Raw genomic sequence first — 57,671 nt, forward strand, 5'->3', positions numbered from 1 at the left:
GGTGGCGGTGGTGGCAGAATTCTGGTCTTGATCGGCGGATGCGTAACCGGAACGCTCGCAGACGTTCCCATGCCGTACATAAGTCCCATAACCGCCAAGAGATGCAGCAGAATCACAACCAGCAGAGCAACAACACCGACAACAGCTCCTGTTCCGATGACAAAGCGCACCGGACTCTGTTGCTGTTGCGCGTGGTCCTTCATATTTCTACATCCTCCTTCTTCCACGCCAGCCAAAGAAACACTGGCCAGCGCCATCACCTGATCTATGGCATCAAAAACTGATGGCCCTGCACCAACATTTCGTGCCTCAGCACTGGAATAGACTGACAGAGCTGCATGGCTGCCATCTTCCTGACCCTGATTGGGCAATTTGACAGCAAATATGTCAAGAATGTTCTTGATCGAAAATGAACGCTGCCTTGTTTGGGAGCAGAAGGCTCATAAAACAGGCACCGCGCACAAATCGGCAGAAAAAAGCCACTTTCTGTCAGGATGCCTCGAAAACAGACGCCTCTCTGCCTGTTTTGAGCCCAGTCTTATTTAAAAAAAAATTCTTTGTAACGTTCATGAATCTGTCGTGGTTCCCCATATCCACGCAATATAAAAAAACGGGCCCCGAAGAGGCCCGTTTTTTAACACTTCATAAACGTGCAGTTTATTGCGCGTTGGCACTCGCTTCAGAACGCGTTGCCCCAACCCGGGCCGCAAGGGCCGCTGCCATGAACGCATCCAGATCCCCATCCAGCACAGCGCTGGGGTTCCCTGTTTCCACGTTGGTGCGCAGATCCTTCACCATCTGGTACGGGGCCAGAACGTAAGAGCGGATCTGGTGCCCCCAACCAATGTCTGTCTTGGCGGCTTCTGTTGCCGCTGCCGCAGCTTCACGCTTCTGCAGTTCCGCCTCATACAGACGGGCCCGCAGCATCTGCATAGCCGTTGCGCGGTTGCGATGCTGGGAACGGTCGGTCTGACACGCCACCACAATACCCGTGGGCATATGGGTAATACGAATGGCCGAATCGGTCTTGTTAACGTGCTGACCACCCGCGCCAGAAGCGCGGAACGTATCGACCTTAAGGTCGGAATCGTTCACTTCGATCTCGATCGAATCGTCAATCACCGGATAGACCCAGACGGATGCAAAGGACGTCTGGCGGCGTGCCGCGGCATCAAACGGGGAGATACGCACCAGACGATGCACCCCGGCCTCAGTTTTCAGCCAGCCGTAGGCATTCGGGCCGGAAACCAGAATGGTGGCGGACTTCAACCCGGCCTGTTCACCTTCCGAGCTTTCCATCAGCGTGACTTTGTACCCATGAGCTTCCGCCCAGCGGGTGTACATGCGCAGCATCATTTCTGCCCAGTCCTGCGCTTCCGTACCCCCGGCACCGGCGTTGACTTCCAGATAGCAGTCGTTGCTATCCGCTTCGCCAGACAACAGGCTTTCGGTCTCACGGCGTTTGGCTTCTTCCGCCAGCGCCTTCAGGGCTGCTGTAGCTTCCGCCACAATCTCCGCATCCCCTTCAGCTTCCGCCAGTTCCACCAGTTCACAGGCGTCCTGCACGCTGGTTTCCAGCTTCTGCACGCCTTCCACCTGCCCGGCCAGCAGGGTGCGTTCACGCATCAGCTTCTGGGCGGCGTCGGAATCATTCCACAAATCCGGGTCTTCTGCCCGGTTGTTCAGTTCGGCAAGTCGAGCCTGGGCGACATCCCAGTTAAAGATGCCTCCTCAGCAGTGCAACCGACTGCTTGATCTGGTCATTAAGGGCTTCTGTCTCAGCCGACATCGGGCCGTCTCTCCATCAGGTCTTTATAAAATTCTTACGTGTGAACGGCCTCAATAAAGGCCGCCCATGCCAATGTCACCCCCGGACGCGGCAGGGGGCGCTTTTGCTGCACCCGGTGTTGCAGTCTGACCGGGGCTGGCGGCGCCTGTGCCAGACTGACCGGCACCGGCCGCCATATCACTTTCCGAATCCGGCATGTTTTCCGCACCCGTATCCGCCGCCGTCAGCTCATGCGAGGCGCCGTTATCCGCCAGACTGACGCTCACACCCGGAATCTGGCCCGGTTTAAAGGCATCAATCGCCACACCCCGACCCGTATCATACCGCACCAGCGTGACCCCCTCCGGCGCGGCAAAATCCAGCTTCGGCCGCCCTTCAAGTGCTGTTTTCATCACCTTGTTCCAGATCGGCCCGGCAATAGCCCCGCCGGTTTCGTTCTTACCCAGTGACTCCGGCGTATCAAATCCGATCCACACCACCGTCACCAGATCAGGCGAATAACCTGCAAACCATGCGTCATTAAAGTTCTGGCTGGTGCCGGTTTTGCCAGCCACGGGGTTATCAATCCCCTTCCCGGCCTGCACGCCGGTTCCACGCCGGATGACGTCCTGCAGCATGGTCGTAATCTGGAATGCGCTCTGCTCCGAGGCCACACGCGGGCGATTATCCTGCACTTCCGGAATCTCATCCTGCCCCGGCATGATGATCTTGACGGCATTATCCTGCACAGGCGCTGCGGCCGGTGCGGGAACCTTGCCTGCGTCCTGCCCCTTGGGCGCATCAGGGAAGATGGCATCGGCATCCGAAGGCTGGCCGGGTACGGGCGGCGTGGCCGCAGCATCCCCTGTCTGCGCAGACGCGGACACCAGAGAAATGCCCTCCGGCCGCCAGATCACATGGCCTTCACGGTCCTGCACATCATCAATCAGGGTAGGAGTGACTTTCCGGCCACCTGCCGCAAGGGAAGCGTAGGCTCCTGCTTCCTTCAGCACTGTGGTTTCCACGGCCCCCAGCGCTGCGGGCAGCACGTGCGGCATGGAATCCACCAGCCCGATTCGGGTCGCCAGATCCGCCACGTTCTTGATGCCGATATGGGCTGCCAGACGGATGGTCACCAGATTGCGGGATTCCCGCAGGGCGTCATGCAGAGAGGTCGGCCCCCAGAAATCTTTCTCGTAGTTGTTCGGGTGCCAGGTGCCATAAGACACCGGCGAATCATCAAACGACTGCGAGGGCGAAATGCCCTGTTCCATGGCCTGCAAATAGACAAACGGCTTGAAGGACGAACCGGGCTGACGCAGCGCCTGCGTGGCACGGTCAAACTGCGAGGTCTGGAACGACCAGCCGCCTACCAGCGCCATAACACGCCCGGTGCGGGCATTCAGCGTCACCACGGCACCTTCTACATGCGGCACCTGCATCAAGGCCACGCGGCTGCTTCCGGCCTGCGGTTCGATCATCACCAGATCGCCCGCTTTCAGTAGCCGGAAACGCCGGGTCCAGGACAGATCACGATCCTGAATCGCACCCGTCTGCGGTGTGCCGCCCTGCATGGCGGCTCCACGGCGCACAACAGCACCTTCCAGCCAGCCAACACGACCATGCGCCGGGTCCAGCACGACGGCCAGACGCCACTGGTCCAGCATGCCCAGCGGCACAGCTTCCGCATTCAGGGCAGCAACCCATTCTGCCTCAGATGAAGAGGCACTGACGGTTTGCAGATGCTTCACCGGACCACGCCAGCCACCATGCGCACGGTCATACGCCATCAGCCCCTGCCGCAGCACGGTCTGCGCTGTCAGCTGAAGGGCGGGGTCCAGACTGGTATGCACATCCAGTCCGCCCTGCATGGTCATGTCCTGACCGTATTTTTCCAGCAGCTGGCGGCGCACTTCCTCAGCAAACCACTCGGAGCCAGGAGCCGGACCGGGGCGCACAAACGTATGCGGGATCAGCGGTTCAGCCTCGGCAGCGCGCGCTGCTTCATGCGTCAGCGCGCCGGTTTCGGCCATACGCTCCAGCACCCAGTTCCGCCGGCCACGGGCGGCCTCAGGGAAACGAACCGGATTGTAATTGGTGGGCGATTTGGGCAGCGCACCCAGGAAGGCCGCTTCCGCATCATCCAGCTGATCCAGCGGTTTATTGAAGTAGGTCTGCGCCGCAGCGCCAATCCCGTAAGCACCGCTGCCCAGATAGATTTCATTCAGATAGATTTCGAGAATTTTTTCCTTGGGCAGAACCTGCTCAATCCGCATGGCGAGGAAGGCTTCCTTGGCCTTTCGCTTCATGGAGACTGCATTACTGCCCAGCAGCATGACGCGCGCCACCTGCTGCGTGATGGTGGACGCACCAATCGGCCTGCGTCCCTTGCCGCGCGTCAGATCCGTCAGACCAGCACGGGCAATCGCCATGGGGTCCACGCCCTTGTGGGTCCAGAACTTCTGGTCTTCCGCAGCAATAAAGGCGTTTTTCACCCGGTCCGGGATGGCGCTGGAGGGCACAAACACGCGGCGCTCATCGGCCAGTTCGGCAATCAGCCGGTCATCCGACGCATAAAGGCGGCTCATCACCGGCGGCTGATAGGTGCGCAGCCCTTCAACCGTTGGCAGATCGGCCACAATCCCTTCGTACTGGGTCCAGATGAGGACGACCGCCCCCGTGGTACCCACCAGCGCCAGAGCCGCGACGGTACCAAGCAGCCCTCGCCACTGGCGGAAACGCGGCCTGCGCCATGCGGGACCATGTCGGGAAGATGCGTCTCTTCCCTCATTTTTATTGGAAGAAGACCCGGGTTCACCAGAAGACGGAGTTCTTGTCATGCTGGTCCTTTACCATTCTCATGCGCTGCCGTCTTCAGTCTCGTCGCCCTTCCTGACCAGATGATGGCGAATTTTGCCCTTAACCGAGCATTTCACCCAAAAAACGCGCCGTATAATCCACAACCGGGACAATCCGACCGTAATTGATGCGTGTGGGGCCAATGACACCAATCGCGCCAACAATCCGATTGGCCTCATTCCGGGCCGGGGCCACGACCATCGACATGCCGGTGCCGCCAAACAGCCCGCTTTCCGCACCAATAAAGATACGCACGCCCTCTGAATGTTCCGCCAATTCCAAGAGACGCAGCATAGTTTCCTGCCGCTCCAGCCGGTCAAACAAGGCCTGAATGGCCAGCAGTCGCTCCTGCCCGTCTACATCCGACAGTAATTTGCCCTGCCCGCGAATAATCAGGGTGCCGCCGCGTTCATCTCCGCCGCCCCCCCAGATCGCCAGACCGCTTTCCACCACGTCGGCTGTCAGTTGATCCAAAGCGCTGCGATTTTCGGCAATATCCGCCCCGACCCGCTCCCGCAGGTCCGGGAGGGTCGCCCCAATCGTGTGGGCATTCAGATAGTTTGCGGCCTCCACCAGTGCAGAGGGCGGCATGCCAACGGGTGTTTCAATCACCCTGTTTTCCACATGCCCATCCGTGCCCACCAGCACAACCAGCGCCCGGTTTCCGCCCAACGCCACAAATTCAATATGTTTGACGCCACCCTCACCTTTTGGCGCAATCACCAGCCCGGCCGCATCAGACATGCCGGACAACAGGGAGGATGCTTCCGTTAGCGTATCCTGCAAGGACCGCCCCCGCGCTTCCAGCGACTGCCCGATGGCGCGACATTCCTCTTCCGAGAGACTGCCAAACTGCAACAAACCATCCACGAACAGGCGCAGCCCGGCTTCCGTCGGCAGGCGTCCGGCGGACGTATGGGGGGAGAACAGCAAGCCTGCTTCGGTCAGAGACGCCATGACATTGCGAATGGTGGCCGGAGACAACGGCAACCCGAGCCGACGGGACAGCGTGCGGGACCCCACAGGCTCCCCGCTGGCCACATATTCCTCCACAATTTCACGCAGAATGGTGGCGGACCGGGAATCCAGCCCCGGCGGCAGAACGGGTTTTGCAGGTCGCAGACCACGTTTCATGAGGGTCAGGCTCCTCCTTCACAACAGGACTCTTCTGCTTCTGCGCATCTCCGTCCTGCATGACAAGAAAAACAATGAAACGGCTCCATGGTTTCGCTCCCGCCAAAAGCACTTTATGTGCAGAGAATAATCTTTCTTAAGGAGCTTCCCATGCGTCCCTCCGGCCGCCAGCCCAACCAGATGCGCCCCGTCACCATTGAAACCGGCTTTGCCCGCCACGCGGAAGGCTCGGCGCTGATCCGCGTCGGGGGGACGGAAGTTCTCTGCGTCGCCAGTGTTGAAAGCCGGGTTCCGCCCTTCCTGCGCGGCAAAGGCACCGGCTGGGTCACGGCAGAATACGGCATGCTGCCCCGCGCCACCCACACCCGTGGCAACCGTGAAGCCGCCAAGGGCAAGCAGTCTGGCCGCACGCAGGAAATCCAGCGCCTTATTGGCCGCTCCCTGCGCTCCGTAGTGGATCTGGCCGCTCTGGGTGAAATGAGCATCACGCTGGATTGTGACGTGCTGAACGCCGATGGCGGCACGCGCTGCGCCTCCATTACCGGCGCATGGGTCGCCCTGCGTCTGGCCCTTGGCCAGCTGGTGGCCAAAAACGTGCTGAGCCACATGCCGCTGCGCGGACAGGTTGCCGCTGTGTCCTGCGGCCTGACCAAAGCCGGCCCGGTTCTGGATCTGGATTATGAAGAAGACAGCGCTGCCGCAGCCGACACCAATTTCGTGCTGACCGCCGACCGCCGCATTGTGGAAATTCAGGGCACCGCAGAAGAGGCACCGTTCACGGAAGATGCCTTCAACGAGCTGTTTGCTCTGGCCCGCACCGGCGTGTCCGTTCTGTTTGACGCCCAGACACTGGCCGTTGAAACGGCGGAGAACCGCTAACATGACGCACGGCAAACTGGAGGCTGGCAGCAAACTGGTTCTGGCCAGCCATAATACCGGCAAGCTGGCAGAATTTTCCACGCTGCTGGCGGATTTTGGAGTCACCGTGCTGTCTGCCGGGGACCTCAATCTGCCAGAACCGGAAGAAACCGCCACCACGTTTGCCGGCAATGCGGCGCTTAAGGCTCTGGCTGCGGCCAAAGCCACCGGCCTGCCCGCTCTGGCAGATGATTCCGGCCTGTGCGTCAGCGCACTCGGCGGCGCTCCGGGCATTTACTCCGCCCGCTGGGCTGGCCCGAACAAGGACTTCCCTGCCGCCATGGCGCGCATTGAAGAAGGCATTGGCTCGGACGAACGCGATGCGTGGTTTATCTGCGTGCTGTGCCTTGCCTGGCCCGACGGCACCACCCACAGCTTTGAAGGCCGTGTGGATGGCAGCATCACCTGGCCACCGCGCGGTGAAAAAGGCCATGGCTATGACCCGATTTTTACCCCCACGGGGGAAAGCCGGACCTTTGCCGAAATGGAAGAAGCCGAGAAAAACGCCATCAGCCACCGTGCTCACGCGTTTAAGGCTTTCAAACAGGCCTGTCTGGATTAAGGTGTTTTTCGGACAGGGTGACACGCCCTGTCCGTGCATTTCCTTTGCTGTGTGGGCAGCCTTCATCCACACGGCATGACTAAGCCCGGAAAAACAGAGTCATCATGACGACGCCAGAATTGCAGCAGGCTTCTCCCTACACCACTCTGGACCTTGAAGGCGTCCGGACGGTTATTGCCTCCCTCCCCCCTCTTGCAGCGCGCCTTGGCGGCACACCAGCCGAATGGCGCGTGTGGGAAGTCAGTGATGGCAACCTCAACATGGTGTTTGTGGCAGAAGGCCCGGAGGGCGGTGTCTGCCTCAAGCAGGCGTTGCCGCATGTGCGGGTTGACCCATCCTGGAAAATGCCGCTGGACCGTACGTTTTTTGAAGCCGCCTATCTGCGCGCCGTCTTTCCACATGTGCCAGACCTGACCACAGAGTGTCTGCATTTTGACCCTGAGCAGTTCATTCTGATTGTCCCCAGCCTGTCCGGACACACGGTGATGCGGACCGCCATGATGGCCGGACATTATCACCCTGCTGTTGCGGCGCAGGTTGGTGATTTTGTCGCCCGCAGCACGTTCGCGACATCCCTGCTGGCGGAACCGTTTGAACGCATTATGGATCGGCGGATCTGTTTTGCCCGCAACCAGACCCTGACCCGCATTACGGTCGATCTGGTTCTGACGGACCCATACCACGACCACCCGCGCAACCACTGGGCAGACCCGCAACTCACCCCGATTGTTGCCGCCCTGCGCACCAGTCCGGCAGTGCAAGCCCGTATTGATAGTCTCCGTCTGCGCTTTTTATGCACTCCGCAGGCTCTTCTGCATGGGGACCTGCATACAGGCTCCATCATGACGACGGGCACTGACACCCGGATTATTGACGGGGAATTTGCCACCTATGGACCTATCGGGTTTGATGCGGGACTGTTTGTCGGCAATCTTATTCTCAGTCTTTTCGCCACATCCGATCGTGCCGGTCAGGCTTTGCATCTGGATATGATCCAGACATTCTGGACAAGTTTCAAAAAACGCTTCCTTGCCTTGTGGCAGGAGAGAGAATGGGCAGAGGATCGTTCAACCCTCTATTACGCAACCACAGACAAATCGACACAGAATTTTGAAAAGTCTCTTTTTATACAAAACATTTTTCAGGATATGGCAGGATTCTGTGCCGCTGAAATCATCCGCCGCAGCATTGGCTACGCGCATGTTGCAGATTTCTCTGTCCTGACAGACCAGCCAACCCGCACCACACGCCAGAAGGCAGCGCTTCTTTTTGCAAAAGACTGCCTTGAACAGAAAAAACCCCTGAAACCTCTGGCTGATTTTCTTGAGCTTCTCTACCTGCACATGTCCGCGCTGTAAGCCGCACAACAAAGCGGCACGGGAATGGATTTCTGAAACCCGGCATAGTCAAAACCGCAAACAGATGAACTGATCGGAAGAAATCAGATTTTCTGTTCTGTATTATACGCAGGCACCGGCTCAATCGGGAAACGGATCAGGTGGTAGGGCGGCTTTCTTTTGTCCTGCCCACCGTTAAAGCTGGCCAGACGGTTCCATTGCCCCAAGGTGCAATAAACATGCGTTTTGGTGCAGAAAATCCCATCAGGCGAGAGAATACGCGGGTCATGCACCATCAGGTCAAATGAGCCATCCGTATTGCGCCGCAAGATACAATCCTGCTCAAAATTGGTTGTATAAATCCGCCCCTGCGCATCGGTCGCCAGCCCGTCAGCCGTGCCCTTCTCCCCTTCATCTTTGACGGCTGCCGCCAGCGCGGCCTCACTCACAGTCGGATCGGCCAGCAAAGCGGTGGGCAGGCTATACAGCCGACGGCTGGTAAGAGGTGCGTAAAACAGGCGGTCACTGTTCGGGCTCAGCGTGACGCCATCCGCCCCGCCAACCACAAAGCGCAGCGGCTTGCCCGGGGTGTAGACCAGCGGCACTCCTTCCACGACCGCCATGAACCCCGGCTCCGCCTGCGTGGAGGGATGCGTCGCTAACACACGGCGCTGACGCCCTGAGGCAATATCCACCACCACCAGAGCAGGACTGTGCCCAAAGGAGCTATCGGTCACAAAGGCTGTGCCCGCTGGCCCGTGCGTCATGTCCACGCGCAGATCATTCATATGGCTGTCCGGCAGCAGAGCCGGAGCCTTGAGAACAATTTTATGGACCAGCCGGTTGGTTTGCGGGTCAAAGCAGACCAGTTTCGCCGCCCCCGGCTGCAAGGGCTGGCCAGCCAGTTTGCCATCATCAATCGCCCAGACCCGGCCTTGCGTATCCATGGTCATGCCATGGATCGACATCAGCCGGTCTGCCGGGGCCGCCGCTGAGGGGAGGCTGAGGTCAGCGCTTGGCCAGGGCACAACACGCCCCTGCACCAGCTCTCCCAGCGTTGCCCCTTTATGGTTCACCGCATGCCGCGGAAAGCCCACAAAAATGCGCCCGGAATCCGTGACCACCACACCGGAGGGACCCGGCCCATAAAAATCCGCGACAATTTCAAAGGACCCGGCAGGTTCATAACCCTGATCACCATTCACGCCGGTTGTTGGCGTACCGCCACCGCTCCCTGCCTCCTGCGCAGCCCGCGCCGCAGACGGCCGGAGCAGACCTGCCGCAACAGGAAGGGCACAGCCACCCAGCATCACGGACTGTAAAAGCCGCCTGCGTCTGAGAGGCCGCCCCTCACCCTGCCCTGCCATTTCAGAGCCTCCTGACCGCTCCAACCCAGAGTTCTTTCCGCCATCCAACTCTCTTCCCACAGCGCTTTGTGTGTCCCGCGTCGGACTCCGGGCCGAAAGCGCCAGGGAAGAAGAGGGAAGCGAAGGGCCAGAAAACGGGCGAGACGTCATGGAAGCATCACTCCTGCCTGAAGGGTGGTCCACGCTCTCACGCACGCCCCAACCAGACAACCCCGTCTTCTGTGCCTGCTAGTCACAAATCCGAGGATGAGCACTCCCCGGCAGCAGAACACAAAAAAGGCGGCGTCGTTTCCGACACCGCCTTTTTCGAGGCTTGCTTTAACACTCTTCCATCAGGCGAGGCGGGCCAGAAGGCCGCTCCACCCTCAGGTCCGACTGTCTTAGCTATCCGTGTTACGACGACGAATTGCCGCACCCAGAATATCACCGAGAGACGCACCGCTGTCAGATGAGCCGTATTCGTTGATAGCCTGCTTGTCTTCTTCAACTTCGCGACCTTTGATGGTCAGCGCAAGCTTGCGAGCGGCACGGTCAACAGAGACCACCTTCGCATCAACGCGTTCACCAACCGCAAAGCGTTCCGGACGCTGCTCAGCCTTGTCACGGGCCAGTTCAGCACGACGGATGAAGCCGGTCAGAACGTCGTCAACCTTCACTTCAATCCCGTTGGACTGAACTGCGGTGACGGTGCAGGTCACGATGGCACCTTTCTGAACGCTCGTCAGAACGTCAGCTGCCGGATCTTCCTGAAGCTGCTTGATACCGAGAGAGATACGTTCTTTCTCGACATCCACGTCCAGAACCTTGGCTTTGACAACCTGGCCCTTTTCGTAGTGCTTCATGGCTTCTTCGCCGGTTTCGTCCCAGGACAGGTCGGACATGTGAACCATGCCGTCGATGTCTGCAGACAGACCAACAAACAGACCGAACTCGGTGATGTTGCGGATTTCGCCTTCTACGGTGGAGCCGATCTTGTGCTCTTCCGCGAACTGCTCCCACGGGTTGCGCTGAACCTGCTTGAGGCCCAGAGAGATGCGGCGCTTCGCGCTGTCCACATCCAGAACCATCACGTCGACTTCCTGAGAAGTCGCAACGATCTTGCCCGGATGGACGTTCTTCTTCGTCCAGGACATTTCGGAAACGTGCACCAGACCTTCAACGCCCGGCTCCAGCTCAACAAATGCGCCGTAATCGGTGATGTTGGTCACGCGGCCCGTGTAACGCGCACCCGGCGGGTACTTCAGGGCAACATTTTCCCACGGATCAGCTTCAAGCTGCTTCATGCCCAGGGAGATGCGCTGCGTATCCGGGTTGAAGCGGATAACCTGCACGCGTACCGGCTGGCCGATCTGCAGAGCTTCGGACGGGTGGTTGATGCGCTTCCATGCGATGTCGGTCACATGCAGCAGGCCGTCAACGCCGCCGAGGTCAACGAACGCACCGTAATCGGTGATGTTCTTCACAACGCCGTCCAGGATCATGCCTTCAGTCAGGCCCTGGATCAGTTCGCTGCGCTGTTCTGCGCGGGTTTCTTCCAGAACAGCACGACGGGAGACAACGATGTTGCCTCGTGCACGATCCATTTTCAGGATCTGGAACGGCTGCGGAACACCCATCAGCGGGCTGACGTCACGCACGGGGCGGATATCAACCTGGCTGCCGGGCAGGAACGCCATGGCGCCACCCAGATCAACCGTGAAGCCACCTTTAACGCGGCCATAGATGGTGCCGTTGACGCGCTGGTTTGCTTCGAACGCTTTTTCAAGGTTCGTCCAGGCTTCTTCACGGCGGGCTTTTTCACGAGAGAGCACGATGCTGCCGTCACGGTCTTCGTAACGCTCAACATACAGCTCAACAACGTCACCCGGTTTGACATCGGGTGTAACACCCTGAGGAGCAAATTCGCGCAGGGAAACGCGGCCTTCGCTCTTCAGACCAACATCGACAATCGCGAATTCGTCGGTCAGGCGGACAATGCGCCCACGCACAACGGACCCGTCAAAGCCGGTATCGCGGCCGAGGGTCTCGCCAAGAAGGGAAGCAAAATCTTCGCCACGGAAATGATCCGTGGCCGGGGTTGCGGCTGAAGCCATGTGTAACTGTAAATCCTGCGTCGGCCCGAAAAATGCAGCCGACACTTCCTGCGCACCGCCTGCCGGCAGCACGACTTGCCGCGGAAAAGGGAACGGACCCTCTGGCCCGTCTGGTTCCCGCGACCCTGACTGAAAAGGAAACCCGCTGCAAACAACAGGCATCTGAGGGCAGAGACACCCACCACCGGCGGCTTGTCAACACAATCCGGCGGATTTTGATGGAGGGTGGCGGTAAAATTATTGATTTCGCGAGAACTTCTTTTTGCAGCCCTCGCAAGACCTCAGCCTGCGTGGGTGCCGAGTCGCTCCCGCACAACCCGCAGCGCTTCGGCCAGAACGGCATCCGCGCTGAGTGTGTCGGTCTCAATTACCACCGCATCGGCAGCCACCTGCATGGGGGCCGCTTCGCGCCCGGCATCTGCCGCGTCCCGTGCTTTTAAAGCCGCTGCCATCTCGGCCAGACGCGCCTCCGCACCCTCCACCTTCGGGTCTTCCCCCAACTGCAAAAAGCGGCGGAGCGCCCGCGTAGCCGGAGAGGCCGTGATGAACAGTTTGACGTCCGCATCCGGGAAAATGGCCGTGCCAATATCCCGGCCATCCAGCACCCCGCCACGCGCCTGCGCAAACCGACGCTGCGTTTCCACCAGTGCACTACGCACTGCGGGCTGGGATGCAACCTGACTGGCGGCACGCGCTACTTCCTGCGTGCGCAGGTCTTTACGCTGGGTATCTTCCGCCTTCAGCGTGCGGGCAAACTCTTCTGCCGGAGCTGCCGGGTCCTGCCCGGCATCCAGCACCAGACGCCCCACAGCCCGATAGAGCAGGCCTGTATCCAAATATGGCAGGTTCAGTTCTGCTGCCAGACGCTTGGCCAGCGTGCCTTTACCTGCCGCTGCCGGGCCATCAACCGCAAGAACCGGACCGCCGCGCATCATGCTGAAAACCCTGCACCAAGGCTGTTCATCAGCGTGAAATAGCCGGGGAAGCTGGTGTCAATAAACGCGGTATCATCAATATCCACCGGCTTTTCCGTCACCAGTCCCAGCACAGAGGCACTCATGGCCAGACGATGGTCCATATGGGTTTCCACCAGACCGCCGCCGGGAATATGGCCGCCAGTGCCATGGATAATCAGGTCATCCCCATCAATGCGGGTGCGCACGCCGTTATTTTCCAGCAGCGCTACCGTGGACGCCAGACGGTCGCTTTCCTTCACCCGCAGTTCAGCCAGCCCGCGCAGGCGGGAAATGCCCGAGGCATACGCCGCGGCCACGGCGAGAATGGGGTATTCATCAATCATGGACGGTGCGCGATCTGCCGGGACATCCACGGCCTGAAGCGAGGAGGCCCGCACATGCAGGTCACCCACCGGCTCGCCACCCTCGGTGCGCTCATCCAGAATATCCAGACGCCCGCCCATTTCCCGCAAGGTGGTGAACAGGCCGGTGCGGAGCAGGTTCAGCCCCACATTGGAAATCAACACATCAGACCCCGGCACCAGCAGGGCCGCCACCAGCACAAAAGCGGCAGAAGACGGGTCACCCGGCACAGTTACATCCCGCGCCACCAGACGCGGCTTGCCTTCCAGCCGGATAATGCGCCCACCGTCCGGCGTTTCGTCCACCGTGACGTGCGCGCCAAAGTGCCGCAGCATGTTTTCGGTATGATCACGGGTCGGCACAGGTTCTTCCACCTGCGTCACACCTTCCGCATTCAGGCCCGCCAGCAGAACTGCGGATTTCACCTGCGCGGACGCCACCGGCAGACGGTAGGACAGTGGTGCCGGCTGCGCGTTACCCTGAATGGCCAGCGGCAGACGCCCGCCTTCCCGCGCAAGGAACGTCGCCCCTGTGCCTGCCAGCGGGTCCATCACGCGCTTCATCGGGCGGCGGCGGAGACTGGCATCCCCGGTCATGACGGACATAATGCCGTGGCTGGCCAGCAGGCCGGACAGCAGACGCGCCGCCGTGCCGGAATTGCCCATGTCCAGCACATCTGCGGGTTCCTGCAACTCACCAAGCCCGCAGCCATGCACATGCCAGCGACCATCATCTTCCCGGGAAATTTTTGCGCCAAGCGCCCGCATGGCGGCGGCAGTGCGCAGCACATCCTCGCCTTCCAGCAGGCCCACAATGCGCGTCTCACCTTTGGCAAGCGCTGCAAACATCAGGGCGCGGTGGCTGATGGATTTGTCACCCGGCACGGCAATTTTGCCGCTGAGGGACGAAGCTGGGCGGGAAACACGCAGAGCGCTGGAGGGGGAAGCAGAAGGCTGTGTCATGGTCATTTCATTCCGGCTTGTCCTGCCGTAAGTCAATCCGGCACGCGGGAAAACGGCGTCTTTTTTGCGTAAAAATATGCGTAACCGGTGCTTCAGGGTTTGACAGGACACCTGTGCAATGGCATGTGGCCTCGCCTTAATACGTCTGGATCGTTTTCCTTCCGCGCCGCGGTTTGAAGGGAATCGTCCTTTTCCGGGACACGCTTTGTCCCAATGTCTGACCAGGATCGACAGGTAGCAAGATGTCCCAGCCCGATCTCGGCACCAAACGCGTCTGCGTGTCCTGCGGTGCCCGCTTCTATGACCTGCACAGGTCTCCCGCCGTTTGCCCGAAATGTGGCACGGAACAGCCGGAACTCGTCTCCCGCCTGCGTCGCAGCACGGACAGTCTGACACCGCATGCAGACACACCGGCTCCGGCCAAGAAAGAAGATGAAGATATCGATATCGACACAGATGCCGATACCGATGGCGATGATGTGATGGAAGACACGTCCGATCTGGACGATGATGATGATGACATCAGCTCTGACATCGACGTCAGCACGGATTCGGACGAACACGATTCCTGATTCGCCTCAGGGCGTCGGGCTTTCCCCGGCCCCTGCTCAGCCAGACATCACGCTATCGTGATGTGCCTTTAAAAGCCCGCTTCTGCCGGGCTTTTTTTGTGCCCGGCTTTTACGCGCGGCGTTCTATTTCCACGCCCACGGCTTCAATTTCTTCAAACACATCCAGCTTTTCAATCAGCACACGCACAACGCGCACGCGGGTATCCGCCAGCACGCCTGCGGCAATACGCTCAGCCAGCGTTTCCACCAGCTGCACATGGCCTTCCTGCACAATACGACGCACCAGCAGCACGACGTCCTCGTAAGAAACTGTGCGACTCAGGTCATCTGCGCCGACTTCCAGATCATTCCTGTCCACCACACCGAAGGAGACGGACACGCGAATACGCTGCGTGACCCCCTGCTCGTGCGGGAACACGCCGATATGGGCATCCAGCACCATGTTTTTCAAAAACAGATGGCGCAACGGCGGCTGGTCCGCCCAGGGAGCAAAAATTGTCATGTGTCCTATTCTTCCAGCACCGCACCGGGCGGGAGAGCCGGTGACCATTGCAGATGCTGCCCGCCATCCAGCGCCAGCATCTGGCCGGTGACAGACGGCAGGGCCAGCAGGGCCAGCGCCGCCCGCGCCACTTCCTCCGGTGAGGTCCCATGCCCCAGCGGCACCGAGGCGCATTGCTTTGCAAACTGCTCTTCGGTCTGGCGCGGGCTGGGCAACGCCGGGCCGGGGCCGACGGCATTCACCCGGATTTTTTTAGGTGCCAGCGCCAGCGCCATGGTTTGCGTCAACGTCCACAAGGCGCTTTTGGAGACGGTATAGCTGATGAAATGCGGCGTGAGAGACCACACGCGCTCATCCAGCATGTTCAGAATCATCCCCTCCGCCTGAGCCGGAAGGGCTTTGGCAAAAGCCTGCATCAGCACAAACGGCGCGCGCAGGTTGGGCTTCATATGCCCCACCCAGCTCTCCCGCGTGGTGTTGTCCCACTCATCACGCTCAAAAGTGGAGGCATTATTCACCAGCACACCCAGCGGGCCGCCCAGAGCCTCCATGGCACCGGGGATCAGCGGGGTCACCTCTTCCTCCCGCGCCAGATCGCCTTGCAGCAGGCAGCCTTTGCGCCCACGGGCCTCGACAGCTTTCAGCGTTTCTTCTGCCCCATCCCGGTCTCCCCGGTAATGGATAGCGACATCAAACCCGGCCTCAGCCAGAGCCAGCACAATAGCCCGCCCCAGACGCGCTTTGCCGCCCGTCACCAGAGCACGGCGCGGCATAGCGGGGGAAATGGGGAACACGCTCAGCGGCACAAAGGCATTGGTCTCGGGCGCGTTCATGCTGGCCTCCGTGCGCCAAGGGCTGCGGCCAGCGTGCCATCATCCAGCACATCCAGCGCACCACCCACTGGCATACCCTGCGCCACGCGGCTTACAGTCACGCCCTCGTAAAAAGCCAGTTTGTCCATCAGCCAGTGCATGGTTGTCGCTCCCTCTACTGTCGCGCCAAGGGCGAGAATGACTTCCCGCACGCTGCCCTGCTCCAGCCGCTCCAGCAGCGGGCTGATATTCAGATCTTCCGGGCCGATCCCGGCCAGAGGGGAAAGCGTGCCCCCCAGCACCTGATACACGCCACGGTGCACTCCCGCGCGCTCCAGCGCCCAGAGGTCTCCCACCGTTTCCACCACACACACCACGCTCGGGTCCCGCAAGGGGTCCGTGCAGATATGGCAGGGGTCAACCGTGTCCAGATTGCCGCAGGTGGAACAGGTTTTTACGGCCTCTCCCGCACGCTCCAGCGCACGGGCCAGCGGCACAAGGCGCGCCTGCGGGTCACGTAGCAGAAACAGGGCAATGCGGCGGGCAGAGCGCGGGCCAAAGCCCGGCAACCGCCCCAAAAGCCTGATCAGCTGCTCTATTTCATGCCCGCCCATGCCGCGCTACGTCTGGTCAGAACGGGAGTTTCATACCAGCAGGCAGGTTCAGGCCGCCGGTGACTTTCTGCATTTCTTCCGCTGCTGTTGCGTCCAGCTTGGTGCGGGCATCAGCGCAGGCCGCCATAATCAGGTCCTGCAGCATTTCCATTTCTGCCGGGTCAGCCAGCTTGGGATCGATCTGGATGGAGCGCATGTCGCCCTTGCCGCTCAGCACAACTTTCACCATGCCCGCACCTGCGGAGCCTTCAATGTTCATGGCTTCCAGCGAGCTCTGCATGGCTTCCATTTTGGCCTGCATCTGAGTGGCCTGCTTCATCAGTCCGGCAAGATTTTTCACAGCATCTCTCCTATCTGGCTGCACCAGTGCAGCCTGTTTGTTCGGTCTAGTCTATCGACAGCCCCGGGTCGGAAGGTCGTTCATCCTCGTCCAGCAGCTCAGCGTCAAGCGGAGCAAAGACAAGTTCCGGGGGCTCTTCCGGCGGCAGACCATACTCATCCAGAGCATGATCCTGCACGTCTCCCAGTTCAGCATCCGGGAAGACAGCCAGAATGGCCTTTACCAGCGGATGCGCCTGTGCGGTGCGCCGCTGGAACTGGATAATTTCCGCGCCCTGCTCATCCAGCGTCGGCTCGCCTTCCTCCTGAGAGAGGCGAATACGCCAGGGCATCTCAGACGCGCTTTCCAGCACTTTCTGAAACTGGCGCGGCAAATCCGCAGGCAGGCCGGGCTGCATCCGCATGGTAATGGCACCGGGCGCGAAGGACACCACATGCACGCCGTTGCGCAAATTCCCGTGGAGCAGAGCCTCGCGCCGGCCTTTGACCAAAGCAACTGCCTCACGCCATGTGCGCGGCACCACCGGCCCTTGCGGTTCGGGCGCGGCCACAACTTCCGGCTCGGGGGATGGCGTTGCGTCAGCCTCTGGCTCCTGCACGGCAACGGCAGACGCAACAGCGGGCGCGCTGGTCGTAACCGACGTTCCTGCGACCATCCGCAGGGGTGGCGGGCCTTCCTGTCCGCCCGATCTGCCGCCGTCAGACCGGGCCTCACTCAGAGCGGAGGGCGCATTCCCCTCCGGCCCTGCAGCCCCGCCCTGGGCTCCAGAGGGAGCCGGAGCGCCCCCCTGCCCGGACAGCCGCCGCACCAGATCTTCCGGCGAGGGCAGATCCGCCACGTAACACAACCGGATCAGCACCATATCCGCCGCAGCGCGGCGGTCTGATGCCATTTCCACTTCCTTCAGGCCCTTCACCAACATCTGCCAGGCGCGCATCAGCACCGGCACGGGAAAAGCTTCGGCCATCTCGGTGCCGCGCACCCGCTCGGCTTCCGGCATTTCGGCCGAATCCCGCAGGGACGGCACGGCCCGCAGGCGGGAGATGGTGTGGATCAGATCCAGCATATCGCCCAGAACCAGCCCCAGATCAGCCCCGCGAGCATGCGCCGCATCGGCCAGCGCCAGAGCCTGATCGGGCTTGCCAGTCATGGCGGCGTCCAGCAGGTCAAACACTACCTGCCGGTCAGCCAGCCCCAGCATGTCACTGACGACGGAGGCACCGATTTCGGCTTCATCCTCACCCTGCGCAATGGCCTGATCCAGCAGGGACAGTCCGTCACGCACGGAGCCATCCGCTGCACGGGCAATCAGCGCCAGTGCATCTTCGGACAGCCGGACATGTTCTTTTTCAGCAATACGGGCAAAGAGTGCGGCCAGATCGGCCTGCGGCACGCGGCGCAGGTCAAACCGCTGGCAGCGGGACAGCACCGTAACCGGCACTTTGCGCAGTTCCGTGGTGGCAAAAATGAAGGTGACCTGTGCCGGCGGCTCTTCCAGCGTCTTGAGCAACGCATTGAAGGCGTTGCGCGAGAGCATGTGCACTTCATCAATGATGAAGACTTTCATGCGGCCCTGCATGGGGCGGAACCGCGTGGCCTCAATAATCTCGCGCACGTCATCTACGCCGGTGCGGGAGGCTGCGTCCATTTCCAGCACGTCGGGGTGCCGGTCATTCAGAATAGCCACACAGTTGGTGCACACGCCGCACGGGTCTGCCGTGGGACCACCGTTGCCATCCGGGCCAATACAGTTGAGCGCACGGGCAATAATACGGGCGGTGGTGGTTTTGCCGACCCCGCGCACGCCTGTCAGCATGAAGGCATGCGCCACGCGCCCAAGCGCGAAAGCGTTCCGCAAGGTGCGGACCATGGCTTCCTGACCAATCAGGTCATCAAACGTCGTGGGGCGATATTTGCGCGCCAGAACACGGTAGGGAGAGGTGTTCTGAGGCGGAGAGGCCGGGGCGGGGACTGCTGGAGCGGCGTCGCCAAACAGACCGGGGCCTTCCATCACAGGATCGGGCAGCCCGTCATCCCGGGAGTGGTGCGCATCGGTCTTATCGGTCATGACAGTTCCGAGGAAAAAAACTCACGCTCCTGTGGCCTGAGGCTCTGAGCGGAAAAAGGTGGAAAGCCGAACAATGACCCGCTCGAAACTCACTAGGGCTGCTTCCTTCCGGACCTGACCAGGTTAGCAAGGCGCTCGTCCACTGCCGACTTTCCGAGGAGAGAGATAGCACCAAACCGCCACGCCTGCCAACCCTGCCCTTTTCCCTCTTTGCCTTGCGGGAAGGGCCGGGCTAGGAGGTATAAGGTCTGAGCCATTCCTTGCCCCTTCAGAGAGTCTGAGCGTGTCCAAATTCAGCCTGTTCCCCCATGCCGCCATGGTCCTGCTGGCTTCCGCCCTGACCGTCGCCCCTCTGTATGCTCATGCTGACGAGGAAGAGGACAAATCCTCCGTGCGCAGCACGGTGCCGAACGCACAGCTCCAGAAGGAACTGGCCGTTCTGCAATACAAGCCCGAGGCTGCCAGCCCCGCCTGTATCGACTCCCTGAAGGAACTGCATAAAACACAGGCCCAGCTGCAGGAAGAACAGACCCGCACGAATGATCAGGATCTGGCGATCGCGCAGGACGTGCTGGAATCCGATTTTGAAAATTCCATCGAACTCTGCTCGCCCGACGTCCGGCAGCTTTGTGAAACACCCAACCCGGAAAAAACGCTGGCACTGGCCTGTGAACGGCTGGGCAGCATTCCGGATGGCCCTCAGTCCACCTCTGCGGCCGAGTGACACACTGTAGAGTTTTGCCCATAGCGCACGTTTTGAAAACGATATAATCTTGACGCTCTGCAACCAGCTTCCTTTTGCAAAGAGCGTCCTTTTGACCAAAGCCCGTGACCATGCCTGAGCCTTTTGTGCCCCCTCACCTGCCGCAGGGCCCGGCTATTCTGGCAGTGGATGGTGGCGGCACAAAAACGCTGGCCGTGCGTGTTGGCCCGGATGCCACCGTTCAGGCAATGCAGATCACCAAAGGCTGCAATCCGTTTGACCAGCCCGACTGGCAAAATAGTCTTACAAACCTCGTCACCCCTCTTGCGTCTGGCTTACAGGCCGCAGCCTTTGGGATTGCAGGCTATGGTGAAAACCGGGAGACGGGCCGCCTGCTCCGCACCCATATGCACCAGCTCTGCCCCGTCTCCCTGCTCAGCCTGACCAATGATGTTGATATGGCCTGCATCGGTGCCTTTGCGGGCGAGGCTGGTGTTCTCCTGCTCTCCGGCACGGGGTCCATGGCCTGGGCGTCAGACGGCGCAGGCCAGACAGCCCGCGTCGGGGGATGGGGACCGGTTTTTGGTGATGAGGGCAGCGCCTACTGGATTGGCCGCAAAGCCCTGCAACGTGTGTGTCAGGCCATGGACGGTCGTGCCCCGGACGCAAAAGACTTTGCCCGGAAGATCTGCGCCACCATGAACTGGCCCGATGAAAACCCGGCAGCCCTCGACGCCCTGCTTGGCTGGTACAACCAGCAGGAACGCCCCCGCCCCGCCGTGGCCCACTGCGCCCGCCTGATTGATCAGATGGCGGAAGCCGGCTGCCCGGAGGCTCAGGCCCTCATCACACAGGCTGCGCAGCATCTTGCCACCCTTGTCCAGACAGCGCGTGCGCGCTTTTCTGAACACACTCTGCCCTGGAGTTATGCGGGGAGCGTTTTCAAAAGTCGCTTGCTGCGCGAGACTTTAACAGAATTATGCAGTGCCCCTCAGCCTCCGCGCCTGCCGCCTGTTGGTGGCGGGATTATACAAGCCGCCAGACTGGCCGGCTGGCCAATTGACGCCGCATGGATTGCACGCCTTGCACATGCGCTGGATACTTAACAAATCCAGAAAAAATCACTGATTTTTCATAAAACACTATGGACACCATCCCTTTGGAAACAGGAGCACCGACACAACACGCTTTCTTCAAAGAATTTCCATAACATCCTGCCACCGTATAAAGCCTTTGCAAACAGGAGCCTCACCCATGTCAGACCTTGACGGACATCTTGTTCTTCCTGACCGGATCATGCCCGGACGCCTCTCTTTTTCCGGAAAGATTGAGAGCACTGAAGCCCGGAGCGCGGTGCCAGACCGTTATATTCTGCCGGGCTTTATTGATGGCCATGTGCATGGCGGCAACGGGGCAGACACTATGGATGGTGTAGAGGCCATCCACACCCTTTCCCGCTTTCACGCGCAGCATGGCACCACCACCATTTTGCCCACCACCATTACACGCCCCTGGGCAGATGTAATGGAAGCCCTGCGTGCCGTTGCAGAAGTGGTACGCACACAAATCGCTGGCGGACCGGTTGTGCATGGCGCGCATCTGGAAGGCCCGTTTGTCAGCCCGCACAAGCTGGGTGCCCAACCGCCTTACTCCATTCCCCCTACAGCAGACCGCGTGGCTGAAGCACTTGCCACTGAGTGCGTGCGTGTTGTGACACTTGCTCCCGAACTCCCCCACGCGCAAACGGCCATTCAGCAATTTGCAGATGCAGGCGTTCGCGTCAGCCTTGGTCATACCGTTGCAGACTATGAAGAGGCCAATGCTGCCATTTGCCATATCTGCGCAGCGGGTGGCGTTGCCGGGGGCACGCATCTGTTCAACGCCATGGCTCCCATTACCAGCCGTAAGCCCGGTCCCGTCACGGCCCTGATGTGCAGTGATGCTTACGCCGAAATGATTTTTGACACCCATCATGTTCACCCCGCCACCTTCCGGCTGGCGCATCGCGTGATGGGAGGCAGGCTGGTTTTTGTCACAGACGCCATGCGGGCCACCGGCCTGCCCGAAGGCCCCAGCCAGTTGGGTGGGCAGGAAGTTATGGTGAAAGACGGCACCGCCCGCCTGCCCGATGGCAGTCTGGCAGGCAGCGTGCTGACGCTGGATCAGGCCCTGCGCAACGCTCTTCAGGCTGGCACACCCTTGCAGGAAGCTGCTGCTCTACTCAGCACCAATCCGGCCCGCTATTTAGGCCTGACAGACCGGGGCGCACTGGAGTCAGGCAAGCGCGCTGATTTTGTCGTGCTGGATTCCGCCTTTATGGTTGAGGAAGTCTGGGTGGGCGGGGAACGCATTCACTAAAGCCACGCAGACCTGCTCTCCGGGAACAGGCAGCGTGCGCGTTACGTTATGCAGATACCCAGACACCTGACACAAACAAAGAGAGATGAACTATGGATTTTCGCCCCCTCGGCACCACCGGCTTCCAGATTGCCCCCATTGTTTTTGGTGGCAATGTGTTCGGCTGGACCCTTGATGAAAAAACCAGCTTCAGCATTCTGGATGCATTTGTTGACCACGGCTTTAACGCCATCGACACAGCTGATGTCTATTCCGTCTGGGCCCCGGGGAACGAGGGTGGCGAGTCTGAAACCATTATTGGCAACTGGCTCAAGGCCAATCCGGGCAAGCGGGATCAGGTTTTCATTTTCACAAAGGTCGGGTGGGATCTGGAAAAGCCGGGCGAGAAAGGGCTTTCCGAACGCTGGATTATGGAAGCGGCCGAACGCTCACTCAAACGTCTGGGCGTTGAACGGATTGATCTCTATTTCTCCCACAGGGCTGACCCGGAAACGCCCTATGAAGAAACGCTCGGCGCTTTTGACAAACTGCTGAAAGCCGGAAAAATCCGCGCCATCGGGGCCTCTAATCTGGATGCCAGCCAGCTCAGTTCTGCACTGGATGTGGCCAAAACCCACAACCTGCCGCGCTATGAAGTCATTCAGCCCGAATATAACCTGTATGACCGCAATTCCTATGATGGCGCACTGCGGGATCTGTGCATCAAAGAGAAGCTCGGCGTGGTGCCCTATTACAGCCTTGCATCGGGTTTCCTATCCGGAAAATACCGCACGCAGGATGATCTTTCCCAAAGCGCGCGCGGGTCTGGCATTGGCAAATATCTCAACCCACGTGGCCTGAAAATTCTGGCAGCCCTTGATGCCGTTGCTGCCCGGCATGATGCCAAACAGGCTGAAGTTGCTCTGGCCTGGCTGATTGGGCGGGAAGGGGTCACAGCCCCCATCGCCAGCGCAACCCGGCGTGAACATATCGAGAGTTTTGCAAAAGCCGTTCAGCTGAACCTCTCTGCAGAAGACCGTGCAGAGCTGGATGCCGCCAGCGCCTGACGCAACGGCATCAGCCCCAACAAAAAAGGGAAGAAGATCGGAGTATCCGGCCTTCTTCCCTTTTTTATAAACACTCTCTTTTTCAGGGTATTTGAAAACCCCTGAAAAAACTCAGGCTGGCAGGCGGCTTATGGCAGCAACACCTTCTGCACAACCCAGAACGGCAGCTTTTTCCTTGGGGGTCAGCTGCTTTTCCAGAACCGAGAGACTGGGTGCTTCCGAGACTTTCAGCAACCCGACCAATTGATCGGGGTTAATCGGATCGCCCGCTTTGCGAGGTGCCGGAAGCATGGCGGCATGGACCTGCAACAGACCGGCATCGGCGCGCAAAGCACGCAAGGCGTCATGAGGCAGGGAGGGACCGTGATCCTCTTCCACAGCCTGCTCAGTCTTCAGCAGAACATCTGGCGGATGCGTTTCTTCCGGCACCAGAAGCAGACCAGCTTTTTTAAAGCTTTGGCCGACATCCCGGCTGCTGGTCATGACAACCAGCGGAATGGAAAAGACCAACCCGAGCAGCACAGGCGTCATCCAGAAGAACAGGGACGGGGAGACAACCCACGCGCCAGCTCCCAGCAACAAACCAAAAATTGTAAATTTGGCGTACTGCCGAACAACTATCATAAACGGCACGCCGCCATCATCACGCTTTTGCGTGTTCCAGCCGGAATCATGCCCGGACAGAATGGACTGCACACCAGACGTCTGGATCAGCATGGCGATGGGGGCAATCAGGCCACCAATCAGCGTTTCCACCACCACAGACGCCGCGGCCCGAATTGCACCGCCGCAGCCCTTGCAGGTCGCGCGGTCAAATATCAGGGCAATATAGGCCAGCAGCTTGGGTGCCAGCAGAATGGCCATGGTACCAATAAACACATACTTCGCCTGCACCGGGTCCACATGCGGCCAGTGCGGGTAAAGGAGTTTTGTATCCCCAAAATATTCGGGATGTTCAAAATGCGCCTGCAGGGAAATCAAAATCCCGGTCAGCAGGAACACCAGCCAGAGCGGAGAGGTGACGTAAGCACCAATCCCCACCACCATATGCATCCGGCTGATCCAGTGCAGCTTTTTGGTAGGCAGCACCTTCACATGCTGCAAGTTGCCCTGGCACCAGCGCCGGTCACGAATAGCCACATCCGTCAGAGACGGCGGGCTTTCTTCATACGATCCATCCAGCCCCGGCACCATGTGAATGGCCCAGCCACCGCGACGCATGAGGGCCGCTTCCACAAAGTCATGGCTCAGAATGTGGCCGCCAAACGGCTTGCGTCCCGGCACATGCGGCAGGCCGGCCTGCCCGGCAAAGGCCTTGGTGCGGATAATGGCGTTATGGCCCCAGTAATTGCCTTCAGAGCCGTGCCACCAGGCAATGCCATGCGCAATCACCGGCCCATACACACGGCCCGCAAATTGCTGCAGGCGAGCAAACAGCGTGGTGCCGCCGACAATCACCGGAAGAGTCTGGATCAGCCCCACACCGGGGTTGCGCTCCATGGCCCCGGCCATGCGCACCAGTGTCTCACCAGACATGACGGAGTCCGCATCCAGCGTAACCATCTGGTCATAGGCCCCGCCAAAGCGACGCACCCATTCCCCGACATTCCCAGCCTTGCGTTCCACATTGTTATGGCGGCGGCGATAGAAGATCCGGTTTTCTCCACCCGTCTGCGCACGCAGAGCGAGAAAAGCCGCTTCCTCTTCTACCCACACATCCGGGTTGGTTGTGTCGGAGAGGATGAATACATCAAACGCATCCACCTGACCCGTTTCACACAGGCTGGTATAAATGGCTTTCAGCCCCGCCATCACGCGGTGCGGGGGTTCATTATACGTGGGCAGCAACAAAGCTGTGCGGGAGCGCAGGGTAGGGAGCGGGCCTGACCGCGTAATCCCCAGCCCCAGACCGCCACGTGTGATCAGCGAGACAAACCCGGCCAGTGACGACGTAAAGGCCAGTGCAATCCACAGGAACAGGGCAACAAACAGCACCAGCATCACCACCCCGAGGATGGAAGTGCCGTTGGCATCCAGCACCTTATGCGTGCGCCATGCGCCAAAGGCTGTCAGGGCCAGTGCGGACCCGATAACCAGAAACCGCCGCAGCCCGATGGTGGCCGGAGAAGTTGAAGGCGTTCTGGCTCGCCCTTCCATATCCGGCACGGCATGCAGGTCCTGCACCGGCATGGCCAGCGGGGCTTCTGGCGGAAGAGCCTGAAACGGCACGGTCTGTTTTACAGGCTGCGTCATTACGGCGTCCAACGGTACACCCATTCTTCTGAAACCGGGCCACTATCCGCTGCCAGAACACAGCGGAGCTCCACAACCTTTTCATCACCGGGAACGAATTCAAAGGTTGTGCGCCAGCCATTGATATTCGGGTTTGGCTCGACCACCACGTTCCGGATCTTGCCACCAGAAGACTGCGGTTCCAGATGGAACTTCGTGTCCTTTGGCAGTCGTTCAAACGGCACACCCATGAAATCGATCGCAAAGAAGCGGGCGTTTTTATCATCCACCACCGCGCCAACGCGGGTGGCTCCTACGCGGGCCAGCGGTGTGGGGAAGGGGGCATCCCACCCCCAGTACATCCGGTAGGTAAAGCTGTATTCCTTCCCCGCTTCGAGCGGAGTCTTGGGCCGCCAGAAGGAAACAATGTTGTCATTCACTTCATTCGGGGTCGGGATTTCCACCAGATCCACCCAGCCCTGACCCCAGTCCCCAATGGGTTCAATCCACAGGGACGGACGTTTTTCATAATTCAGGGCCAGATCTTCAAAATCATGGAAGTTTCGGCGGCGCTGCATCAGGCCGAAACCGCGCGGGGAATCATCTGAAAACGCCGAGAACTGCAAATCGAGCGGGTTACGCAGCGGGCGGAACAGTTCCTGCCCGGCCCCCGTCCACATCTGCAGCGCTTCACTATCATGCGCAGCCGGACGCCAGTCATCCACATGGGTGCGGTCATTGGCGTCGAAGTAGAACATGCCTGTCAACGGTGCGATGCCGGACTGGTCAATTTTGGTGCGCGGGTAAAGGGTGGACTGAACATCAAACACCGTCGCATCACCCGGGCGGATGGTAAAGCGGAAGGCCCCGGCAACGGAGGGGCTGTCCAGCAGGGCATGCACCACCACGGCCTTCACACCCGGCTGGGGTTTTTCCAGCCAGAAGGCGCGGAAGAGTGCAAACTCCTCCCCTTTGGGGTCACCAGTCCCGTCCGCAAAGCCGCGTGCGGAGAGGCCGTAGCTCTGCCCCTTGGCAACGGCACGGAAATAGGATGCGCCCAGAAAGACGCAGAATTCTTCCATCACGCCCGGCGTGTTGATGGGAGTGCGCAACCGCAGCCCCGCAAAGCCGAGATTATCGTCCACCCTCAGAGACGGATCACCATAGGTGAAGAGGTCCGGGGAATAGGGAACGGCCTCAGACTTGCCGTCCGTAATTTCAAAAATATCGATCCGCGGGCGGTAGAGGAAACCACGTGGAAAAAACGCGACATCAAAAGCCAGATTGTCGTCATGCCACAGGGTTTTATCTTCCCGATAGGCAATGCTGCGGAACTGGTCGAAATTGAGATTATCCAGCGCTTTGGGCAGAGTCTGAGACGGACCATGATACGGTGCACTGGCCAGACGCCGGGCAATCTGCCGGACCGTCATATCGTCAAATGTACCCGTTGCCCCTTCAAGCCCTTCTGCTCTGGCCTTACGGGCAACGCCGCTGGCCAGAGTAGCGAGTGTCGCCCCCGCGCCAATCCGAATTAAGTCTCGTCGCTGTACAGATGAAGACACTCCAGACTCCCGAATTCCCTATAGAGTTAAGGGCTAAAAATTTCTTTAATGACAAAATTGCCGTGCGATACGGCTTTTTAAGGGCATTACCCCACTTGTGGTGTTAAGAGTTTTTCAAGTTTTGCCAGATTGGCTTCCGCAGCCTGTGCAGCCTCTTTTTCGATATCCCGATAGCAGCGGACCACGGCCTCGCCTTCGGCTGTCAGAAAAGCGCCTCCACCGCCGCCGGGGCGCGTAACCACCAGAGGCTCCCGGAACAGTTGGTTGAGGCTATCCACCAATAACCATGTCCGACGGTAGGACATGCCCATGGCGCGTCCTGCCGCAGAAATGGACCCTGTTTCTGCCAGTTGCTCAAGCAGGCGGATTTTCCCATGCCCAAGGGCGGGCTTTTTGTCCGCATCCACCCGCAAGGTCAGTCTTAGCCGCTCTGTCATTCGCCTGCCCGCGTTCGCGTTGTCATTTTATGCGTGATATCATGAAGCATCATGTCTCTTCTTACCAAGGGCCACGCCCCGGCGATGTTCTCATGACATACTCCAACGCAGATACCATCTGGCGATCCATGAGGCCAGACGATCTTGCCGCCACCATTACACTGGCGGCGCGCATTCATCCCGATTACCCGGAAGATGACGATATTTTCAGAGAACGGCTGGCTTTAGCGCCGGAGGGCTGCTTTGTGCTGGCCAATGTGCTTGGGGTTCATGGCTATCTGATCAGCCACCCATGGGCGGGGCACCTCTCCCCACGCCTGAACTGCCTTCTGGGCAGCCTGCCAGCCCGGCCAGACAGTTGGTATCTGCATGATCTTGCGCTGGATGAAACGGTAAGGGGGCAGCGCAGGGCCAAAGACGCCATTGCACTGGCCGAAAAGGCCGCCCGCGCAGCACATCTGCCCGTGCTCAGCCTGACGGCAACCGGCCCGGCCCGCACCTTCTGGCTGCGGCAGGGCTTTATGCCGGAAGAGATTTCAGAGGCTGAAAAAGCTGTGCTGGCTTCGTACGATCCCGAAGCCAGCTTTCTCTCCCGGCCCGTATCAGGCCGGGAGTAGGTCTTAGTCTTCTGTGTGGTGTTCGGGAGCCAGCATCATGGCTTCCGCCACAATCCCGGAATGCTCACGCACCTTGCGTTCAATCTCGGCGGCCATTTCCGGGTGGTCGCGCAGGAACTGCTTGGAGTTTTCACGCCCCTGACCAATCCGCTGGCTGTCGTAAGAGAACCATGCGCCGGATTTCTCCACCACACCGGCCTTCACGCCCAGATCGATCAGCTCGCCGACCTTACTGATGCCTTCGCCGTACATGATGTCGAACTCAACCTGACGGAACGGCGGGGCCATCTTGTTCTTGACCACCTTCACGCGCGTTTGGTTGCCCACCACTTCATCCTTGTCCTTGATGGACCCGATGCGGCGGATATCAAGACGAACAGAAGCATAGAACTTCAGCGCGTTACCGCCGGTGGTCGTTTCGGGGTTCCCGAACATCACGCCGATCTTCAGACGGATCTGGTTGAGGAAGATCATCATGGTGTTGGAACGCGCAACGGAGCCGGTCAGCTTACGCAGCGCCTGGCTCATCAGGCGGGCATGCAGGCCGACATGGCTATCGCCCATATCGCCTTCCAGTTCCGCACGCGGCACCAGAGCGGCCACACTATCCACCACCAGCACATCAATCGCGCCGGAGCGCACCAGTGTGTCAGCAATTTCCAGAGCCTGCTCACCCGCATCGGGCTGGCTGATCAGCAGGTTATCAATATCCACGCCCAGCTTCTTGGCGTAGCCGGGGTCCAGAGCATGCTCGGCGTCAATAAACGCGCAGGTGCCACCCCGCTTCTGGGCTTCTGCAATAGCATGCAGGGCCAGCGTGGTTTTACCGGAGCTTTCAGGCCCGTAAATTTCAACCACACGGCCACGCGGAAGGCCACCAATCCCCAGAGCAATATCCAGCCCCAGAGACCCGCTGGGAACCACATCCGCCTGTTCCTTCGGGCGCTGCCCCAGCCGCATGACAGAACCTTTCCCAAAAGCCCGTTCAATCTGCCCGAGCGCGCCTTCAAGAGCTTTTGCCTTATCCATCATTCACCTTTCCTGTGGCCCTCGACTGAGGCCGGGAGTGCTACACTGTTCTAAGACGTGCCATAAAAGCCGCGCACCGGGCAATGACCGGCATCAAGCCCCAGAGTCCGCTCAGGCACCTTAAGAATTTGATTTCTATTTGTTCTTATAGAAACAAAACAAGAACGCTTCAAGCCGGAAACAGGCGGCCCAAAGCCGCCTTGCCTCCTGCCGCCAACGCGACAGACCTTATTTGGTATGGCCGGACGAGACCGCAAGGCCCGACCCACGCGGATCGGTCCAGCCGAAGCATTTTCCGGAATCTCCCGGCAGCCCCGCCGGGCAGGAGACGAAGTTGGCACGCCCCACACCCTGTGTGACTGTCGGGCGCTGGCCAGCCACAGCAGCCCGCAGCGCGACCGCAGCTGTGTCCGCCGCCACGTTCTGGCCGGAAGCCGTAGCTGCCGCCCGGAACTGCGTAGTACCCTGATGCGCAATAGCCGCCGTCAGCAACGGCAAAGGACGCCGAACCGGAGATGCCGCCAGCACAATGCCAGTGGAACCCGCTACGCGGCCGGTGCCGAAAAGATTGTTCATGGTCAGACCACAACTCACCGTCTCACCCGTGCGATCCGTCACCACAAAGGAGGTGGAGGCGGGCAGGGGCGGCAGAGCAGACCCGGACGGCAGATGCCCGCTCTTCAGCAGAGCCTCCGCATCCGCAACGCTCACAGCGGCTCCCTTGCCGGACTGCCGGTTCCGCCAGCCAGAGACAACAGCTTCCCCGCGTGCACTGGCATGGCCATGGTCATCCATAGAGAGATAGGCCGCAGCCGTGCCCAGACCACCATCCGCCGGCGGCGGCAGGAAGCTGATATCCAGCCCACCCGAACGCACCGTGAGAGGCTGTTCCGCCACAGCCAGACTGCCGCGCATGTCTGCTGTTGTCAGACCAGCACCCGCTGCCTGAGACGCCTGCGTGAAGCTCTGCGCCAGTGAACCGTTATAAAGATCGCCCACACCAGCAATACGCAGACGCTCCAGCGCACCCGCCAGACGGGGCTGCACCATCAGGTCATTCGCGGCCATGACGGTGCCATTACTATTGGCAAAAATGGCACGGGTTTTTTCGTCCGCCAGCAGGGGAGCCTGCACAGCGGCCAGATCGGACGCCAGAAGACCACCCACCGGCACACCATCGGTCGCCAGATTGCGGGCCGGGACGATGACATCAGCAAAATCGACACTGCCGTAGCGCAGCTGCATCAGATACAGGCCACGGGCCAGCATGGGCACCGCGGCAGGGCGGTCAGTCTGCGCATCGGTCTGGCCTGCATGCGGCAGGAAGAGGAAAGCCTGCCCCTGCGCATCACCCGGACGCCAGGCCAGACAGGCCCCGCCAGCCCCGAGAGACGCACGGGAGGGCAGGGTGACAGAGAGCGCCAGACCGAGAGCCGCAGCAGCATCTGCCGCGTTGCCACCCTGTGCCAGCACATCCCGCGCCACCAGAGCCGCCTGCGGTTCGTCCGCCACAACCTCACCCACAAACCCAGTTACGGCAGGTTGGGCAGGGCCATTATGCTCGCTGCCACAGGCAGTCAGTGAACAGGCCATCAGCAGAGCTGCCATCCGGGCAGGACCTGAAAATAACGGCGCAAGCCGGGCTGAACAGGTCTTCATGAAATGCTCGGGCACGCCTTGATGTCTCCATTTCGCTGGTCTGCCCGCATACCGGGCGTCTGAATATCTACTCTGAATTACCGCTCTTCCGGGCAGGCAGCAACACGCGCACGCCATTTCCATCCCAACGGTTCTGCTTTAGACATAAAGGCACGATGAAAAAGCTGATAACCTTTTCTTTCAGGCGCGCCGCTCTGGCCGGAGCCGCAAGCCTCCTCCTGCTCTGCGGCGGGGCGGTCTCCGCTCATGCTGCGGACGGCAGTTTCAGCCCCGCACAACGGGCAGAAATTGTTGAAATCGTGCGCAATGCGCTGAAGACAGACCCTACCATTCTGTCTGATGCCATCTCCTCCCTGCAGGCGCAGGCCTCCGCCAGAAAAGCGTCCTCCGCGCTGGAGACGGTGCGCCGGAACAAGGCGCAGTATGGAGAAAGCACGACGGACGTTGTGCTGGGCAATAAGAACGGCAAGCTGGAAGTGGTCGAGTTTTATGATCCCCGCTGCCAGTATTGCCGCAAGGTGCTGGGCGATGTGGACCACCTGATCGGGTCAGAACCCGACCTCCGGCTGGTTGAAAAGATCATCCCGGTTCTGGGGCCGAACAGCGTGATTGACGCGGAAGCCATTATGGCCGCTGGCCTTCAGGGCAAATACATCCCGTTCCAGAAAGCGCTGATGACCGATTCCTCAGCACCGTCGCTGGATCGCATTCGTCGTCTTGCACAGAATGTCGGGCTGGATGCTGACCGCCTGCTGAAAGACATGAAGAGCCCGGCTGTCACCACAGCACTGAGCAAGAATCTTGAGCTGGCAAAGGCCATTGATCTGGAAGGCACGCCGACCTTCATTATTGGCGACCGTGAAATTATTCCCGGCGCTGCGTCGGAGAGTGACCTGAAAGCAGCCCTCGACCGGCTGCGCAAAGCGCGCTGACCCCTCCGGCCCGTCCCCGGTTCATACAACCGGGGACGGGCTGAGAGATCCGTTTTTTCAGGCCGAGTCTTCGGTCTGGCGGGCAGGCATCACACCTTCTTCCCGCAGCAGATGCGCCAGAGCGCGCACCATTTCATCCATCATCTCATCCGTATGGAACGGCCCGGGCGTAAGCCGCAGGCGCTCCGTGCCCTGCGGCACCGTGGGATAGTTGATGGGCGTGGCATACTGCCCATATTCCACCAGCAGGCGGCGGCTGATGCGCTTGCAACGCTCCGCATCCCCCACCGGAATGGGCACGATGTGGCTGGGCGTCATGGTGAACGGCACCCCGGCAGCCCGCAGGCGGGCGCGGAAGGTATTCACCCGCTCAAACATCTTCTCACGACGCCAGTTTTCAGCCCGCACCTTGCGCACGCTGGTCAGCGCAGCACCCACAACCGGCGGCGGCAGAGCCGTGGTGAAGATAAAGCCGGACGCCGTGGAGCGCAGGAAATCAACAATCTCGGCAGTCGCCGTGATGTAGCCGCCATGCACGCCAAAGCCCTTGGCGAGCGTGCCTTCAATAATATCGACCTGATCGGCCACGCCATCGCGCTGCGAAATCCCGCCGCCTTCCTCACCATAGAGGCCGACCGCATGCACCTCATCCAGATAGGTCAGGGCGTTATATTTGCGGGCCAGCGCGCAGGTCCCGGCGATGTCGGAAATATCGCCGTCCATGGAATAGACGCTCTCAAACGCGATCAGCTTGGGCGCATCAACTGGAGCAGCGGCCAGTTTAGCCTCAAGGTCCGCCAGATCATTATGCTCGAAAATAACCGTCTGAGATCCACGCGCGCCCTTGATGCCTGCAATCATGGAGGCATGGTTCAGGCGGTCTGAAAAACAGATCCAGCCGGGCATGGAGGTCAGAATGGTCTGCAGGCTGGCCTGATTGGACACATACCCGGAGACGAACAGAAGCCCCGCTTCCTTACCGTGCAACGCAGCGACTTCAGCTTCGAGCGCTGTATGCAGCGGGCTGGTTCCGGCAATGTTGCGGGTGCCACCGGCACCAGCCCCATGCTCGCGGATGGCGGCAATCGCGGCTTCCTGCACTTCCGGCACAACACCCATGCCCAGATAGTCATTGGTGGACCAGACAATCACTTCCCGGCCTTCCGGCAGGGCAGGCAGTTCTTCCTCATATAGAGGGAAACGGTCTGCAAGACGTGCCAGCGGGGTAAATGTGCGGTAACGCCCCTGCTGCCTGATATCATTCAACGCCGTGTGACAGTGCTCATAAAACGGATGCCGGGCGTTTTTGATTGATCCCACGCTTCTACTCTCCTCGCGTCGTCAGAAACGGTCGGGGCTCGGCACAGGGCCCGTCGGCCGTCTGGCCGGTCTTCACATAAACTTGTTAGAGTTACTTCACATACACTCTGATGACTGAGTTCGTCACGGTCGAATCCGGCATAGCGGCCATTTCCACCTGTGCCGGGGAGGCCCCATCCTTGATGATAGCCTGTGTCACGGCCTGCCCATCGCCCTGCACAAGCTGCACAAGAGCCTGCTGATCTGTTGCAGAATCCGTACCCGGCGGCACCAGACACTGCACCACAAACAGAATGTCAGGCTTGCTGGCCAGCGCCTTATGCACAATCTGCGCAACCGGCCCGCTCCACTCAGCCGGGGAGGTACCCGCCACAAGCTCAATCAACGGCGGCACCGGCGGCGGGCCGGGCGGCGGCGGTGGAATATACGGCACAGGCGGTTTGCCTGCCCCGGCATTGAAGGTTTTCTGGTCAACCAGCTTGCATCCACTCAGGCACAGCGCAACACTGGCCACAAACGCCACCCGGAAAAACGGCCCCTTTTCTATAAAACGGGAAACAGACAGCATAACGGGCAGATCTCCGGGTCAAACAGGATGAGGCGACTCTTGCCATCCTCTTTCGCGCTCCTTTACGGCAGACGCAAGGTTAAGCTCCGCGCGAGGCCCTCAAAACTTGCTCTCACCTCTGGCCACCTTTATTGAGCGGGGCACGAAGATGAAGACCTGCCGCAAGGGCAGGCCCATCACGGAAGGCAGGCGAATGGCAGCAGTCCCTTCGACAGACCCGACCGAACTGCGGGAAGAGGCTACCCTCTCCGCCCAGCAAAGTGCCGTGGCCAGAATGAGCCGCGCCGCACGCGTGCTGCTGAATGATGAACCCCTCCCGCCCCACGCCCGCACCCTGCTGAACAGAATGTGCCTGCCGGTGACAGCACTCTGGTGCCGGGTGCTGCGGTTTGACCCCAGCGCCCCTAACTGGCCGGACCGGGACCGGTTTGTGGTGCCCTCCACCACCATGCTGCCTCTTCTGCGCGCCATGCTGCGCCTGACGGGCTCCCCCACGGCAAACACCATCCCCTTGGAATATGGTCGTCACCCGGCCGTAGAAGTCGCTCCGGGTCTGGCCGGGCAGGGGGTCGCCGCAGCCGTGGGCATGGCCTTTGCAGAACAGACTCTTGCCCGCCGCTTTGGCCGCTCACTGGTCAATCACCGCACGTGGGTGCTGGCACAGGATACGGACCTCGCAACCGGTGTCGCCATGGAAGCCGCGCAACTGGCTGGCCGCTTTGGGCTGGACAGGCTGGCCGTTCTTGTCTCCCCGCCGGCAGGCCCGGATAACGGGGACTTTGCCGATTCGCTCGCCCGCTTCAGCGCCTCTGGCTGGACGGTGCGCCGGGTGGACGCTGGCAGTGCTGCGGCCATCAGTTCCGCCCTTGCTGCCACGCTCCGGGCCCGCAAACCGACCCTGATTGCCTGCCTCCCCTCCAGTGCCCCGGAGGTTCTGCCCGGCCCCCAGCTCCCACCGGAAGAAGAGCTGACCGGCCCGTGGAGTCCTACCGCCCGACGCGGGGCGACCACCCGGCGCTCCTGGCTACGCCGCTTTGCCCGCCATCGCCTACGCAATGCGTTTGAGCGGGAGATGCAGGGCCAGCGTCCCGCCCTGTTTGATGAGGACTGGCAGCGCGCCTGCCGCTGGCAACTGCGCGCTGCAACCGGACACGCCACGCAGGATGCCGGTTTTGCCGGACTCCGCGCCCTTTCCGAAATTCTGCCTGAGCTGGTCTGCCTGACGGCCTCCTCCGCCTATCGGCTGGATCTGGCAGCCCCGGTCGCCCTGCCTGCCACATTCCGGGCCCGCACGCGCCTGCTGCCGGCGGAGCAGTCCTGCGGTATTCAGGATCATGGCATGGCTGGTATGCTCAACGGTATTGCCTTGCATGGGGGGCTGCTTCCCATCTGTGCCGCGAGCATGATGACGGTGGATCGCATGCGCTCCGCCCTGCGCATGGCCGCCCTCATGCGCCGCAAAGTGCTGTATCTGCTGACGGGTGACGGGCTGGCTCTGGGTGATGGCGGCGGGGGCTGGCAGCCGGTGGAACAGCTCGCCAGCCTGCGCGCCATGCCGCATCTGGCCGTTTTCCGCCCGTGTGACGCACGAGAGACCACAGCCTGCTGGGAGGCCGCTCTCAACTGGCAGGAAGGACCAGCCATGTTGCTGCTCTGCCCGTATGAAAACCAGTACGGTCCGCTCCCTCCGCCAGCGTTCGGCACCCCCTCCCGCGGGGGGTATGTGGTGAAGCAGGAAGACAACAGGCAGGTGACGCTGATTGCCTCTGGCCCAGAGGTTGCCATCGCGCTGAAAGCGTCGCACCATCTGGCCCGACAGGATATTCGGGCCACCGTGGTCTCCATCCCCTGCTGGGAACTGTTTGCCGAACAGCCTGCCAGCTACCGTAAGACCGTGCTCGGCACGTCCGGGCTGCGCGTGGGGGTTGAGGCCGCTTCCAGCTTTGGCTGGGAACGCTGGCTTGGTGAAGAAGGAGTTTTTGTTGGCATGGATGATTTCGGCACGTCCGCCCCGGCCAACGCATTGTATGAGCGCTTCGGCATTACTGTTGAAGCGATCTGCGAGAAGGTGCGCGCGCGCCTTCTGACCTCAGGCGGTGAACGGGGGCCTTCCCTGCGCACGCCGGACCAGCCCCGGACCCGCGTTCGGGGACCGTTAACGACCAGACCATAGAATAAAAAACGGAGCTTAAAAAACCATGGCAGTCAAAATTGCAATCAACGGATTCGGGCGTATTGGCCGGCTTGTGCTGCGCGGTATTATTGAAAGCGGACGCACGGACGTTGTGCCGGTGGCCATTAACGATCTCGGCAGCGTTGAGGATAACGCCCACCTGCTGAGCTATGACAGTGTGCATGGTCGCCTGCCGGCTGACGTCAAAGTTGATGGCAACAAGCTGATCATCACGGCGCATGGCCGCACATGGGACCCGATTACCGTTTCTGCCGAGCGTGACCCCTCCAAGGTGCCGTTCCAGGGCGTGGATGTGGCCATGGAATGCACCGGCCTGTTCACCTCCAAGGAAAAAGCTGGCCAGCTTCTGGCAGCCGGTGCCCGCAAGGTGATTATTTCCGCTCCGGGCACGGATGCTGATGCCACCATCGTTTACGGTGTGAACCAGGATGTGCTGACGCCGGACATGACGGTGATTTCCAACGCCTCCTGCACCACCAACTGTCTGGCCCCGGTCGCCAAGGTGCTGGAAGATACGTTTGGCATTGAACGCGGCTACATGGTCACCATCCACTCCTACACGGGTGACCAGCGCACGGTGGACACGCTGCATAAAGACCTGCGCCGCGCCCGCGCTGCCGGCCTGAACATGATCCCGACCTCCACAGGCGCTGCCCGCGCCGTTGGTCTGGTTCTGCCGCAGCTTAAAGGCAAGCTGGATGGCACGGCCATTCGTGTGCCGACGGCCAACGTCTCCCTCGTCTCGCTCGACTTCGTGCCGAAAAAGGTGCCGGGCTCCGTGGAAGAGGTGAACGCTGCCATCAAGGCCGCATCCGAAGGCGCGCTGAAAGGCGTTCTGGCATACTCCGACGCCCCGCTGGTCAGCTCCGACTTCAACCATGCGCTGGCATCCTCCACCTTTGACGCCACGCAGACCTCTCTGGTCGATGGCGGCAAGCTGGTGCGCATCTGCTCCTGGTATGACAATGAGTGGGGCTTCTCCAACCGCATGTCCGACACTGCGGCGCTGTTCGGCTCACTCTGATGGCCATTCTTCCCTTCAACACGCTGGATAAGCTTGACCCGAAGGGCAAGCGTATCCTGCTGAGAGCCGATCTGAACGTCCCCATGCAGGACGGAAAGATTTCGGACATGACGCGCATTGAGCGCATTGTGCCCACCATCCGGGAACTGGCGGACAAAGGCGGGCGCGTGATTGTGCTCAGCCATTTTGACCGCCCGAAGGGCAAGGTTGTGCCCGGCCTGTCTCTGGAACCCATGGCCGAGGCTCTGGCCACGGCACTGGGTAAACCAGTCAGCTTCATGCATGACTGCATCGGCCCGCAGGCAGAAACGGCAGCCCGCTCCCTGAAGGACGGGGAAGTGCTGCTGCTGGAAAACACCCGCTTCTACCCCGGCGAGGAAGCCAACGCGCCGGATCTGGCCGCAGAACTGGCCAGACTGGGCGATGTGTATGTGAACGATGCGTTCTCCGCAGCGCACCGGGCACATGCCTCCACCGCCGGTGTGGCCGAGCATCTGCCAGCCTATGCCGGGCGTCTGATGGAAGCGGAACTGTCCGCTCTGGATGCCGCTCTTGAAAACCCTGAGCATCCGGTTGGCGCGATTGTGGGCGGGGCGAAAGTCTCCACCAAACTCGCCCTGCTGGAAAACATGCTGGAACGTGTCGACGTTCTGGTTGTGGGTGGTGCCATGGCCAACACCTTCCTTGCGGCCAAAGGGCTGAGCGTCGGCAAATCGCTCAAGGAAGAAGAGATGCTGGATACCGCCCGGCAGATCATCGCCAAGGCGAAGGAAAAGAACTGCGATCTGGTTCTGCCGGTGGATGTTGTTCTCTCTGAGGACTTCATGGCCGGTGCGCCCACGCTGGTCGCCCCGGTGACGGAAATTCCCGATGGCTGGATGGTGCTGGATGTGGGCCCGGAAACGGTTGCACTGCTGAAAGCCAAACTAGCTGGCCTGAAAACGCTGGTATGGAACGGCCCTCTGGGCGTGTTCGAACTGCCGCCGTTTGATGAAGGCACCAATGCCGTCGCACAGGAAGCCGCTCGCCTGACCAAGGCTGGCAGCCTGAAAACCATTGCCGGAGGGGGGGACACTGTTTCCGCCCTGCGTCACGCCGGTGTGCTGCATGACATGACGTATGTCTCCACCGCAGGCGGCGCTTTCCTGGAGTGGCTGGAAGGCAAGGTTCTGCCGGGCCTGACGGCACTCAGCTCTACGCTGGAACGGACCATTCCCATCTGAAAAACACTCTGATTTCAGAGACTTTTTCTGAGAAGACAGAATGCGCCGGGGGTCTCAGACCTCCGGCGTTTTTTCTTGGATTGCCGGCGGCCTTACACGCCCCAGCGTATTCATCAGCCCGACACCGGCCAGAATAATGGCCCCGCCCACCAGCATACGCACGCTGGGCACCTCGGCGGTGATCAGAAACGCCAGCAACAAAGTCGCGGGGGAGAGCAGATAGATAAAGCCGGAAGACCGGGCCACACCAATCCTGCCCACAACATGCGCCCATGCCGCGTAGCCCAGAATAGCCGGAAACACCGCAAGCTGCACAACCAGAATCCAGCCGGTAACAGGCGCAGTCTGCAAGCTCTGCACCGCCTGCGGAAGCCATGGGATGAGCAGCACAGCGCCAATAATCAGCACATACGCCGTCGTCGCCAAAGCCCCATACACCGCCACAAGTTTTTTCTGCACCGCATTATAGACGGCGGCAGAAAAGGCTGCCCCCAGCACATCAGCCGCACCAGAGCCAAATGTCAGGCCGCCCGGTTGTCCCTGTGCCACCAGAACAACACCACAGAAGCTGACCAGTGACCCAATCCAGCCCCAGACAGACAGCAGCTCTCCCATCACCCCAACAGCAAGAAGTGCAGCGATTAGCGGCGAAAAGCTGATCAACAGGCTGGCCGCCCCGGCGGAAACCGTCTGCTCGCCCAGATTGAACAGGATATTATAAAGGGAAATGCCAATCGCCCCGCACACCACAAAGCGCGGCAGGTCCTGCACACGCGGCAACCGGGGGCGCGTCCAGCCAACCCAGACCAGCGCAATAACCGCCGCTAACGCATAACGCGCGGCTGCCAGCGGAATAGGGGGAAGGACCTGCAACGCCAGACGCACAACAGGATAGGCGCTGGCCCACGATAAAATGGCCAGAGCCGCCGCAAAAACCGGCACAGGCGGGTGGGATGCAGGCAACGAATGAACCGACGAGGCCGGAGCAGGCTGTGCATCCATGGGTCTGTTACTCTCTGCGTAAAACCTGGTCTGTCATGAAAGAGGCAATTTTCCCGGCAACGAAGTCCCGCTTCAATGCGGCTTCGTCATACTCATCGCGCACCCAGTCCAGAAACGGAATGCGCCCTTCGGCCTCGGCCTGATAACGCAGGAAAAACGCATCCAGAATGCCGGTGCGGGACTGGCGAAAATGCCCATACCGCCAGGAGAGTTCCTTAAGCGCCCGCTCTGCCGTGCCGCCTTCAAACAGGATCACCAGCCCGGATGCCAGACCAGCCCGGTCGGCGCCGGATTTGCAATGCATCAGCATTGGGAAAGCAATCTGCTGATACAGTCCGGCAAAACGCAGGATACGGTCCCGGTGCGGGGCCCCCCGGCTTTCAAACGCCATATCCACGTGCGCCAGCCCAAGGCGAGCGGCAGCATTGCGGGAGAGCGCATCCGACCCGCATTTCCGGTGCCCACGCAGATTAACCAGCGTGCGCAGGTTAAAACGCCGCATGGCCCATTTCAGACGGGCCGGGGTTGGATGATTGCAGCGGTAAACCTTGCCCGGCACCACAGCATGAAAATTTGTCCAGACCAGCCGGAAAATAGCGTGGTCCACAAACAAACTGTCTGTCCATGCCCGCGTACGACCGGCAACGGAGGAAAGATGGCCGTCAAACACGAACTGCTCCCGTTCTCATAGAAAGGACTGGTGTCTCACCCTGCTTCCTCAGCGTCAATCTTTTCAACAGAGGCCGACTGTTACGGCCCGGGCCGGGCATCCAGCTTCAGGCAGAAAAACGTCAGATCCAGCCAGCGCCCAAATTTGCAGCCAACCTCTTTCATCACACCTGTGGCTTCAAACCCAAGTTGCTGATGCAGCGCAACAGATCCGGCATTCTCAGCATCAATCCCGGCCACCATCACATGCTTTCCCTGCGCACGGGCCTGCTCGATCAGCGCCTTCATCAGAGTCAGCCCCACGCCCTGCCGCTGCGCATCAGGGTGCACATACACTGAATGCTCCACCGTATGCCGGTAACCATCAAACGCCCGCCAGGGACCAAAGGTGGCATAACCCGTAACTGCCCCGTCCTGCGAGACAGCCACCAGCACCGGATACCCGGCCTTCTGCCGCTCCTGTAACCACGCCAGACGATTGGCCTCATCAACGACCGTCTCGTTCCAGATCGCCGTCGTATGCAGCACGGCGTGGTTATAAATACTGGTAATCCGGGGAATATCCGCCGGGCAGGCGTCGCGAAGCATCATCATCCGCCTTTTATGCGGGATGCTTCGTGCGCAAGGCAAACCGAAACGGTTATTTTACCGGCCGGGCAGAAGCTTCGGTGCGTCCGGTTCTGTCTGAGGCCGAAGCTTGTAGAGCGACAACGAAAACTTATTCGGCCTGTTCTTATGAATATGCCGAACATTCACCGCGTAAGTCTGGGTGTAATGGTCGTGCAGCCACTGGCAAACGGGAGCCTCAACCGCATGTCTTTCGCAGCCCATATAAGGGGCCACGACATATAACGGCTGCTGCCGGAGGTCCTGCATATAACGCTTCCAGGCATTCTGCCGGAAGAAAATATCGATATGGTCACTAAACAGATACACATCAAAGGGCTTTAAATCAGACAGGTAGAAAACAGCATGGAACGTTCTGATATCCAGAACTTTGGCATGCCCAACCTGCCGGGCAATCTCTGCATAATCCACGCGCGACGTGTAGAGAGCGACCGTCACATTCCTCTTCACTGCTGTCCCCATAAAAAACACGGAAGAGATCCAAAGAGGCAGAAGAGCAAGACGAGAAGGCAATGCGCCGTCCCGGAACAAAATCGCCAGCATGATGGTGGCAGGTGCAAAACAGAGAATGAAATAATGCTGGTACGGATGCCCGGACAGCAGCGTTGCCGGAAAGGATGAGGCAAGCCAGACAGGCAAAATCATGCTGCGACGTGAGGCTTCATCCGCCAGATCAAATGGAAAACGCCTGATCCAACCAAGTATGATGGGCAACATCAGTCCCAGATAAAACGTCATCCAGAAGACGCACTGCAACCGGTCGGAAAGCGCGCCACCATACATATGCAGAAAACTTCTCTGCATGGAAAAATAGGTCTGCAACGCGCCATGCCCAACAATCAGATAGGGCAAAAACAGAATGATCAGACCGACCACGCCTCCCAGCCCCATCACCACACAGCGGGAAAGACGGAACCAGCCCGGAGAAAACAGAAGCAGAGCCATAGGCCCCAGAAGACAGACGCCCGCCAGATAATTCACATTGACGGTCAAAGCTGCAAGACAGCCTGCCAGAAAAAACAGAGCCGTTTTGTGTGTCTCTATCCCTTTGAGCATCAACGCCAGAATCAGCGCTTCACCCACCACCAGAACAAGTTCCGTATTGCCGGATAGCACGTCAAAAATCGCGCCGCCTACAGTCAGGATGACAAAGGCAACAGTGCGATTAAAGACTCCGAACGCCCGGCTGATGGTGACAAAAGCCCCACTTAACAGCACCGCCAGAAGCGTAAATTTTCCTGGCGTAAAAGGGCCGATCCTGTCCCAAAGCCCATAAAACAGATAAACGCCAAAGGGCTTGTGATCAAAAGCATAGTCGTAGGGCAGAAGGTGGTCTCGGAGCAGGCCTCGGCCAATCAGCACGTAATACGCCGGATCCCCGTCCGAAAACGGAACGACGCAATAGCTCAGCGTATACACAACAACAAGGCCGATCAGGAAATATTTCAATCCTACGGCAAGCCTCGGAGAAACCATCCGGGGCATCATTTCTGAGAAAAACAGACTAATCCTGCTATCTCTCTCTTGCACACCGTTTTCCTTATGTTTTGAGACTATTTTTTAACTATGATCTCAAGCATCAGTTTTGATGCATTTTTAATTTCAAAACAAAAAACCCGGAACGTCTGAATGACGCACCGGGTTTCTCTTGTCTTCTAAAAAACCCTTACGGGCTGGAAGACCAATAACCGATCAGAGTAAAGAGCGGTTCTCAGACTTTCCGTTCAATCTGCAACTCTTTAATCCGGCCAATCGCCTTGGCAGGATTCAGACCTTTGGGACAAGTCTGCGTGCAGTTCATGATGGTACGGCAGGCATAGAGCTTGAAGGTATCTTCCAGCCCATCCAGCCGGTCACCCGTATGCTCATCACGGCTGTCCGCAATCCAGCGATACGCCGCCAGCAGCACAGCTGGCCCCAGATACTTATCGCCATTCCACCAGTAAGACGGGCAGGATGTTGTGCAGCAGAAGCACAGAATGCACTCCCACATACCATCCAGCTTGGCGCGTTCTTCAATGCTCTGCTTGCGCTCGGCATCCGGCGGCGGCGCACTGTCTGACTGCAACCACGGGTTAATGGCCCGCAGCTGCGCATAGGCGCCATCCAGATTGGAAACCAGATCTTTGACAATCGGCATGTGCGGCAGCGGATAGATGCGCACATCGCCCTTGATGTCTTTGATCGGCTTCAGGCACGCCAGCGTGTTTTCACCGTCAATGTTCATCGCGCAGGAGCCGCAAATCCCTTCACGGCAGGACCTGCGGAATGTCAGCGTCGGGTCCATATCATTCTTGATGTGGATAATGGCGTCCAGCACCATCGGCCCGATGGTATCCAGATCCACTTCATAGGAATCCACTACCGGATTTCTGTCATCATCCGGCGTCCAGCGATAAACCCTGAACGTCCTGACGTTTTTAGCCCCGGCTGGCGCGGGATAGGTTTTACCTTTCCCGATCTCGCTGTTGCGCGGCAGTCTGAGTTCGACCATGTTCGCCTCCCTTTTTCGCCCGTTCTTCCCGTCGGCTCAGTAAACGCGCTCTTTGGGTGGGAAGACCTGAACGTCATCCGTCAGGGTCTTCAAATGCACCGGACGATAGGTCAGCTTGATGCCGCCCTTTTCATCCAGCCAGGAAACGGAGTGCTTCATCCACTCCTTGTCATCGCGTTTGGGGAAGTCATCCCGTGCATGCGCGCCGCGGCTTTCGTGCCGGGCAAGCCCGCTTTCCAGCGTAGCGGTTGCATTAGCCAGAAGGTTTTCAAATTCCAGTGCTTCCATCAGGTCACTGTTCCAGATGAGTGACGAGTCAGAGACGGAAATATCTCCAAGGTCGTCCCAGATCTGGTGGATTTTATCCACGCCTTCCTGCAGGCTTTCCTCTGTGCGGAAAACAGCTGCATGCGTCTGCATGTCACGCTGCAAACGGTCCCGCATGGCGGAAACTTTCGTGCCACCCTTGGCGTAACGCAGCTTGTCCAGACGGTCGAGCGCAGCATCCCCGGCACCCGGCGGCAGCGGTCTGATAAAGTCGCTCGGTTTAACAATTTCCGCAGCCCGTTTGGACGCAGCGCGACCAAACACAATCAGATCCAGCAAGGAGTTTGTGCCAAGGCGGTTCGCGCCATGCACGGACACACAGGCGGCCTCACCCACAGCCATCAGGCCGGGAACAACGGCATCCGGGTTATCCGGCGTCGGGCGAATGACTTCACCATGAATATTGGTCGGAATCCCGCCCATATTGTAATGCACCGTCGGCAGAACCGGCACCGGCTCCTTGGTGACATCCACACCGGCAAAAATACGCGCCGTTTCCAGAATGCCCGGCAGACGCTGGTGCAGAAGGTCAGACCCAAGATGCTCAAGATGCATCATGATATGGTCTTTCTTCGGTCCACAGCCACGACCTTCCTTGATCTCGATCGTCATGGCGCGGGAGACCACGTCACGCGATGCAAGATCCTTCGCCGTCGGCGCATAACGCTCCATGAAGCGTTCGCCTTCGGAGTTGGTCAGATACCCACCTTCACCACGGCACCCTTCAGTCAGCAGGCAGCCTGCGGGGTAAATACCTGTCGGGTGGAACTGCACAAATTCCATATCCTGCGTCGGCAGGCCGGCCCGCATGGCCATGGCATTGCCATCACCCGTGCAGGTATGGGCCGAGGTGCAGGACTGGTAAGCACGGCCATAACCGCCCGTTGCCAGCACCACCATCTTGGCGTTGAAGCGATGGATCGTGCCGTCATCCTGACACCAGGCCATAACGCCACGACACTCGCCTTTATCGTCCATAATCAGGTCAATAGCGAAGTATTCGACAAAGAATTCGACGTTATGCTTCAGGCACTGCTGATACAGCGTGTGCAGAATGGCATGGCCTGTCCGGTCAGCCGCAGCGCAGGCACGGGGCACAGGGGCCTTGCCGTATTCGCTCATATGGCCGCCAAAGGGGCGCTGGTAGATCTTGCCATCTTCCGTGCGGGAGAACGGCACACCGAAATGTTCCAGTTCCTGCACGGCGGGCACAGCCTCGCGGCACATGAATTCAATGGCGTCCTGATCACCCAGCCAGTCTGACCCTTTTACGGTGTCATACATATGCCAGCGCCAGTTATCCTCGGCCATGTTCCCCAAAGAGGCCCCGATGCCGCCCTGAGCGGCCACCGTGTGGCTTCGTGTGGGAAAAACCTTGGTCACGCAGGCGGTTTTGAGGCCAGCAGCCCCCATGCCCAGCGTGGCGCGCAGGCCGGAACCGCCTGCTCCAACAACCACGACATCATAAGCGTGATCGACAATCCGGTAAGCTCCCCGGGACGGAGAGGTATTGGCATTCATCGTGACGGCGCTCCCATGTGCGTTCGGCCTGTCATGTCTTCAGATTTCGTGCCGCCGCGACATGTGGCGCAAACAGGCGGCACAGCGTTCAGGTCTGGTCAGGACCGCCGGCTACCGGCAGCCACAAGCTTGATTACGGCAAACACGCCCAGAAGCCCCAGCAGGGAGGTAACGAGCTTGACCAGAATACGGGTTGGCAGATGCGCCTTGCCGTGAACATAGTCATCCACAATCACCTGCAGGCCGAGCTGCGCGTGGTAGAAGGTCGTGATGATCAGCGCGGTCAGCATGGTGGCGTTCACCGGCTTGCCGCCCCACTTCACAACTTCTGCATGGTCTGCGCCGCCAAGGCGGAACATCTGGATGATAAACCATGTTGAAAGCGGCAGAAGAGACGCCGCCGTCACGCGCTCGGCCCACCAGTGCCCTGTGCCGGAGCCACCGGCTCCAAGTCCGCGGGCACGGCTCAGCTGTGAGCGCATCACCTCAATATGAGGAGCGGAATCAGTCATATCAGGATGCCTTTCCTGCTTTGGCCAGAGCGCGCGCCCGTTTGGCGGCAACGCCCAGAAGGCCCGCAGCCAGCACAGTGCTGACACCGGCGGTCACACCCACGGCAACCGGGCCATCCTTGTTCAGCTCTTCCTTGTCATAGCGCTTGCCGCTATCCCAGATCAGATGCCGGATGCCACCCACCGTGTGATACACAACGGAAGCCAGCCACCCCACCAGCAGCAACTGCCCTGCGGGGTTGCCTGTCACCTTGCGCGCTGTAGCAAACGCTTTCGGTCCTTTGGCGGCAGCAGCCAGCCAGAACACGCCCAGAGCAGCGCCGCCGGTTGCGGCAACGCCCGTCAGGCGGTTCGAAATTGAAAGAACCATGGACAGGCGATAGCGGTAAATTTGCAGATGCGGCGACATGGGCCGCTGAATGAGTCTGCCGTCACTTCGGGTCCCTACGTAGAGGGCCTTGCGGATATCCTGCATTGTCAGCCTCGTATCCTGTCCGTCTATCCCTTACACCGGCTCAGACCGGCGTTTCTGCATCGAAATTTGTCCTACGCCCCAACCCGCAGACCGGTCAATTCAGCCAGCCAACACGAGCCCGCGAGCCGGGGCGACCTCACTCAGCCGTGTCTGGGCAGGAGGTCCAGGGCAATCATCGTCTCGGCAATCTGCACTGCGTTCAAAGCCGCACCTTTCCGCAGATTATCGGACACGCACCAGAACGCGAGGCCGTTGGGAACCGTCGGATCGACACGAAGGCGTGAGACATAGGTTGCATCTTCACCCACGCACTCAATCGGAGTCACATAGCCGCCATCTTCACGCTCATCGCGCAGAATCACGCCTTCTGCTTCACGCAGAACTTCACGCGCACGGGCCAGATCCACAGGCTCTGCAAATTCCGCCACAACGGCTTCAGAATGGCCGATAAACACCGGCACGCGGACGCAGGTGGCAATCACGGACACGTCGGGATCGAGAATTTTTCTCGTCTCCACGGCCATTTTCCATTCTTCCTTGGTCGCCCCATCATCCATGAAGCGGTCAATCTGCGGGATGCAGTTAAAGGCAATCTGCTTCTGAAACTGCTCGATCTTCGGCGGGTCAGTCACAAAGCTGCCGCGCGTCTGGGAAAACAGCTCGTCCATGCCGTCTTTGCCCGCACCGGACACCGCCTGATAGGTGGAGACCACAACGCGCTTGAGCGTGAACAGGTCATGCAGCGGCTTGAGGGCCACAACCATCTGAATGGTCGAGCAATTCGGGTTCGCAATAATGTTGCGCTTCATGCGCTTGAGCGCATCCGGGTTTACTTCCGGCACCACCAGCGGCACATCCGGGTCCATGCGGAAGTGGGAGGTGTTATCAATCACCACACAGCCTGCTTTGGCAGCAATGGGAGCATATTTGGCCGAGACCTCACCCCCGGGGGAGAACAGACCAACATCCCAGCCTTTGAAATCAAAGGTTTCAAGATTCCGGACCTTGAGCGTACGATCCCCAAACGAGATTTCACGCCCGGCAGACCGTGGTGACGCCAGCGCAACAATATCGTCAACGGGGAACTCCCGCTCGGCCAGTGTCTTTAAAATTTCACGCCCTACTGCTCCGGTGGCGCCTACAACTGCAACCCGATACCCCATAACTCTATCCCTTACTCATTCCTGCCAAAGCCTGACCGGGCAGGAAACCTAGACCAAACCGGGTAAAAATGGAATTGCGGAGCATGCCCTTCCGTCGCGCAAGGAGAAATGAAATATGACTTCAGCCCCCGCATCTCCCGGCATTCCCACCCCGGTTGTCGCCCCTGCGGCCACCCATCCGGCCCCGGCCGGGACACTGGTGATCCTCGGAGCGGCGGGAGACCTGACTCATCGGCTGCTGGTGCCCGCGCTGTATGACCTGACCTGCAACGGTTTTCTGCCAGATGATTTCCGGATTATCGGCGTCAGTCTTGAGAAGGAGACGACGGAAAGCTGGGTGGCCTCCCTACGCAGCAAGATGGAAAGCTTCACGCAGGACAGACATGCTGAATTTTATACTGTCAGCATCAATGAAGAAGCGTGGTCCTGGCTTGCCAGCCGGATGTCCTACCGTGCGCTGGATTTTACATCTGTTGAGGCGCTAAAGGAGCTGGCCCCAGATATCGGCGAGGGCAACGCCGTCTTCTACCTCGCCACACCGCCGCGCTTCTTCGGCACGGCTGCGGAAAGTCTGGCGCGCGCCGGATTAATGGAGGAAGCGCCCGACCGCTTCCGGCGGCTGGTGGTAGAAAAACCGTTCGGCACAGACCTGCATTCCGCACAGGCGTTGAATGCGCATCTGCTGTCTTTCCTCAAGGAAACGCAGATTTACCGGGTGGACCATTTTCTGGGGAAGGAGACCGTGCAGAACCTGCTGGCGCTCCGCTTCAGTAATCTGCTGTTCGACCCGCTCTGGCGGCGTGACTATATCGACCACATTCAGATTACCGCAGCAGAAACACTCTCCGTTGAAGGACGCGGCCTGTTTTACGATGCCACAGGCGCATTGCGGGATATGGTGCCCAACCACCTGTTCCAGTTACTCGCGCTGGTCGCTATGGAACCGCCCTCATCCCTGAAGGCTGAAGCCATCCGCAATGCCAAGCAGCAGGTATTTGACGCCATTCGGCCCATCACGCCGGAAAATGCCGTGCGCGGACAATATACCGCAGGAACAGTCGCCGGGCATGACATTGACGCCTATCGCGCCAGCCCCGGCGTAAGCCCAACCAGCACAACAGAAACCTACGCGGCTTTGAAAATTGAAATTGATACCTGGCGCTGGGCCGGGGTGCCCTTCTATTTACGCACCGGCAAAGCCCTGAGTTCCAACGTGACGGAAATTGTGGTGCAGTTCAAACAGACACCGCACCCCCTGTTCCATACAGCCGACGGCACGCCGCAAGCGCCTAATCGGTTTGTTTATAATATCCGGCCCGAAAAGGGAGCGGACCTGCATTTCAACGCCAAGCATCCCGGCCCGGAAACAGTGGTGGAAGAAGTGGTCTCCCAGTTCCGCTACCAGAATGCCTTCGGGGCCATCCCCAATGTAGGCTATGAAACCCTGTTGTATGACTGCCTGCAGGGCAACGCCACGCTCTTCCAGCGCGCCGATAATATCGAGGCCGGCTGGCGGGCCGTGGATCCGGTTCTGCAAGCCTGGAGCAAAGCCACCACTGCGCCGGAATTTTATGAGGCAGGCAGCACCGGCCCCGCTGGAGCAGATGCTCTTCTGGCCCGCGATGGCCGCTGCTGGGCACCGTTTGGCCAGCTTAAAAAAGATAGCTGACCTCAGGACAGTCTTTAAAAATTCCCATTCCCGCGTCCTGTCATGGAAACCCTGCCGTGACAGGATTTTTTTGATGCATGTCAATGCAGTTTTTCATCACACTCTGCCTAGTGAGAGGAGGAAATTCCTGATAACAGAGCCGCGCCACGCATATAAAAAAGACGGGGCTCTCTGGAATGTATTTCCAGCAACGAAAACAAAAAGGGACTGAGACAATGTCAGGAAAAATGAAAGCGGCAGTGGTGCGCGAATTCGGCAAACCTCTGAGCATTGAAGAACTGGATATTCCTGATATCCGTCCGAACGAAATTCTGGTCAAAATGATTGCCTGCGGTGTCTGCCATACAGACCTGCATGCCGCTGATGGGGACTGGCCGAAAAAACCGACCCTTCCGTTTATTCCCGGCCATGAAGGCGTTGGCACTGTTGTAAAAACAGGCAGTGCTGTCACGCATGTGAAGGTAGGGGATGAAGTGGGTGTGCCCTGGCTGTATTCCGCCTGCGGCCATTGTGAACACTGCCTTGGCGGCTGGGAAACTCTGTGCGCCAAACAGGAAGATACCGGCTATTCCGTCAATGGGTGTTTTGCAGAATATGTGGTGGCAGACCCCAACTACGTCGCCCTCCTCCCCAAAAGCATAGACCCTGTGCAGGTCGCCCCCGTGCTGTGCGCCGGCCTGACGGTCTATAAAGGTCTGAAAATGACCGACACAAAGGCCGGGAACTGGGTGGCCATTTCCGGCGTTGGCGGACTGGGACAAATGGCTGTGCAATATGGCGTCGCCATGGGCCTGAATGTGGTGGCTGTTGATATTGACGATGAAAAACTTGCCATCGCCCGGAAACTCGGCGCGGCTCTGACCGTTAATGCCAGAGAGACAGACCCGGCGGCTTTTATGCAAAAGGAAGTTGGTGGTGTTCATGGCGGCCTGATTACGGCTGTTTCCACCAAGGCTTTTTCGCAGGCCATGGGGTATGTCCGGGCTGGGGGAACACTTGTTCTGAATGGCCTGCCACCGGGCGATTTTCCTATTTCGATCTTCGATATGGTGATGAATGGCACCACCATCCGCGGATCCATTGTCGGGACACGCCTTGATATGATTGAGGCTCTGTCCTTCTTTGCCGATGGGAAAGTGAAATCGGTAACGCAGACAGACCGGCTGGAGAATATAAACTCTATTTTTGAACGCCTCGAGGAAGGTAAGGTGGAAGGCCGGATCGTAATCGACTTTCGGGCCTGATACTTCCGAGGCATTCGGAAAGGCTCACGAATATGGCTTACAAGACTGTCAATCCGTACACCAACGAGACGATCGCCACTTTTCCTGACCTGAAAGATGCCGAACTGGATTCTCTGCTGTCACAGGCAGAGAAAACCTATAAAAGCTGGCGTGGAAAACCCTTTGCTGACCGCGCCAGCATCCTGCATAAAGCTGCCAGCCTGCTGCGCGAGCAAAGCGAAGAGTATGCAAAGCTGCTGACGCTGGAGATGGGCAAACTCAAGCGTGAAGCATTAGGAGAAGTTGCTCTTTCTGCTGATATTCTTGATTATTATGCCGACAACGCTGAAAAATTTCTGGCACCACAGAAAGTGCCCGGCGGCAGCGAGCGCGGTGATGACGCCATGCTCATCAGCCAGCCGCTCGGTATCCTGCTGGCCATTGAGCCGTGGAACTTCCCCTACTACCAGCTGGCCCGCGTCGCCGGGCCGCATCTGATGGCAGGGAACGTGGTTGTGGTGAAACACGCCTCCATTGTTCCGCAATGCGCCGCTGCTTTTGAAAAACTCTTCCATGACGCAGGCGCTCCCGCAGGGCTTTACACAAACCTGTTCGCCACACGTCAGCAGTTGGAAAAGCTGATTGATGACCCACGCATTCAGGGCATCGCCCTGACGGGGAGCGAAGGGGCAGGGGCCACTGTTGCGGCACAGGCTGGCAAGAACCTGAAAAAAACCACCATGGAACTGGGCGGCAGTGATGCCTTCATTGTTCTGGATGATGCAGATCTTGAAAAGTCCGTTAAATGGGCTGTCTGGGGCCGCATGAATAATGGTGGCCAATGCTGTGTGGCGTCCAAGCGCATTATTGTGCAGGAGAGCCTTGCTGACCAGTTTTTCAAACGCTTTAGTGAAGAACTTGCAAAACTTGCGCCCGGAGATCCGTCTGATGACGCAACCGGCGTACCGCCCATGTCCTCCCAGTCTGCAGCAGATCAGCTGAATCAGCAGGTTGAAGACGCGGTGAAAAATGGGGCCAAAGCGCACCGGGTCGGCCCGACCCCACCCAACAAGGGCGCCTTTGTTCAGACCACGATCCTGACCAACCTGACGCGCGATAATCCTGCTTTCCATCAGGAATTTTTTGGACCCGTGGCACTCTTCTTTACCGTTAAGGACGAGCAGGAAGCCATTGAACTGGCCAATGACACACCTTACGGGCTAGGTGGCTCCGTGTTTACAGAAGATACCAAACGCGGTGTTGAGGTTGCCAAGCAGATTTACACCGGCATGGTCTATATCAACCACCCGACATGGACCCGGCCAGATCTGCCCTTTGGCGGCGTCAAACGCTCCGGCTATGGGCGTGAACTCGCCATGCTGGGGATTGAAGAGTTCGTTAACAAGAAGCTCATCAACGTCGTGCCTATTGATGCTCCAGCCTGAGCCCGCATTTTTCTAAAGACACAAAAGGCGACAGAGTTCTCTCTGTCGCCTTTTTTATAAGCTCCTTACAGAGCAAAATACTTTTCTATCCGTAAAAGACTTTCAGTCTTCTTTGTTGGAGACCTCTTGCACGTCCTGCTTCACCACATGCTCAACCAGTTTCACGCCTGTTTCCACCAGCTTTTCTGTCAGGAGCGCACCCGTTTCTACGGAGCAGAGACGCGGGTCTCTGCGTCCAACCCCATTCGATGCTGTGCAATCCCCCTCCAGCGGCACAGAAATCAGAGCGCCATCCAGATCGAGCGTGCCAAAATCTGAAACATTCAGACCCCATGCTGTTTTATCTGCATGCTTTTGAGGAATACGATCCTCCCGAACCAGATCAGGCAGCACATGCATCCCGATGCTTGTCAACGGGTTTGCACCATGGCCGCCGGACTGTGCGGCCTGCTCTGCGCCAACAATCTGGGGCAAGAAACTGGCAGCAACACGCCACAGATAAAAGCTGGGGACCACAACATTATCCCGCAGCCAGATGCTGCGCGTGACATCATGAATCATGGTGCAGTTTCCACCATGCCCGTTCAGAATAATAAGTCGGGTAAGACCATGCCGAAGCAGACTGTCCAGCATATCCCGCAAGACAGCCTGCAAAGTACTTTGGGAAAGCGCAATCCCACCCGGCATGTATCCAAAAAAATCAGCGCCACCAAAAGGCAGAACAGGCGCAACATACACCTCATGCCCGGCAGCAGAGGCCTTTCTGGCGATTTTCTCCGCCATGTCATCTGCCAGAAGGTAGTCCCCCATCGGCATATGCGGCCCCTGATCTTCAAAACTGCCGAATGGCAAAAGAATAACAGGGGAGCGCGCTACGGCCTCCCGCATTTCAGATGCGGTTAAATGCGCCATCTGGAATTTGGTCTGAACCATACCGGCCTCTTACTGTTTCACAACCGGGAGCAGAATGGAGGTCGCCTCCTTGCCACCATGATGGATACTCTGCGTCGCCACGGTATAATCTACCGGTTTTGCATCAAAAATGTTCGGCACGAACTTCTGCGGATTCCGGTCATAAAGCGGGAACCAGGACGACTGGATCTGCACCATAATCCGATGCCCTTTTGCAAACACATGGTTCACAGCAGGAAGCGTGAAGTGATAATGCAGCGTTGCATCCGGCTGGAGTGCTTCCGGTTTGGCAAAGTCCTTGCGGTAACGGCCGCGGAAGACATCCATGGAAACAGGCAGCTCATACCCGCCCATTTTGGGATCATCCGGCGTCATGGCAGGCTGTACGTCAATCAGCTTCACCACCCAGTCTGAATCCGTGCCACTTGTCGCGGCAAACAGGTCCGCTACCGGCACACCGCTCACCCGCACAGGTTCGTCCAGCACCTCCGTTTCATAGGTCACCACATCCGGGCGGGATTCTGCTTCCCGCTGGTCCTGCACCAGCCAGGGCTTCCACCGGCTGCTCTGCGCAAAGGCAAAGGGACGCGAGATAAACGGAACCGGATGCGCCGGGTCAGACACATAGCTGTCCGCCCCATCTGCTGCCGGGTGTGTAAAGCTCAGCCCGTGCCCGTCTGCCAGATAAAGCGGGGTCAGACCGCCGGTGCAGTTGCTTTCACACACAGACGGCCAGGAACGGTAATAATCCCATTTCTGGTCCCCTGTATTGTAGATGATGGCGTCAGGCAGATGCACAGACGCGCTGCCCGGTTTCAGATATTCATCAAAGAAGGGCCGGAAGACATCCCGCCGATACTGGTGGGCTGTATCCCCTTCAAATTCCAGCGGGCCAAGTGTGGAGCCGTTATAGTTCACCCCACTATGCCGCCATGGGCCCATCACCAGCGTATTGGGCGCTTTAACATCCGCATCCTTCAGCGCCTGCCAGGCATGAATGGCCCCCCACATATCTTCCTGATCCCACAAGCCCTGTTCCCACAGCATCGGAACTGTCGGCTTGCGCTGAGCCAGAATTTTATCCAGCGCCTGCCCCTGCCAGAACGCATCATACGCCGGGTGTGCGTGCATACGCTGCCAGAATGGATACTGGTCCAGACCGGCCTGTGTCGCAAAACTCCCGGCAGATCCGGCTTTCAGAAAATTGGTGTAGTCATCAGCATCTCTGCGGGGAATATCATTCCCTCCGCCGCGCGCTGTCATCTGGCTGACAAAATAGTCAAACGCCCCCTGACGAAACGCGCCATAATGGAACCAGTCATCTCCCATCCAGCCATCCACCATCGGGCTTTCCGGTGCGGCGACTTTCAGGGCAGGGTGCGGATCCAGCAACGCCATGACAACAGTAAAGCCCTCATAGGACGAACCTGTCATACCCACACGGCCATTGGACTCCGGCACATTATGCACCAGCCAGTCCACCGTATCCCACGCGTCGGTGGTTTCATCCGTTTTGGTGGGGTTCAGCGGGCCGTGCGGGGGTCGCGTCATCACATAATCGCCCTGAGAGCCATATTTCCCGCGAATATCCTGAAACACGCGGATATAGCCGCCCTCTACAAACACATCATCCCCCTGCGGCAGAACCTCCCGCATGGTCAGGGCATTGGGCACACGGTTAGCCCGGCCTTTGGCGTTATAGGGGGTACGTGTCAAAAGAATTGGAGCATTACGGGCGTTTTTCGGAATAACAATAACCGTATAAAGCTTCACGCCGTCCCGCATGGGGACCATAACCTCGCGCTTGATGTAATCACGCTGCTGGTCTGTTGGCATATGCACACTGGCCGGAATATCGCTACCGGTTTGCACGCTTAGCGGATCATGCGCCTGAGCAGCATCCGCTGCCGGAGCTGCGGCCTGCGCGACCGGAAGGGTTGCCGCCAGCAACACCCCGGACAGAGCAACGCTCGCCCACAGGCTCTTTTTTTGCAAAACGGATTTCTGTTTTGAAAGGGTAATCTGTCCCACCATGATCCTGCACTTCTGTCTGGTTTTTGCTTTTTAAGCTGGTGCTCAGACGATGCGTTGGATCAGGCGGTTCGTCCACCCTGTTTTTCGTAGAAAACGATTCTCAGGCGATACAGTCCGGGCGGCACGAACCGTGTGAAAATCACCGGGGGAAAGACAGCGCTTTCCCGGCGCCTCTGGCTTCGCTCCCTACCACCGAAGCCCTCTTGAAACGCGATGCACTCAGGCCGGGCAGGCTACCGGCGCAACCTGTGCAAAAGCCCAGTCCAGCCAGGGCAGAAGCGCGCTGACGTCGGAGGCTTCCACCGTCGCGCCACCCCAGATCCGCAGACCCGGCGGGGCATCACGATAGCTGGCAATGTCAAACGCCACGCCTTCCTTATCCAGCAGAGCGACCATCTGTTTGACAGTCTTCATCTGCTCGGAGCGCTCCAGTGCCAAAAACCACGGGGCCACAATGCGCAGGCAGATCGCGGTGGAGGAACGCTCTGCCTCGTTACGAGCCAGAAATTCCACCCAGTCCGTTTTGGCTTCCCAAGCCGTCACTGCTGCCAGATTGGCCTGACTGCGCGCCTTCAACCCGCCAAGACCACCAACGGACTCAGCCCATTTCAGGCTATCCAGCGCATCTTCCACACACAGCATGGAGGGCGTGTTGATGGTGTCACCCCGGAAGATGCCTTCAATCAGCTTGCCTTTGCCCATCAGACGGAAAATCTTGGGCAGGGGCCGCGGCGCTTCAAAACTTTCCAGCCGCTCCACAGCACGAGGGGAAAGCGCGAGCATGCCGTGCGCAGCCTCACCTCCCAGCGCTTTCTGCCAGGACCATGTGACCACATCCAGTCGGTCCCACGGCAAGTCCATCGCAAAGGCGGCGGACGTCGCATCGCAAATGACCAGCCCCTCATGCTTCGCCGGAATGGCGTTAGCAGACGGCAGGCGCACACCGGACGTGGTGCCGTTCCACGCCAGAACCACATCATGCGTCCAGTCCACCTGAGCAAGATCAGGCAGTTGACCGTAATCGGCTTTCAGAACGCGTGCATGGTCCAGCTTGAGCTGAGAGACAATGTCCTGCGCCCAGAGCGAGGAGAAACTTTCAAACGCCAGCACATCCACAGGCCGGGCCCCCAGCAGGGACCACAGAGCCATTTCCACAGCGCCGGTATCAGACGCCGGGACAATCCCTACACGCCAGCCTTCAGGAATACCCAGAATGGCTGCGGAGCGGTCAATCACCTCCGCCAGTCGGGCCCGACCTTCCGCAGAGCGGTGGGAACGGCCCGTCAGCGCATTGCTCAGCGCAGAAACATCCCACCCCGGGCGCTTGGCGCAGGGGCCGGAGGAAAAACACGGATTGGCAGGACGGCAAGCCGGACGGGAGGAATTTTCGGAATGTGTGGAGGTCATCACCCTGTCCGGTTTCAAGGAAGTGAGACAAATTGTGGTGCGAGAGAGGGGACTCGAACCCCTATGCCTTGCGGCGGTCGATTTTGAGCCGACTACGTCTACCGATTCCGTCACTCTCGCGGCAGGGCCCTCACTACCAGCAAAAAGGCTGGCAGAAAAGGCCACTCAGGATTAGCGGCAGACGCGGGCAGACCCATCTGCAGCAATATAGGTGCCCGTCTGGGTATTAAAGCAGGCATTCTGCACACAACTGTTCCCGCTGGTGAGCGGCTGCGGATAGTTCTGCGTCGCCATGGCCTGACTTTCCCGCGCGGCTGTGCCGCACAGCGGCGTGTTGGCCGGGGCGGAGGGATCGTTCGTCAGATGGCTTTCATCCACAGGGTTCCCCTGCTGGATGGCCATGTTTGGCGGGAAGGTCTGTAACGGCACCTTCTGCTGTGCGGCGGGCTGGGCAGCACAGCCCGCAAGAAGCCCCAGAGCAAGGCAATAACCCAGCGGGCGAAGAAAACGCGTAGACATGCGGACAGTCCCCTAAAAGCAGGTTGGGCCTCACAGCCCCCGTTTCTCTGTGTGCATTCTGCACTGCCTGACACCATAGACAGGATCAGAATTCAACCTCAACCGGGCTTCTATAGCCCCTTACAGTTCCAAAGTCGTCTGCTCAGCTTTTGCTGGCTTTTTACGGGCAATCACGGCGTCACGCTGGCCATCACCAAAGGTCAGCACAACATCTTCCCCCACCTTCAGCTTGCGCGCAGAGGTTACAGGCTGGCCACCGACCGTCACCAATGCATAGCCCCGCGCCAGCACCGCCTGTGGAGACACTGCTTCCAGTTGCCCACCAACACCCACCAGTGCTGCGCGCCGTTCCCGCACCAGCGCCGCCAGCGGAGCCGGAGAAATCCGCAACCGCCCCAGCCGGGCTTCCCGCGTTTGCAAACCATGCCGCAGACCTGTCTGCAACGCACTCCCCAGTAAGGCCATACGGGTACGGCGGCCCGAGAGCAGCGTTTCCACTGCGGGCATATGCCGCTCCACCGCCACCAGTGCCACGCGTCGCCCCTGCACAAAGCCGGGCAGGGCGACGTCCAGCCTGCGGCCCCGGTCATCCAGCATCATCCGCGCCGTGCCCAGCAGGCCGGGCAGATCGGGCAGGGCCGCCGCAGCCCGGTCCAGCCGCAGCCGGGCCGTCTGCAATAGGCGGGACAGCGCCCCAAGCGCGCGTGCCCCCCGATGCTCAAGCTCCGCCAGCATTTCCGTACGGACCGGCACGGCCAGTTCTGCCGCGGCAGTCGGTGTCGGCGCACGCCGGTCCGAGGCAAAATCAATCAGGGTGGTATCGGTCTCATGCCCCACGGCGGAAATCAGCGGGATGCTGGACGCAGCAGCGGCACGCACCACGGCTTCATCATTAAACGCCATCAGGTCTTCCAGAGACCCGCCACCACGCGCCACAATCAGCACATCCGGGCGCGGCACGTTGCCGCTGCCATCCAGCGCAGAAAACCCGTTAATAGCCGCCGTAATCTGCGCGGCAGCGCCTTCCCCCTGCACAGCCACAGGCCACACCAGCACCGGGCGCGGGAAGCGACGCAGAAGGGTCGTGCAAATATCATGGAGCACCGCGCCCTGCGCCGAGGTCACCACCCCGATCACACGCGGCAGCAGGGGCAGGCGGCGTTTGCGCTCAGCGTCAAACAGGCCTTCTTCCGCCAGTTTCAGCCGCAGGCGTTCAATGCGGGCCAGCAGGGCACCTTCCCCCGCATACTCCATCCGCTCCACCACAAGCTGATAGCTTGAGCGTTCGCCGTAAGCGGAGATCTTGCCGGTTGCGATGATTTCCAGCCCGTTTTCCGGCACCAGCCCAAGGCGAGAGACCGAGCCGCGCCACACGACGCCGGAAATTTTGCCGCGCTCATCTTTGAGGGAAAAATAGAGGTGGCCGGAGGGGTAGCGCTTGAATTCGGTAATCTCACCGCGCACCCGCACACGGCCAAACGTGCCCTCAAGCGTGCGCCTGATAGCCCCGGAAATTTCGGAGACACTATATTCCGGCA

General features: G+C 59.5%; 49 protein-coding genes, 1 tRNA gene, 1 other RNA gene and 1 pseudogene (1 of these 52 running past the window's edge). 16 read left to right on the plus strand and 36 right to left on the minus strand.

Going from position 1 to position 57,671, the window contains the following annotated elements:
- The 4 genes and pseudogenes from AD928_RS10265 to hrcA all read right to left on the minus strand — a co-directional run.
- Positions 1 to 371, minus strand: a pseudogene (locus AD928_RS10265) (hypothetical protein); the annotation flags it as partial.
- A 286-nt stretch (positions 372 to 657) separates the two neighbouring features.
- Positions 658 to 1,789 (minus strand): peptide chain release factor 2 gene (gene prfB / locus AD928_RS10270; protein ID WP_156470181.1). Its coding sequence is split into 2 segments (ribosomal slippage): positions 658 to 1,719 and positions 1,721 to 1,789, totalling 1,131 coding nucleotides; the frame shifts between segments, so codons are not numbered across the junction.
- 50 nt (positions 1,790 to 1,839) lie between these two features.
- Positions 1,840 to 4,608, minus strand: coding sequence for a penicillin-binding protein 1A (locus AD928_RS10275; protein ID WP_062250328.1), 2,769 nt, complete (start codon positions 4,606 to 4,608; stop codon positions 1,840 to 1,842).
- A gap of 79 nt (positions 4,609 to 4,687) precedes the next feature.
- Positions 4,688 to 5,761, minus strand: coding sequence for a heat-inducible transcriptional repressor HrcA (hrcA, locus tag AD928_RS10280; protein WP_062250330.1), 1,074 nt, complete (start codon positions 5,759 to 5,761; stop codon positions 4,688 to 4,690).
- A gap of 150 nt (positions 5,762 to 5,911) precedes the next feature.
- On the opposite strand from hrcA, the gene rph reads away from it, so the two are divergent.
- The 3 genes from rph (at position 5,912) to mtnK (ending at position 8,599) form a co-directional block, all read left to right on the plus strand.
- Entirely contained in the window at positions 5,912 to 6,640 is a 729-nt protein-coding gene (rph, locus tag AD928_RS10285; RefSeq protein ID WP_062141126.1) for a ribonuclease PH, read from the plus strand.
- Between the two features lies 1 nt (position 6,641).
- Positions 6,642 to 7,241 (plus strand): RdgB/HAM1 family non-canonical purine NTP pyrophosphatase, encoded by a 600-nt coding sequence (rdgB, locus tag AD928_RS10290; protein WP_062250332.1) that lies wholly within the window; start codon positions 6,642 to 6,644, stop codon positions 7,239 to 7,241.
- Positions 7,242 to 7,345: 104 nt separating this feature from the next.
- Complete coding sequence (gene mtnK / locus AD928_RS10295) at positions 7,346 to 8,599, plus strand: S-methyl-5-thioribose kinase (protein ID WP_062250333.1); 1,254 nt, start codon at positions 7,346 to 7,348, stop codon at positions 8,597 to 8,599.
- An 83-nt stretch (positions 8,600 to 8,682) separates the two neighbouring features.
- On the opposite strand, the gene AD928_RS10300 is transcribed toward mtnK, so the two are convergent.
- From AD928_RS10300 to aroA, 4 genes are all read right to left on the minus strand, one after another.
- Positions 8,683 to 9,945 carry an L-dopachrome tautomerase-related protein gene (locus tag AD928_RS10300; protein WP_062250335.1) on the minus strand — a complete coding sequence of 421 codons (1,263 nt, stop codon included), beginning with the start codon at positions 9,943 to 9,945 and terminating at the stop codon, positions 8,683 to 8,685.
- Between the two features lie 380 nt (positions 9,946 to 10,325).
- Positions 10,326 to 12,038: a 30S ribosomal protein S1 gene (gene rpsA, locus AD928_RS10305; protein ID WP_062250337.1), complete on the minus strand. Its 1,713-nt coding sequence runs from the start codon at positions 12,036 to 12,038 to the stop codon at positions 10,326 to 10,328.
- 281 nt (positions 12,039 to 12,319) lie between these two features.
- Positions 12,320 to 12,973 carry a (d)CMP kinase gene (locus tag AD928_RS10310; protein WP_062250339.1) on the minus strand — a complete coding sequence of 218 codons (654 nt, stop codon included), beginning with the start codon at positions 12,971 to 12,973 and terminating at the stop codon, positions 12,320 to 12,322.
- The gene (gene aroA, locus AD928_RS10315) at positions 12,970 to 14,325 is read right to left on the minus strand and encodes a 3-phosphoshikimate 1-carboxyvinyltransferase (protein WP_197463940.1); all 1,356 of its coding nucleotides are present in this window, start codon (positions 14,323 to 14,325) and stop codon (positions 12,970 to 12,972) included. Before aroA ends, AD928_RS10310 begins: the two co-directional genes overlap by 4 nt.
- 236 nt (positions 14,326 to 14,561) lie before the next feature.
- Between aroA and AD928_RS10320 the strand changes: the two genes are divergently transcribed.
- Complete coding sequence (locus AD928_RS10320) at positions 14,562 to 14,891, plus strand: TIGR02300 family protein (RefSeq protein WP_062141136.1); 330 nt, start codon at positions 14,562 to 14,564, stop codon at positions 14,889 to 14,891.
- 109 nt (positions 14,892 to 15,000) lie between these two features.
- Here the strand turns inward: AD928_RS10320 and folB are convergent, their stop codons facing one another.
- From folB to ffs, 6 genes are all read right to left on the minus strand, one after another.
- Positions 15,001 to 15,393 carry a dihydroneopterin aldolase gene (gene folB, locus AD928_RS10325; protein ID WP_043550422.1) on the minus strand — a complete coding sequence of 131 codons (393 nt, stop codon included), beginning with the start codon at positions 15,391 to 15,393 and terminating at the stop codon, positions 15,001 to 15,003.
- 5 nt (positions 15,394 to 15,398) lie between these two features.
- On the minus strand, positions 15,399 to 16,199 hold the full coding sequence (locus AD928_RS10330) for an SDR family oxidoreductase (RefSeq protein ID WP_082779411.1): 801 nt from the start codon (positions 16,197 to 16,199) through the stop codon (positions 15,399 to 15,401).
- 23 nt (positions 16,200 to 16,222) lie between these two features.
- Positions 16,223 to 16,819: a recombination mediator RecR gene (gene recR, locus AD928_RS10335; RefSeq protein ID WP_062250342.1), complete on the minus strand. Its 597-nt coding sequence runs from the start codon at positions 16,817 to 16,819 to the stop codon at positions 16,223 to 16,225.
- A 16-nt stretch (positions 16,820 to 16,835) separates the two neighbouring features.
- The gene (locus AD928_RS10340) at positions 16,836 to 17,159 is read right to left on the minus strand and encodes a YbaB/EbfC family nucleoid-associated protein (RefSeq protein WP_043550420.1); all 324 of its coding nucleotides are present in this window, start codon (positions 17,157 to 17,159) and stop codon (positions 16,836 to 16,838) included.
- A gap of 46 nt (positions 17,160 to 17,205) precedes the next feature.
- On the minus strand, positions 17,206 to 19,227 hold the full coding sequence (locus tag AD928_RS10345) for a DNA polymerase III subunit gamma/tau (protein WP_062250344.1): 2,022 nt from the start codon (positions 19,225 to 19,227) through the stop codon (positions 17,206 to 17,208).
- Positions 19,228 to 19,284: 57 nt separating this feature from the next.
- Positions 19,285 to 19,382: signal recognition particle sRNA small type (gene ffs, locus AD928_RS10350), an RNA gene on the minus strand.
- A 128-nt stretch (positions 19,383 to 19,510) separates the two neighbouring features.
- Here ffs and AD928_RS10355 point away from each other — a divergent pair.
- The 4 genes from AD928_RS10355 to AD928_RS10370 all read left to right on the plus strand — a co-directional run bounded on the left by AD928_RS10355 (position 19,511) and on the right by AD928_RS10370 (position 23,334).
- A complete protein-coding gene (locus AD928_RS10355; protein WP_231866224.1) occupies positions 19,511 to 19,951 on the plus strand; it encodes a hypothetical protein in 441 nt (146 codons plus the stop codon).
- A gap of 110 nt (positions 19,952 to 20,061) precedes the next feature.
- Entirely contained in the window at positions 20,062 to 21,036 is a 975-nt protein-coding gene (locus tag AD928_RS10360; RefSeq protein ID WP_062250348.1) for a BadF/BadG/BcrA/BcrD ATPase family protein, read from the plus strand.
- A 190-nt stretch (positions 21,037 to 21,226) separates the two neighbouring features.
- On the plus strand, positions 21,227 to 22,288 hold the full coding sequence (gene nagA / locus AD928_RS10365; RefSeq protein WP_373320580.1) for an N-acetylglucosamine-6-phosphate deacetylase: 1,062 nt from the start codon (positions 21,227 to 21,229) through the stop codon (positions 22,286 to 22,288).
- A gap of 92 nt (positions 22,289 to 22,380) precedes the next feature.
- The gene (locus tag AD928_RS10370; RefSeq protein WP_062250351.1) at positions 22,381 to 23,334 is read left to right on the plus strand and encodes an aldo/keto reductase; all 954 of its coding nucleotides are present in this window, start codon (positions 22,381 to 22,383) and stop codon (positions 23,332 to 23,334) included.
- A 111-nt stretch (positions 23,335 to 23,445) separates the two neighbouring features.
- Here AD928_RS10370 and mdoH read toward each other — a convergent pair whose 3' ends face one another.
- The 3 genes from mdoH to AD928_RS10385 form a co-directional block, all read right to left on the minus strand.
- The gene (mdoH, locus tag AD928_RS10375) at positions 23,446 to 25,611 is read right to left on the minus strand and encodes a glucans biosynthesis glucosyltransferase MdoH (RefSeq protein ID WP_062250354.1); all 2,166 of its coding nucleotides are present in this window, start codon (positions 25,609 to 25,611) and stop codon (positions 23,446 to 23,448) included.
- On the minus strand, positions 25,587 to 27,131 hold the full coding sequence (locus AD928_RS10380) for an OpgD/OpgG family glucan biosynthesis protein (protein WP_062250356.1): 1,545 nt from the start codon (positions 27,129 to 27,131) through the stop codon (positions 25,587 to 25,589). Before AD928_RS10380 ends, mdoH begins: the two co-directional genes overlap by 25 nt.
- 86 nt (positions 27,132 to 27,217) lie before the next feature.
- On the minus strand, positions 27,218 to 27,568 hold the full coding sequence (locus tag AD928_RS10385) for a winged helix-turn-helix domain-containing protein (protein WP_062141150.1): 351 nt from the start codon (positions 27,566 to 27,568) through the stop codon (positions 27,218 to 27,220).
- Between the two features lie 92 nt (positions 27,569 to 27,660).
- On the opposite strand from AD928_RS10385, the gene AD928_RS10390 reads away from it, so the two are divergent.
- A complete protein-coding gene (locus tag AD928_RS10390) occupies positions 27,661 to 28,185 on the plus strand; it encodes a GNAT family N-acetyltransferase (protein WP_062250422.1) in 525 nt (174 codons plus the stop codon).
- A 3-nt stretch (positions 28,186 to 28,188) separates the two neighbouring features.
- On the opposite strand, the gene recA is transcribed toward AD928_RS10390, so the two are convergent.
- Entirely contained in the window at positions 28,189 to 29,214 is a 1,026-nt protein-coding gene (recA, locus tag AD928_RS10395) for a recombinase RecA (RefSeq protein ID WP_231558193.1), read from the minus strand.
- 228 nt (positions 29,215 to 29,442) lie between these two features.
- Entirely contained in the window at positions 29,443 to 30,822 is a 1,380-nt protein-coding gene (locus AD928_RS10400; protein WP_233420046.1) for a gamma-glutamyltransferase, read from the minus strand.
- Between the two features lie 206 nt (positions 30,823 to 31,028).
- Here AD928_RS10400 and AD928_RS10405 point away from each other — a divergent pair, with 206 nt between their 5' ends.
- On the plus strand, positions 31,029 to 31,805 hold the full coding sequence (locus AD928_RS10405; protein ID WP_082779859.1) for a DsbA family protein: 777 nt from the start codon (positions 31,029 to 31,031) through the stop codon (positions 31,803 to 31,805).
- Between the two features lie 57 nt (positions 31,806 to 31,862).
- Here the strand turns inward: AD928_RS10405 and hemA are convergent, their stop codons facing one another.
- Both hemA and AD928_RS10415 read right to left on the minus strand, forming a co-directional pair.
- Positions 31,863 to 33,125 (minus strand): 5-aminolevulinate synthase, encoded by a 1,263-nt coding sequence (hemA, locus tag AD928_RS10410; RefSeq protein WP_062250359.1) that lies wholly within the window; start codon positions 33,123 to 33,125, stop codon positions 31,863 to 31,865.
- Positions 33,126 to 33,216: 91 nt separating this feature from the next.
- The gene (locus AD928_RS10415; protein ID WP_062250361.1) at positions 33,217 to 33,693 is read right to left on the minus strand and encodes a hypothetical protein; all 477 of its coding nucleotides are present in this window, start codon (positions 33,691 to 33,693) and stop codon (positions 33,217 to 33,219) included.
- Positions 33,694 to 33,886: 193 nt separating this feature from the next.
- On the opposite strand from AD928_RS10415, the gene AD928_RS10420 reads away from it, so the two are divergent.
- From AD928_RS10420 to AD928_RS10430, 3 genes are read left to right on the plus strand one after another with little or no spacing between them, the layout of a single operon-like run.
- On the plus strand, positions 33,887 to 35,866 hold the full coding sequence (locus AD928_RS10420) for a transketolase-like TK C-terminal-containing protein (protein ID WP_062250363.1): 1,980 nt from the start codon (positions 33,887 to 33,889) through the stop codon (positions 35,864 to 35,866).
- Between the two features lie 25 nt (positions 35,867 to 35,891).
- On the plus strand, positions 35,892 to 36,911 hold the full coding sequence (gap, locus tag AD928_RS10425) for a type I glyceraldehyde-3-phosphate dehydrogenase (protein WP_062250364.1): 1,020 nt from the start codon (positions 35,892 to 35,894) through the stop codon (positions 36,909 to 36,911).
- The gene (locus tag AD928_RS10430; RefSeq protein ID WP_062250366.1) at positions 36,911 to 38,134 is read left to right on the plus strand and encodes a phosphoglycerate kinase; all 1,224 of its coding nucleotides are present in this window, start codon (positions 36,911 to 36,913) and stop codon (positions 38,132 to 38,134) included. Before gap ends, AD928_RS10430 begins: the two co-directional genes overlap by 1 nt.
- A gap of 54 nt (positions 38,135 to 38,188) precedes the next feature.
- Here AD928_RS10430 and AD928_RS10435 read toward each other — a convergent pair whose 3' ends face one another.
- The 9 genes from AD928_RS10435 to AD928_RS10475 all read right to left on the minus strand — a co-directional run bounded on the left by AD928_RS10435 (position 38,189) and on the right by AD928_RS10475 (position 46,924).
- Positions 38,189 to 39,136, minus strand: coding sequence for a DMT family transporter (locus AD928_RS10435; protein WP_062250367.1), 948 nt, complete (start codon positions 39,134 to 39,136; stop codon positions 38,189 to 38,191).
- 7 nt (positions 39,137 to 39,143) lie between these two features.
- Positions 39,144 to 39,806, minus strand: coding sequence for a fused DSP-PTPase phosphatase/NAD kinase-like protein (locus AD928_RS10440; RefSeq protein ID WP_043550401.1), 663 nt, complete (start codon positions 39,804 to 39,806; stop codon positions 39,144 to 39,146).
- 80 nt (positions 39,807 to 39,886) lie between these two features.
- A complete protein-coding gene (locus AD928_RS10445) occupies positions 39,887 to 40,399 on the minus strand; it encodes a GNAT family N-acetyltransferase (protein WP_306308883.1) in 513 nt (170 codons plus the stop codon).
- 51 nt (positions 40,400 to 40,450) lie between these two features.
- Positions 40,451 to 41,908, minus strand: coding sequence for a hypothetical protein (locus AD928_RS10450; protein WP_156470182.1), 1,458 nt, complete (start codon positions 41,906 to 41,908; stop codon positions 40,451 to 40,453).
- 235 nt (positions 41,909 to 42,143) lie between these two features.
- Positions 42,144 to 42,926 (minus strand): succinate dehydrogenase iron-sulfur subunit, encoded by a 783-nt coding sequence (locus tag AD928_RS10455; protein WP_062250371.1) that lies wholly within the window; start codon positions 42,924 to 42,926, stop codon positions 42,144 to 42,146.
- Positions 42,927 to 42,962: 36 nt separating this feature from the next.
- Complete coding sequence (gene sdhA / locus AD928_RS10460) at positions 42,963 to 44,774, minus strand: succinate dehydrogenase flavoprotein subunit (RefSeq protein WP_062141170.1); 1,812 nt, start codon at positions 44,772 to 44,774, stop codon at positions 42,963 to 42,965.
- Between the two features lie 98 nt (positions 44,775 to 44,872).
- On the minus strand, positions 44,873 to 45,286 hold the full coding sequence (sdhD, locus tag AD928_RS10465) for a succinate dehydrogenase, hydrophobic membrane anchor protein (RefSeq protein ID WP_062250373.1): 414 nt from the start codon (positions 45,284 to 45,286) through the stop codon (positions 44,873 to 44,875).
- Position 45,287: 1 nt separating this feature from the next.
- The gene (gene sdhC / locus AD928_RS10470; RefSeq protein WP_061501373.1) at positions 45,288 to 45,761 is read right to left on the minus strand and encodes a succinate dehydrogenase, cytochrome b556 subunit; all 474 of its coding nucleotides are present in this window, start codon (positions 45,759 to 45,761) and stop codon (positions 45,288 to 45,290) included.
- Positions 45,762 to 45,901: 140 nt separating this feature from the next.
- A complete protein-coding gene (locus AD928_RS10475) occupies positions 45,902 to 46,924 on the minus strand; it encodes an aspartate-semialdehyde dehydrogenase (protein WP_062141174.1) in 1,023 nt (340 codons plus the stop codon).
- Between the two features lie 115 nt (positions 46,925 to 47,039).
- Here AD928_RS10475 and zwf point away from each other — a divergent pair, with 115 nt between their 5' ends.
- The 3 genes from zwf to AD928_RS10490 all read left to right on the plus strand — a co-directional run bounded on the left by zwf (position 47,040) and on the right by AD928_RS10490 (position 51,261).
- Complete coding sequence (zwf, locus tag AD928_RS10480) at positions 47,040 to 48,593, plus strand: glucose-6-phosphate dehydrogenase (protein ID WP_062250375.1); 1,554 nt, start codon at positions 47,040 to 47,042, stop codon at positions 48,591 to 48,593.
- 215 nt (positions 48,594 to 48,808) lie between these two features.
- The gene (adhP, locus tag AD928_RS10485) at positions 48,809 to 49,837 is read left to right on the plus strand and encodes an alcohol dehydrogenase AdhP (protein WP_062250377.1); all 1,029 of its coding nucleotides are present in this window, start codon (positions 48,809 to 48,811) and stop codon (positions 49,835 to 49,837) included.
- A 32-nt stretch (positions 49,838 to 49,869) separates the two neighbouring features.
- Positions 49,870 to 51,261 carry an NAD-dependent succinate-semialdehyde dehydrogenase gene (locus AD928_RS10490; protein ID WP_062141180.1) on the plus strand — a complete coding sequence of 464 codons (1,392 nt, stop codon included), beginning with the start codon at positions 49,870 to 49,872 and terminating at the stop codon, positions 51,259 to 51,261.
- 102 nt (positions 51,262 to 51,363) lie between these two features.
- Here AD928_RS10490 and AD928_RS10495 read toward each other — a convergent pair whose 3' ends face one another.
- The 6 genes from AD928_RS10495 to xseA all read right to left on the minus strand — a co-directional run.
- The gene (locus tag AD928_RS10495) at positions 51,364 to 52,194 is read right to left on the minus strand and encodes a creatininase family protein (RefSeq protein ID WP_062250378.1); all 831 of its coding nucleotides are present in this window, start codon (positions 52,192 to 52,194) and stop codon (positions 51,364 to 51,366) included.
- A gap of 9 nt (positions 52,195 to 52,203) precedes the next feature.
- A complete protein-coding gene (locus AD928_RS10500; RefSeq protein ID WP_082779860.1) occupies positions 52,204 to 54,207 on the minus strand; it encodes a CocE/NonD family hydrolase in 2,004 nt (667 codons plus the stop codon).
- A 219-nt stretch (positions 54,208 to 54,426) separates the two neighbouring features.
- Positions 54,427 to 55,614 (minus strand): phosphoserine transaminase, encoded by a 1,188-nt coding sequence (locus AD928_RS10505; protein ID WP_062250381.1) that lies wholly within the window; start codon positions 55,612 to 55,614, stop codon positions 54,427 to 54,429.
- A gap of 35 nt (positions 55,615 to 55,649) precedes the next feature.
- Positions 55,650 to 55,734: transfer RNA gene (locus AD928_RS10510), tRNA-Leu, on the minus strand.
- A gap of 51 nt (positions 55,735 to 55,785) precedes the next feature.
- On the minus strand, positions 55,786 to 56,133 hold the full coding sequence (locus AD928_RS10515) for a hypothetical protein (RefSeq protein ID WP_062250383.1): 348 nt from the start codon (positions 56,131 to 56,133) through the stop codon (positions 55,786 to 55,788).
- A gap of 120 nt (positions 56,134 to 56,253) precedes the next feature.
- Positions 56,254 to 57,671, minus strand: partial view of an exodeoxyribonuclease VII large subunit gene (xseA, locus tag AD928_RS10520; RefSeq protein WP_062250386.1) — the 3' portion only. It continues 43 nt past the right edge of the window; only the last 1,418 of its 1,461 coding nucleotides appear in the window; its start codon lies beyond the right edge, outside the window — the gene reads right to left on this strand; its stop codon occupies positions 56,254 to 56,256.

This window comes from Acetobacter cerevisiae, from assembly GCF_001580535.1.
In the GTDB taxonomy this organism is placed as follows: domain Bacteria; phylum Pseudomonadota; class Alphaproteobacteria; order Acetobacterales; family Acetobacteraceae; genus Acetobacter; species Acetobacter cerevisiae.

Bases quoted from the DNA above. Each gene is read 5' to 3' on its own strand.
- zwf (WP_062250375.1), top strand. From the start codon at position 47,040: ATGACTTCAGCCCCCGCATCTCCCGGCATTCCCACCCCGGTTGTCGCC.
- AD928_RS10275 (WP_062250328.1), bottom strand. From the start codon at position 4,608: ATGACAAGAACTCCGTCTTCTGGTGAACCCGGGTCTTCTTCCAATAAA.
- AD928_RS10435 (WP_062250367.1), bottom strand. From the start codon at position 39,136: ATGGATGCACAGCCTGCTCCGGCCTCGTCGGTTCATTCGTTGCCTGCA.
- AD928_RS10490 (WP_062141180.1), top strand. From the start codon at position 49,870: ATGGCTTACAAGACTGTCAATCCGTACACCAACGAGACGATCGCCACT.
- AD928_RS10475 (WP_062141174.1), bottom strand. From the start codon at position 46,924: ATGGGGTATCGGGTTGCAGTTGTAGGCGCCACCGGAGCAGTAGGGCGT.
- folB (WP_043550422.1), bottom strand. From the start codon at position 15,393: ATGACAATTTTTGCTCCCTGGGCGGACCAGCCGCCGTTGCGCCATCTG.
- recR (WP_062250342.1), bottom strand. From the start codon at position 16,819: ATGGGCGGGCATGAAATAGAGCAGCTGATCAGGCTTTTGGGGCGGTTG.
- AD928_RS10445 (WP_306308883.1), bottom strand. From the start codon at position 40,399: ATGATGATGCTTCGCGACGCCTGCCCGGCGGATATTCCCCGGATTACC.
- AD928_RS10505 (WP_062250381.1), bottom strand. From the start codon at position 55,614: ATGACCTCCACACATTCCGAAAATTCCTCCCGTCCGGCTTGCCGTCCT.
- AD928_RS10515 (WP_062250383.1), bottom strand. From the start codon at position 56,133: ATGTCTACGCGTTTTCTTCGCCCGCTGGGTTATTGCCTTGCTCTGGGG.
- rpsA (WP_062250337.1), bottom strand. From the start codon at position 12,038: ATGGCTTCAGCCGCAACCCCGGCCACGGATCATTTCCGTGGCGAAGAT.
- AD928_RS10455 (WP_062250371.1), bottom strand. From the start codon at position 42,926: ATGGTCGAACTCAGACTGCCGCGCAACAGCGAGATCGGGAAAGGTAAA.
- sdhC (WP_061501373.1), bottom strand. From the start codon at position 45,761: ATGCAGGATATCCGCAAGGCCCTCTACGTAGGGACCCGAAGTGACGGC.
- AD928_RS10495 (WP_062250378.1), bottom strand. From the start codon at position 52,194: ATGGTTCAGACCAAATTCCAGATGGCGCATTTAACCGCATCTGAAATG.
- AD928_RS10310 (WP_062250339.1), bottom strand. From the start codon at position 12,973: ATGATGCGCGGCGGTCCGGTTCTTGCGGTTGATGGCCCGGCAGCGGCA.
- AD928_RS10370 (WP_062250351.1), top strand. From the start codon at position 22,381: ATGGATTTTCGCCCCCTCGGCACCACCGGCTTCCAGATTGCCCCCATT.
- AD928_RS10415 (WP_062250361.1), bottom strand. From the start codon at position 33,693: ATGCTGTCTGTTTCCCGTTTTATAGAAAAGGGGCCGTTTTTCCGGGTG.
- aroA (WP_197463940.1), bottom strand. From the start codon at position 14,325: ATGACCATGACACAGCCTTCTGCTTCCCCCTCCAGCGCTCTGCGTGTT.
- AD928_RS10300 (WP_062250335.1), bottom strand. From the start codon at position 9,945: ATGGCAGGGCAGGGTGAGGGGCGGCCTCTCAGACGCAGGCGGCTTTTA.
- nagA (WP_373320580.1), top strand. From the start codon at position 21,227: ATGCCCGGACGCCTCTCTTTTTCCGGAAAGATTGAGAGCACTGAAGCC.
- sdhD (WP_062250373.1), bottom strand. From the start codon at position 45,286: ATGACTGATTCCGCTCCTCATATTGAGGTGATGCGCTCACAGCTGAGC.
- AD928_RS10430 (WP_062250366.1), top strand. From the start codon at position 36,911: ATGGCCATTCTTCCCTTCAACACGCTGGATAAGCTTGACCCGAAGGGC.
- AD928_RS10405 (WP_082779859.1), top strand. From the start codon at position 31,029: ATGAAAAAGCTGATAACCTTTTCTTTCAGGCGCGCCGCTCTGGCCGGA.
- hrcA (WP_062250330.1), bottom strand. From the start codon at position 5,761: ATGAAACGTGGTCTGCGACCTGCAAAACCCGTTCTGCCGCCGGGGCTG.
- AD928_RS10400 (WP_233420046.1), bottom strand. From the start codon at position 30,822: ATGGCAGCTCTGCTGATGGCCTGTTCACTGACTGCCTGTGGCAGCGAG.
- adhP (WP_062250377.1), top strand. From the start codon at position 48,809: ATGTCAGGAAAAATGAAAGCGGCAGTGGTGCGCGAATTCGGCAAACCT.
- rdgB (WP_062250332.1), top strand. From the start codon at position 6,642: ATGACGCACGGCAAACTGGAGGCTGGCAGCAAACTGGTTCTGGCCAGC.
- sdhA (WP_062141170.1), bottom strand. From the start codon at position 44,774: ATGAATGCCAATACCTCTCCGTCCCGGGGAGCTTACCGGATTGTCGAT.
- AD928_RS10500 (WP_082779860.1), bottom strand. From the start codon at position 54,207: ATGGTGGGACAGATTACCCTTTCAAAACAGAAATCCGTTTTGCAAAAA.
- AD928_RS10420 (WP_062250363.1), top strand. From the start codon at position 33,887: ATGGCAGCAGTCCCTTCGACAGACCCGACCGAACTGCGGGAAGAGGCT.
- AD928_RS10345 (WP_062250344.1), bottom strand. From the start codon at position 19,227: ATGACCGATAAGACCGATGCGCACCACTCCCGGGATGACGGGCTGCCC.
- AD928_RS10450 (WP_156470182.1), bottom strand. From the start codon at position 41,908: ATGGTTTCTCCGAGGCTTGCCGTAGGATTGAAATATTTCCTGATCGGC.
- recA (WP_231558193.1), bottom strand. From the start codon at position 29,214: ATGGATAAGGCAAAAGCTCTTGAAGGCGCGCTCGGGCAGATTGAACGG.
- mtnK (WP_062250333.1), top strand. From the start codon at position 7,346: ATGACGACGCCAGAATTGCAGCAGGCTTCTCCCTACACCACTCTGGAC.
- AD928_RS10360 (WP_062250348.1), top strand. From the start codon at position 20,062: ATGCCTGAGCCTTTTGTGCCCCCTCACCTGCCGCAGGGCCCGGCTATT.
- AD928_RS10385 (WP_062141150.1), bottom strand. From the start codon at position 27,568: ATGACAGAGCGGCTAAGACTGACCTTGCGGGTGGATGCGGACAAAAAG.
- AD928_RS10390 (WP_062250422.1), top strand. From the start codon at position 27,661: ATGACATACTCCAACGCAGATACCATCTGGCGATCCATGAGGCCAGAC.
- gap (WP_062250364.1), top strand. From the start codon at position 35,892: ATGGCAGTCAAAATTGCAATCAACGGATTCGGGCGTATTGGCCGGCTT.
- mdoH (WP_062250354.1), bottom strand. From the start codon at position 25,611: ATGGGTGTACCGTTGGACGCCGTAATGACGCAGCCTGTAAAACAGACC.
- rph (WP_062141126.1), top strand. From the start codon at position 5,912: ATGCGTCCCTCCGGCCGCCAGCCCAACCAGATGCGCCCCGTCACCATT.
- AD928_RS10320 (WP_062141136.1), top strand. From the start codon at position 14,562: ATGTCCCAGCCCGATCTCGGCACCAAACGCGTCTGCGTGTCCTGCGGT.